The organism is Streptomyces sp. NPDC052721, assembly GCF_040678315.1.
Classification (GTDB): Bacteria; Actinomycetota; Actinomycetes; order Streptomycetales; family Streptomycetaceae; genus Streptomyces.
Map to the genome: position 1 here is coordinate 1 of NZ_JBFATL010000049.1, position 56,962 is coordinate 56,962.

The 56,962-nt window shown below is 74.2% G+C and carries 49 protein-coding genes, 1 tRNA gene and 1 riboswitch; of the genes, 27 read left to right on the forward strand and 23 right to left on the reverse strand.

The features are described 5' to 3' along the window. Positions 1-101: 101 nt before the first annotated feature. From AB0L21_RS33495 to AB0L21_RS33505, 3 genes are read right to left on the reverse strand one after another with little or no spacing between them, the layout of a single operon-like run. A complete protein-coding gene (locus AB0L21_RS33495; RefSeq protein ID WP_365702029.1) occupies positions 102-1,106 on the reverse strand; it encodes a Gfo/Idh/MocA family oxidoreductase in 1,005 nt (334 codons plus the stop codon). Positions 1,107-1,138: 32 nt separating this feature from the next. Then, entirely contained in the window at positions 1,139-1,915 is a 777-nt protein-coding gene (locus AB0L21_RS33500; protein WP_365788102.1) for an SDR family oxidoreductase, read from the reverse strand. Between the two features lie 8 nt (positions 1,916-1,923). Beyond that, complete coding sequence (locus tag AB0L21_RS33505; RefSeq protein ID WP_365788103.1) at positions 1,924-3,090, reverse strand: phytanoyl-CoA dioxygenase family protein; 1,167 nt, start codon at positions 3,088-3,090, stop codon at positions 1,924-1,926. A gap of 156 nt (positions 3,091-3,246) precedes the next feature. On the opposite strand from AB0L21_RS33505, the gene AB0L21_RS33510 reads away from it, so the two are divergent. Next, complete coding sequence (locus AB0L21_RS33510; protein ID WP_365702035.1) at positions 3,247-4,278, forward strand: LacI family DNA-binding transcriptional regulator; 1,032 nt, start codon at positions 3,247-3,249, stop codon at positions 4,276-4,278. Here AB0L21_RS33510 and AB0L21_RS33515 read toward each other — a convergent pair. Then, positions 4,259-5,419, reverse strand: a complete 1,161-nt coding sequence (locus tag AB0L21_RS33515) for a Gfo/Idh/MocA family oxidoreductase (RefSeq protein WP_365788104.1) — start codon at positions 5,417-5,419, stop codon at positions 4,259-4,261. The two genes, AB0L21_RS33510 and AB0L21_RS33515, sit on opposite strands and share 20 nt — an antisense overlap. A gap of 127 nt (positions 5,420-5,546) precedes the next feature. On the opposite strand from AB0L21_RS33515, the gene AB0L21_RS33520 reads away from it, so the two are divergent. Further along, positions 5,547-6,554, forward strand: a complete 1,008-nt coding sequence (locus AB0L21_RS33520; protein WP_365788105.1) for a LacI family DNA-binding transcriptional regulator — start codon at positions 5,547-5,549, stop codon at positions 6,552-6,554. A gap of 287 nt (positions 6,555-6,841) precedes the next feature. Beyond that, positions 6,842-7,357: a hypothetical protein gene (locus tag AB0L21_RS33525; protein ID WP_365702039.1), complete on the forward strand. Its 516-nt coding sequence runs from the start codon at positions 6,842-6,844 to the stop codon at positions 7,355-7,357. Positions 7,358-7,455: 98 nt separating this feature from the next. Here the strand turns inward: AB0L21_RS33525 and AB0L21_RS33530 are convergent, their stop codons facing one another. Then, complete coding sequence (locus AB0L21_RS33530) at positions 7,456-8,034, reverse strand: helix-turn-helix domain-containing protein (protein WP_365702041.1); 579 nt, start codon at positions 8,032-8,034, stop codon at positions 7,456-7,458. Between the two features lie 243 nt (positions 8,035-8,277). Here AB0L21_RS33530 and AB0L21_RS33535 point away from each other — a divergent pair, with 243 nt between their 5' ends. The 6 genes from AB0L21_RS33535 (at position 8,278) to AB0L21_RS33560 (ending at position 14,392) form a co-directional block, all read left to right on the forward strand. Next, a complete protein-coding gene (locus AB0L21_RS33535; RefSeq protein ID WP_365788106.1) occupies positions 8,278-9,708 on the forward strand; it encodes an MFS transporter in 1,431 nt (476 codons plus the stop codon). 45 nt (positions 9,709-9,753) lie between these two features. Next, positions 9,754-9,827: transfer RNA gene (locus AB0L21_RS33540), tRNA-Pro, on the forward strand. 206 nt (positions 9,828-10,033) lie between these two features. After that, positions 10,034-10,822, forward strand: a complete 789-nt coding sequence (locus tag AB0L21_RS33545) for a LytTR family DNA-binding domain-containing protein (protein ID WP_365788107.1) — start codon at positions 10,034-10,036, stop codon at positions 10,820-10,822. A 184-nt stretch (positions 10,823-11,006) separates the two neighbouring features. Further along, a complete protein-coding gene (locus tag AB0L21_RS33550) occupies positions 11,007-11,300 on the forward strand; it encodes a hypothetical protein (RefSeq protein WP_365788108.1) in 294 nt (97 codons plus the stop codon). Positions 11,301-11,349: 49 nt separating this feature from the next. Next, positions 11,350-13,104: a cation acetate symporter gene (locus tag AB0L21_RS33555; RefSeq protein ID WP_365788109.1), complete on the forward strand. Its 1,755-nt coding sequence runs from the start codon at positions 11,350-11,352 to the stop codon at positions 13,102-13,104. 34 nt (positions 13,105-13,138) lie between these two features. Next, entirely contained in the window at positions 13,139-14,392 is a 1,254-nt protein-coding gene (locus tag AB0L21_RS33560; RefSeq protein ID WP_365702051.1) for a histidine kinase, read from the forward strand. On the opposite strand, the gene AB0L21_RS33565 is transcribed toward AB0L21_RS33560, so the two are convergent. The 7 genes from AB0L21_RS33565 to AB0L21_RS33595 form a co-directional block, all read right to left on the reverse strand. Next, positions 14,372-15,802 (reverse strand): amino acid permease, encoded by a 1,431-nt coding sequence (locus AB0L21_RS33565; protein ID WP_365702053.1) that lies wholly within the window; start codon positions 15,800-15,802, stop codon positions 14,372-14,374. The two genes, AB0L21_RS33560 and AB0L21_RS33565, sit on opposite strands and share 21 nt — an antisense overlap. 199 nt (positions 15,803-16,001) lie before the next feature. Then, on the reverse strand, positions 16,002-16,697 hold the full coding sequence (locus tag AB0L21_RS33570) for a GntR family transcriptional regulator (RefSeq protein WP_365702055.1): 696 nt from the start codon (positions 16,695-16,697) through the stop codon (positions 16,002-16,004). Between the two features lie 23 nt (positions 16,698-16,720). Then, positions 16,721-17,722, reverse strand: coding sequence for a proline racemase family protein (locus AB0L21_RS33575; RefSeq protein ID WP_365702057.1), 1,002 nt, complete (start codon positions 17,720-17,722; stop codon positions 16,721-16,723). A gap of 13 nt (positions 17,723-17,735) precedes the next feature. Further along, entirely contained in the window at positions 17,736-18,635 is a 900-nt protein-coding gene (locus AB0L21_RS33580; protein WP_365788110.1) for a dihydrodipicolinate synthase family protein, read from the reverse strand. Between the two features lie 279 nt (positions 18,636-18,914). Further along, positions 18,915-20,312: an FAD-dependent oxidoreductase gene (locus tag AB0L21_RS33585; RefSeq protein WP_365788111.1), complete on the reverse strand. Its 1,398-nt coding sequence runs from the start codon at positions 20,310-20,312 to the stop codon at positions 18,915-18,917. Continuing rightward, entirely contained in the window at positions 20,305-20,607 is a 303-nt protein-coding gene (locus tag AB0L21_RS33590) for a (2Fe-2S)-binding protein (RefSeq protein WP_365702064.1), read from the reverse strand. The genes AB0L21_RS33585 and AB0L21_RS33590 overlap by 8 nt, the downstream gene beginning before the upstream one ends. Continuing rightward, on the reverse strand, positions 20,604-21,764 hold the full coding sequence (locus AB0L21_RS33595; protein ID WP_365788112.1) for an FAD-binding oxidoreductase: 1,161 nt from the start codon (positions 21,762-21,764) through the stop codon (positions 20,604-20,606). The genes AB0L21_RS33590 and AB0L21_RS33595 overlap by 4 nt, the downstream gene beginning before the upstream one ends. Before the next feature lie 141 nt (positions 21,765-21,905). Between AB0L21_RS33595 and AB0L21_RS33600 the strand changes: the two genes are divergently transcribed. The 9 genes from AB0L21_RS33600 (at position 21,906) to AB0L21_RS33640 (ending at position 30,251) form a co-directional block, all read left to right on the forward strand. Further along, positions 21,906-22,028, forward strand: coding sequence for a putative leader peptide (locus AB0L21_RS33600; RefSeq protein WP_267881539.1), 123 nt, complete (start codon positions 21,906-21,908; stop codon positions 22,026-22,028). A gap of 82 nt (positions 22,029-22,110) precedes the next feature. Continuing rightward, entirely contained in the window at positions 22,111-22,998 is an 888-nt protein-coding gene (locus tag AB0L21_RS33605; RefSeq protein ID WP_365788113.1) for a glutathione S-transferase C-terminal domain-containing protein, read from the forward strand. 77 nt (positions 22,999-23,075) lie between these two features. Beyond that, positions 23,076-23,186, forward strand: a riboswitch (SAM riboswitch). A gap of 352 nt (positions 23,187-23,538) precedes the next feature. Next, positions 23,539-24,522: an amino acid ABC transporter permease gene (locus tag AB0L21_RS33610; protein ID WP_365788114.1), complete on the forward strand. Its 984-nt coding sequence runs from the start codon at positions 23,539-23,541 to the stop codon at positions 24,520-24,522. After that, on the forward strand, positions 24,519-25,310 hold the full coding sequence (locus tag AB0L21_RS33615) for an amino acid ABC transporter ATP-binding protein (RefSeq protein WP_365788115.1): 792 nt from the start codon (positions 24,519-24,521) through the stop codon (positions 25,308-25,310). Before AB0L21_RS33610 ends, AB0L21_RS33615 begins: the two co-directional genes overlap by 4 nt. A gap of 182 nt (positions 25,311-25,492) precedes the next feature. Next, the gene (locus AB0L21_RS33620; RefSeq protein ID WP_365702074.1) at positions 25,493-26,512 is read left to right on the forward strand and encodes an ABC transporter substrate-binding protein; all 1,020 of its coding nucleotides are present in this window, start codon (positions 25,493-25,495) and stop codon (positions 26,510-26,512) included. Between the two features lie 47 nt (positions 26,513-26,559). Further along, positions 26,560-27,369, forward strand: coding sequence for a GNAT family N-acetyltransferase (locus tag AB0L21_RS33625; protein WP_365788116.1), 810 nt, complete (start codon positions 26,560-26,562; stop codon positions 27,367-27,369). 14 nt (positions 27,370-27,383) lie between these two features. Next, positions 27,384-27,497 carry a putative leader peptide gene (locus AB0L21_RS33630; protein WP_365702284.1) on the forward strand — a complete coding sequence of 38 codons (114 nt, stop codon included), beginning with the start codon at positions 27,384-27,386 and terminating at the stop codon, positions 27,495-27,497. Between the two features lie 130 nt (positions 27,498-27,627). Then, positions 27,628-28,830, forward strand: a complete 1,203-nt coding sequence (locus tag AB0L21_RS33635; protein ID WP_365702078.1) for an LLM class flavin-dependent oxidoreductase — start codon at positions 27,628-27,630, stop codon at positions 28,828-28,830. Positions 28,831-28,856: 26 nt separating this feature from the next. Continuing rightward, a complete protein-coding gene (locus tag AB0L21_RS33640; protein ID WP_365788117.1) occupies positions 28,857-30,251 on the forward strand; it encodes an NtaA/DmoA family FMN-dependent monooxygenase in 1,395 nt (464 codons plus the stop codon). Between the two features lie 266 nt (positions 30,252-30,517). On the opposite strand, the gene AB0L21_RS33645 is transcribed toward AB0L21_RS33640, so the two are convergent. Then, positions 30,518-31,603 carry a M12 family metallopeptidase gene (locus AB0L21_RS33645; RefSeq protein WP_365702083.1) on the reverse strand — a complete coding sequence of 362 codons (1,086 nt, stop codon included), beginning with the start codon at positions 31,601-31,603 and terminating at the stop codon, positions 30,518-30,520. Between the two features lie 94 nt (positions 31,604-31,697). Here AB0L21_RS33645 and AB0L21_RS33650 point away from each other — a divergent pair, with 94 nt between their 5' ends. After that, positions 31,698-33,422: a LuxR C-terminal-related transcriptional regulator gene (locus AB0L21_RS33650; RefSeq protein ID WP_365788118.1), complete on the forward strand. Its 1,725-nt coding sequence runs from the start codon at positions 31,698-31,700 to the stop codon at positions 33,420-33,422. 9 nt (positions 33,423-33,431) lie between these two features. Here the strand turns inward: AB0L21_RS33650 and AB0L21_RS33655 are convergent, their stop codons facing one another. Next, the gene (locus AB0L21_RS33655) at positions 33,432-34,415 is read right to left on the reverse strand and encodes a helix-turn-helix domain-containing protein (RefSeq protein WP_365788119.1); all 984 of its coding nucleotides are present in this window, start codon (positions 34,413-34,415) and stop codon (positions 33,432-33,434) included. Positions 34,416-34,471: 56 nt separating this feature from the next. On the opposite strand from AB0L21_RS33655, the gene AB0L21_RS33660 reads away from it, so the two are divergent. After that, the gene (locus tag AB0L21_RS33660; protein ID WP_365702089.1) at positions 34,472-35,776 is read left to right on the forward strand and encodes an MFS transporter; all 1,305 of its coding nucleotides are present in this window, start codon (positions 34,472-34,474) and stop codon (positions 35,774-35,776) included. A 43-nt stretch (positions 35,777-35,819) separates the two neighbouring features. Here AB0L21_RS33660 and AB0L21_RS33665 read toward each other — a convergent pair whose 3' ends face one another. After that, entirely contained in the window at positions 35,820-38,432 is a 2,613-nt protein-coding gene (locus AB0L21_RS33665; RefSeq protein WP_365788120.1) for a CHAT domain-containing tetratricopeptide repeat protein, read from the reverse strand. A 76-nt stretch (positions 38,433-38,508) separates the two neighbouring features. Between AB0L21_RS33665 and AB0L21_RS33670 the strand changes: the two genes are divergently transcribed. From AB0L21_RS33670 to AB0L21_RS33680, 3 genes are read left to right on the forward strand one after another with little or no spacing between them, the layout of a single operon-like run. Continuing rightward, entirely contained in the window at positions 38,509-39,942 is a 1,434-nt protein-coding gene (locus AB0L21_RS33670; protein WP_365702093.1) for a S8/S53 family peptidase, read from the forward strand. Continuing rightward, entirely contained in the window at positions 39,939-40,577 is a 639-nt protein-coding gene (locus AB0L21_RS33675) for a sigma-70 family RNA polymerase sigma factor (protein ID WP_365702095.1), read from the forward strand. Before AB0L21_RS33670 ends, AB0L21_RS33675 begins: the two co-directional genes overlap by 4 nt. Beyond that, complete coding sequence (locus AB0L21_RS33680) at positions 40,574-41,047, forward strand: hypothetical protein (protein ID WP_365788121.1); 474 nt, start codon at positions 40,574-40,576, stop codon at positions 41,045-41,047. The genes AB0L21_RS33675 and AB0L21_RS33680 overlap by 4 nt, the downstream gene beginning before the upstream one ends. Positions 41,048-41,856: 809 nt before the next feature. Here AB0L21_RS33680 and AB0L21_RS33685 read toward each other — a convergent pair. The 6 genes from AB0L21_RS33685 to AB0L21_RS33710 all read right to left on the reverse strand — a co-directional run bounded on the left by AB0L21_RS33685 (position 41,857) and on the right by AB0L21_RS33710 (position 49,554). Then, positions 41,857-42,648, reverse strand: a complete 792-nt coding sequence (locus AB0L21_RS33685) for an N-formylglutamate amidohydrolase (protein WP_365788122.1) — start codon at positions 42,646-42,648, stop codon at positions 41,857-41,859. A 230-nt stretch (positions 42,649-42,878) separates the two neighbouring features. After that, entirely contained in the window at positions 42,879-45,098 is a 2,220-nt protein-coding gene (locus AB0L21_RS33690) for an NADP-dependent isocitrate dehydrogenase (protein ID WP_365788123.1), read from the reverse strand. A gap of 37 nt (positions 45,099-45,135) precedes the next feature. Then, positions 45,136-45,567 carry a DUF4186 domain-containing protein gene (locus AB0L21_RS33695; RefSeq protein ID WP_365702101.1) on the reverse strand — a complete coding sequence of 144 codons (432 nt, stop codon included), beginning with the start codon at positions 45,565-45,567 and terminating at the stop codon, positions 45,136-45,138. A 42-nt stretch (positions 45,568-45,609) separates the two neighbouring features. Continuing rightward, positions 45,610-46,701 carry a mechanosensitive ion channel family protein gene (locus tag AB0L21_RS33700; RefSeq protein WP_365788124.1) on the reverse strand — a complete coding sequence of 364 codons (1,092 nt, stop codon included), beginning with the start codon at positions 46,699-46,701 and terminating at the stop codon, positions 45,610-45,612. Between the two features lie 189 nt (positions 46,702-46,890). Beyond that, positions 46,891-48,429 (reverse strand): amino acid permease, encoded by a 1,539-nt coding sequence (locus AB0L21_RS33705; protein ID WP_365788125.1) that lies wholly within the window; start codon positions 48,427-48,429, stop codon positions 46,891-46,893. A 138-nt stretch (positions 48,430-48,567) separates the two neighbouring features. After that, positions 48,568-49,554: a hypothetical protein gene (locus AB0L21_RS33710; protein WP_365788126.1), complete on the reverse strand. Its 987-nt coding sequence runs from the start codon at positions 49,552-49,554 to the stop codon at positions 48,568-48,570. 300 nt (positions 49,555-49,854) lie between these two features. Here AB0L21_RS33710 and AB0L21_RS33715 point away from each other — a divergent pair, with 300 nt between their 5' ends. From AB0L21_RS33715 to AB0L21_RS33725, 3 genes are read left to right on the forward strand one after another with little or no spacing between them, the layout of a single operon-like run. Continuing rightward, a complete protein-coding gene (locus tag AB0L21_RS33715) occupies positions 49,855-51,285 on the forward strand; it encodes an FGGY family carbohydrate kinase (RefSeq protein WP_365788127.1) in 1,431 nt (476 codons plus the stop codon). Then, positions 51,282-52,685: an FAD-dependent oxidoreductase gene (locus tag AB0L21_RS33720; protein WP_365788128.1), complete on the forward strand. Its 1,404-nt coding sequence runs from the start codon at positions 51,282-51,284 to the stop codon at positions 52,683-52,685. Before AB0L21_RS33715 ends, AB0L21_RS33720 begins: the two co-directional genes overlap by 4 nt. Further along, the gene (locus tag AB0L21_RS33725; protein WP_365788129.1) at positions 52,682-53,908 is read left to right on the forward strand and encodes an FAD-dependent oxidoreductase; all 1,227 of its coding nucleotides are present in this window, start codon (positions 52,682-52,684) and stop codon (positions 53,906-53,908) included. Before AB0L21_RS33720 ends, AB0L21_RS33725 begins: the two co-directional genes overlap by 4 nt. Before the next feature lie 27 nt (positions 53,909-53,935). Here AB0L21_RS33725 and AB0L21_RS33730 read toward each other — a convergent pair whose 3' ends face one another. Further along, complete coding sequence (locus AB0L21_RS33730; RefSeq protein WP_365788130.1) at positions 53,936-54,700, reverse strand: crotonase/enoyl-CoA hydratase family protein; 765 nt, start codon at positions 54,698-54,700, stop codon at positions 53,936-53,938. Positions 54,701-54,776: 76 nt separating this feature from the next. Further along, positions 54,777-55,748, reverse strand: coding sequence for an NADP-dependent oxidoreductase (locus AB0L21_RS33735; RefSeq protein WP_365702117.1), 972 nt, complete (start codon positions 55,746-55,748; stop codon positions 54,777-54,779). Positions 55,749-55,876: 128 nt separating this feature from the next. Between AB0L21_RS33735 and AB0L21_RS33740 the strand changes: the two genes are divergently transcribed. Then, complete coding sequence (locus AB0L21_RS33740) at positions 55,877-56,863, forward strand: helix-turn-helix domain-containing protein (RefSeq protein WP_365702119.1); 987 nt, start codon at positions 55,877-55,879, stop codon at positions 56,861-56,863. The last annotated feature ends 99 nt before the right edge of the window (positions 56,864-56,962 follow it).

Here is a 56,962-nt window from a genome sequence, read left to right on the forward strand (position 1 = left end):
GCGCGGTACACCAACAACCCGGCCGTGGGGCTGAGCCGGTCCTGCGGCTGCCCGCCACGCCGACGGCGCCGGGCACCTGCCCGGCGCCGTCGGCGTGTCGGTCAGGCCCCCCGCACCTCCGCGAGCGTGACCGGCCGGTGCTCGTGCAGGGACAGCGTGCAGGCCTCGGCGATCCAGCCGGCCTCCAGGGCGTCCTCGACGGTGCACGGCGAGGTCCGGGTACCGGCCACGACCTCGGTGAACGCGGTCAGTTCGGCGCGGTAGGCGTCGGTGAAGCGGTCCATGAAGAAGTCGTGCGGGGTGCCGGCGGGGAAGGTGACACCGGGCTCGACCGAGCGCAGCGGCAGCTTGTCGTCCAGGCCGACGGCGATCGAGTCGGCGAAGCCGTGCAGTTCCATGCGCACGTCGTAACCCCGCTTGTTGTGCCGGGAGTTGGACACCACCGCGATCGTGCCGTCGTCCAGGGTCAGGATCGCGCCGGTGGTGTCGGCGTCGCCCGCCGCCTTGATGTAGTCGGCGCCCCGGTTGCCGCCCACCGCGTACACCTCGGTGACCTCACGGCCCGTCACCCAGCGGATGATGTCGAAGTCGTGCACGGAGCAGTCACGGAAGATCCCGCCGGACGCGGCGATGTACGCGGCCGGCGGCGGCGCGGGGTCGAGGGTCGTGGAGCGGACCGTGTGCAGCGTGCCCAGCTCACCGGCCCGTACGGCGGCCCGCGCGGCGACGAAGCCCGCGTCGAAGCGCCGGTTGTAGCCGATCTGGATCGGCACGCCGCTGTCCCGCACGGCCTTCAGCACCTCGACGCCCTCCGCCATGGTGCGGGCGACCGGCTTCTCGCAGAAGACCGGGACGCCGGCCTCGACTCCGGCCCGGATCAGCGCCGGATGGGCGTCCGTCGCCGCCGCGACGACGAGGCCGTCCACGCCGGCCGCCAGCAGGGCCTCCGGCGAGTCCGCGACCTGTGCCCCGAACCGCTCGGCGGCGGCCTTGGCCGCGTCCGCGAACGGGTCGGCGACGACGAGCGACTCGACGGCGTCCAGTCCGGAGAGGGTCTCGGCGTGGAAGGCGCCGATGCGGCCGAGGCCGAGGATTCCGATACGCATGCGGTAGTGCTCCTAGGGTTGGTGCTTCAGTTCTAGTCGAGGCCGCCGAGCACGTTCTGGTCCCAGTCGATCACCGACCCCGTGACCACCCCCGACCGCTCGGACAGCAGGAAGACCACGAAGTCCGCGATTTCGTCCGGCTGGCCGAGCTTGCCCATCGGCAGCCGGGCCGCGGCCTGCTCGCGCCAGTCGTCGCCGGCGCCGTGGAAGGCCCGCTGGGTGGCGTCCTCGCCCTCGGTCGCGGTCCAGCCGATGTTCAGGCCGTTGATCCGGATCCGGTCCCAGCGGTGGGCGTGCGCCGCGTTCCGGGTGAGGCCCGCCAGACCCGCCTTGGCGGCGACGTACGGCGCGAGGAACGGCTGCCCGCCGTGCGCCGACGAGGTGATGACGTTGACGATCGTGCCGGGGGCCTTGCGGGCCGTCATGTCGGCGACCGCAGCCTGCATCGCGAAGAACGGCCCCTTGAGGTTGACCGCGATGTGCGCGTCGAACAGCTCCGGTGTGGTGTCCAGCAGCGTGCCCCGCGAGGTCAGCCCGGCCGAGTTCACCAGGCAGTCGATCCGGCCGTACGCGTCCACGACCTCGGCGACCGACGCCCTGGCCTGCTCCGCGTCCGCCAGATCGGCCTGGACGTACAGCGCCTCGCACCCGGCCGCCGACAGCTCCGCCACCAGCGCCTCGCCCGGCTCCGGGCGCCGCCCGCTCACCGCCACGACGGCGCCCTCGCGGACGGCGGCCCGCGCGATGGCGGCCCCCACCCCCTGGCTGCCGCCGTTGACGAGAACGACCTTGTCGTCGAGAAGTCCCATGCCCTGCCTCAGCTCTCCCGGCGTTCCGCCGCCGCCCGCAGTTCCTCGCGCAGCCGCCCGGGCCCCCATGTCTCCCTCAGCGCCCGCCGCACCAGGTCCGCCTGCGCCGGCGGGGCCAGCCCGGCGACCGGCGGGTCGCTGTCCAGGTTGGTGGGGAAGGGGTAGCCCTCGGCGCTCGCGGCGATCACGTTGTCCAGCCACTCCTCGGACGCGCCCGCCTCCTTGCGCCGCACCAGCACCGGGAACACGGCGTTCGTCACCGCCTCGCGGTCCACGGTCTCCATCGCGCGGCCGAACGCGGACGAGATCTGCAGCAGGTTGGCCGTGCGCCGGACGTCCGCCGTCCGGTTGGCGCCGGCGGCGTGGAAGAGCGCCGGGTTGAAGAAGGCGGCGTCGCCCTTCGCGAGCGGGAGCCGCACGTGGTGCGCCGCGAAGTACTCCTGGAACTCCGGGAGCCGCCAGGCCAGGTAGCCCGGCTCGTAGAGCTGGGAGTACGGCAGGTAGAGCGTCGGTCCGGACTCCACCGGCATGGCGCAGTGGGCGACCGCGCCCTGGAGGGTGAGCAGGGGGGAGAGGCGGTGCACGTGCGCGGGATAGGCGGCGGCCACCGCGTTGCTCAGGAAGCCCAGATGGTAGTCCCGGTGCGCGGTCTGTCCGGCGCCGCCCGGGTTGACCACGTTGACCTGGGAGGTGACCTGGTAGCCGGGGCCCAGCCAGGCCGTGGCGAGCAGGGCCAGGACGTCGTTGGCGTAGTAGTCGGCGAACGCCTCCGCGTCGTACACGGCCGTCTTCTCCAGCGCGTTCCACACCCGGTCGTTGGCGCCCGGCGCGGCGAAGTGGTCGCCCGCCGTCGCCCCGGCGGCCCGCTGCTCGGCGATCAGCGCCTCGAACACCGCCGTGACCCGGTCGACGACGTCCGGCTCCGGGAAGGCACCCCGGACGACGACGATCCCGGGGCCCTCGGCGAGCGCCCGCACCAGCTCCGCCCCCAGCGCCGTCCGGTCGCCGGCCGTCCGCAGCCGCTCACCCTCGTACACGAGGACGTTCTCCACGACGGACGCGGCGTGCGGGTAGCCGGCCGGATCCGTGGTCCGCTCGACCAGGGCACGGAAGGCGCCGAGATCACAGTCCTGCTCGGACAGCCAGGCACGGCCCGGCACGGCGGCGACGGACATCGGTGTCCCTCTTTCGGTCACGGGAGCGCCGCGCTTTCGGTCACGGGAGTGGCCCGCTTTCGGTCACGCGAGCGGCGCGGCCCTGTCATTCTTGTCAGTACAAACCCCTCGAACAACCAGCACGCGACCATCAAAAACCCCTCAAGGAGCCGGTCCATGGGCCACCCGTTCCCGATCCGGGAGATCGCACGTCAGGCCGGTCTCAGCGAGGCCACCGTGGACCGGGTGCTGAACGGCAGGGGAGGGGTGCGGGAGAGCACCGCGCGGGAGGTGCACCGGGCCATCGCCGACCTCGACCGGCAGCGCACCCAGGTCCGGCTGATCGGCCGTACCTTCATGGTCGACATCGTGGCCCAGGCACCCGAGCGGTTCACCACCGCCGTACGCGCCGCCCTGGAGGCCGAACTGCCCGCGCTCCACCCGGCCGTCGTGCGCTCCCGCTTCCACTTCCGCGAGACCGGCCCGGTCCGGGAGCTGGTCGGCACGCTCGACCGGATCGCCCGGCGCGGCTCGCAGGGCGTGATCCTCAAGGCGCCGGACGTCCCCGAGGTCACCGCGGCCGTCGGCCGGCTGACCGCCGCCGGAGTCCCGGTCGTCACCCTCGTCACCGACCTGCCCGCGAGCGGACGCGTCGGCTACGTCGGCATCGACAACCGGGCGGCCGGCGCGACCGCCGCCTACCTGATGGGCCAGTGGCTCGGCGACCGGCCCGGCAACGTCCTCACCAGCCTCAGCAGCGGCTTCTTCCGCAACGAGGAGGAGCGCGAGATGGGCTTCCGCGGCGTCATGCGGGCCCGGCATCCGGAGCGGACGCTGGTGGAGATCGCCGAGGGCCAGGGCCTGGACGCCACGCAGTACGACCTGGTCCGCGCCGCCCTGGAACGCGACCCGGAGATCCGGGCGGTGTACTCCATCGGCGGCGGCAACAACGCCACTCTGCGGGCCTTCGCCGACCTGGGCCGCGAGTGCGCCGTGTTCGTGGCGCACGACCTGGACCACGACAACACCCGCCTGCTGCGCGAGCACCGCCTGTCCGCCGTGCTCCACCACGATCTGCGGCACGATCTGCGCGAGGCCTGCCACGAGGTGATGCGCTTCCACGGCGCGCTGCCGCCGGCCGGGCCGGTCCTGCCGTCCGCGATCCAGGTGGTCACGCCGTACAACATGCCTACGACCCCGGCAGGGTGACCCACGCCCCGCTCGCGGCCGACTCCGCCATCGCGTCCAGCACGGTCGCGCTGTGCACCGCGTCCGCGAGCGTGGTGCCGTACGGGGTGCCCTCGGCGATGGAGCGGACGAAGCGGTAGGCCTCGATCACCTTCAGGTCGTCGTAGCCCATCGCGTTGGCCGCGCCCGGCTGGAACGCGGCGAACTCGCCGGCGCCCGGACCGACGTACACCGTGCTCACCGGCTGGTCCTGGTACGTCGTACCCCGGCTCACCCTCAGTTCGTTCATCCGGCGGAAGTCCCAGAACACCGCGCCCCGGGTGCCGTGCACCTCGAAGCCGTAGTTGTTCTGCTCGCCGACCGAGACCCGGCAGGCCTCCAGGACGCCGCGGGCGCCGGAGGCGAAGCGGAGCAGGCAGCTGACGTAGTCCTCGTTCTCGACCGGGCCCGGTTCGCCGCCCGCGGCCAGGGCGTGACCGGCCGTCGCACCGCTCGGACGGGCGCGTTCCGGGACGAAGACCGCTGTGTCGGCGGTGAGCGAGGCGATGTCGCCGAGCAGGAAGCGGGCCAGGTCGGCGCCGTGCGAGGCCAGGTCGCCGAGCACCCCGCTGCCGCCGCGCTCCCGCTCGTAGCGCCAGGTCAGGGCGCCGTCCGGATGGGCCGCGTAATCGCTGAAGAGGCGGACGCGGACGTGGGTGACCGTGCCGATGTCGCCGGAGGCGATCAGTTCGCGGGCGGCCTCGACGGCCGGCGCGTTGCGGTAGTTGAAGCCGACCGTGCCCTGCACACCGGCCCCGGCGACGGCGTCGGCGACCGCGCGGGCGTCCCCGGCGGTCAGGCCCACCGGCTTCTCGATCCAGAGGTGCTTGCCGGCCTCGGCCATCGCCACGCCGATCTCCCGGTGCAGGAAGTTCGGCGCGGTGACGCTCACCGCCCGGACGCGCGGGTCGGCGGCCACCTCGCGCCAGTCCCGGGTCGCCGACGCGAACCCGAACCGCTCGGCGGCCTCCTCCGCCCGTCCCGGCACCTCCTCGGCGACCGTGACCAGCCGGGGCCGCAACGGCAGCCGGGGGTAGTGGTGCGGGAGGCGGGCGTACGCCTGGGTGTGCACCCGGCCCATCCAGCCGAACCCGATGACGGCGACACCGAGCGCGTCCACCATGACAGCCCCTCTCCCTCGGACCGGCTGTTGGACCGGTCCAGATTCGACCGGTGGCCACCTTTGTTCGGACATGACCAGCGTGTCAACCCTTTGACAGCGCGGCGCGCCGCGTGGAACGGTCCATCCCATGAGACCGCCGACGATCCGCGACGTGGCCGAACGGGCCGGCGTGTCGAAGTCGCTCGTCTCACTGGTGCTGCGCGGCACCGGCCCGGTGCGCCCCGAGAAGCGGGAGGCGGTCCTGCGGGCCGTACGCGAGCTGGGGTACCGGCCGAACGCGGCGGCCCGCAGCCTCAGCGAGCAGCGCACCCGCACCGTCGGTGTCCTCCTGGACGACCTGCGCAACCCCTGGTTCGTGGAACTGCTCGACGGGCTGAACTCCCTGCTGCACGCCGCCGGTCTGCACATGCTCCTCGCCGACGCCCGTCTCAACCGTCGGATGGGCCACGACCTGGCAGAGCCCTTCCTGGACCTGGGCGTCGACGGACTGGTGGTGGTCGGTACGGTCCCGGACGCGGGTGGCCTCGGCGTGCTCGCGCGGCGGATGCCGGTGGTCGTGGCGGGCGCCCGCGAGGCGCAGCCGCCGGGCGTGGACGTCGTCGCCGGGGACGACGAGCGGGGCGCCCGGCTCGTCACCGAGCATCTGCTCGGCCTCGGCCACCGCCGGATCGCGCACCTCGCGGGCCACGGCGCCGTCGGCGCGCTGCGCCGGCGTGGCTTCGAGACGGCGATGCGGGCGCACGGCGCCGAACCGCTCGTCGAGCCCGGCGACCTGACCGAGGAGGGCGGCTACCGCGGAACCGTCCGCCTGCTCGGCCGCCCCGAGCGGCCCACGGCGCTCCTCGCCGTCAACGACATGGCCGCGGTGGGCGCGCTGTCGGCGGCCGGCGAGCTGGGACTGCGGGTGCCCGGCGACCTGTCGGTGACCGGGTACGACAACACCAGCGTCTCCCGGCTGCGGCACCTCTGGCTGACCACCGTCGACACCGCCCCGCACGAGGTGGGCCGACGCGCAGCCCGCTGCCTGCTGGACCGCTTCGAGCGCCCGGGCAGCGAGGGGCGGGTGCGGCTGGCCGCGCCGACGCTGGAGATCCGGGGCACGACGGGGCCACCCGGGGACGGCCTCACGGGTTGATCGCGTAGGCCTCGCGCAGCGTCTCGCGCACGGCGCACGTCGTGCGGTCACCCGCGGAGCACCCGCCGTGTCGCCGGGCCCCACCGTCAGCGTCGGCCCCGTCCTCGACCTCGATGGTCGCCGAGCCGCCGATCACCGAGAACAGCAGAAGCGGCGCGTCATGCGGCCGACCCCGGTCGGCGCGCGAGCCGTGCCGCCGTGGACGGTGCGCGGGGCATCGGGTCGGACGGCACTTCGCCCGGAAGCGCCGGCTGGCGGGGGTGCGGGGCCCGGGTGATCGTGGGGACATGGCTGACTCCACGACGGCCGGCCAGGCGCCGCCCCGGCAGCACGACACGCGGGAGATCGTCCTGTTCGGCGGGGTGTACGGCGCCGTCCTCGCCAGCTCGATGGTCGCGGCGCTCACCCAGCACGGGCACACGTCGGCCGACGTCCGCGGCTACGACGCGGCATGGGTGCTGGTGACGGCGTGCGCCTCCGCCCTGGCCCACGGCTACGCCCACTACATCGCCGAGCGTACCCCGCACAGTCGGTGGGACGTCCTGCTCGCCATGCGCAACGAGTGGCCGCTGGTCACGGCCGTGCTGCCCACGGTCTTCCTGCTCGCGGGCGCGCGCTGGGGATGGTGGCCCGCGAAAGGCGTCGAGTACGCGGCGTTCGTCCTCAACATCGTGATCCTCTTCGGCATCGGCCTCGTCACCGCCCGCTGGTCGGCACGCCGCTGGCCGACCGCCGTCCTCATGGGGCTGGGGGACGCGTGCTTGGGGGTCGTGGTGGTGGTGGCGAACGCGGTCATCAAGTAGGGGGCGGACGGGGGGCGGGCAGTCAGCCGACCGCGTGGCCGGGGCGGACCGCGGACGGGCGTGGGCCGGATGGACGGGGAGTCCACGGACCGGCGCGGTCAGCGGCGGGTGCGGACTCCGTCCAGGGCGATGGCGAGGACCCGGTCGCGTTGGGTGTCGTCCTCGAACGCCGTCGCCATGATCCCGGCGACCATCCGCAGCAGATCGCCGAAGTCCATGTCCGCCCGGGCGACGCCGGCCCGCTGCGCGCGCTCCAGCAGGGGGCCGCCGGCCGCGTACATGGAGTCGCGGCACGACCGGAAGATGTCCGATTCGCCGTCGAGGGCCTCGCGGACGGCGCGCTTGGTGACCATGTACCCGGCGAACCGGTCCAGCCAGGCCGTCAACGCCTCCCACGGCTCCCGGTCCGCGAGGTCGACGGCGGCCCGGCACAGGGCGTTGACCTCGTCGGCGTAGACGCTCTCGAACAGGTCGCGGCGGGTCGGGAAGTTCCGGTACAGGGTGCCGATGCCGACGCCCGCGCGGCGGGCGATGTCCTCCAGGGAGGCGTCGGCGCCGTGCTCCGCGAACGCCTCGCGTGCGGCGCCGAGCAGGGCGTCGTAGTTGCGGGCGGCGTCCTTACGGTGCGGCCGGCGGGCCGCCACGATCTCGCTGACGGGGAACGGCGTGGCCGTCACTGCTGCCTCCCGGGGGGGAATCGACTGGAACCGGAGGTCCACCTCCGCTACAGTGGAGGTATGCCTCCACTTTAGCAGTGCGGGGTCGGCTCCGCCGTGGCCGGACGCGGCCCGCGGGGTCGGCTCCGGGCATCCCCGTGGCGCGGCCCGTACGACCGCGCCCCCCGGTACTCGACCCCACCGGTACCGACCCTCCACGTCCCTGTTCTCCCTCCGCTTCCCTGATTTCGGAGAGGCTTCTTCATGCCCCGCGCATCCACTCGCCTCACCTTCACGGTCCTCGCGACCGGTGCCGGCGTGTTCTCCATGCTCCAGTCGCTGATCGCGCCGGCCCTGCCGACCGTCCAGCACGCCCTGCACACCTCACAGTCCACCGCGACCTGGGTGATGACGGCCTATCTGCTGTCCGCCTCGGTCTTCACCCCGATCCTCGGCCGGGTCGGCGACCTCGTCGGCAAGAAGCGGACCCTCGTCGCCGTCCTGCTGGCCGTCCTCGCGGGCTGTCTCGTCGCCGCGCTGGCCCCGAACATCGGCGTGCTCATCATCGCCCGGGTCGTCCAGGGCGTCGGCGGCGCCCTGTTCCCGCTCTCCTTCGGCATCATCCGGGACGAGTTCGCCCCCGGCGACGTCAGCGGCAGCATCAGCAACCTCTCCGCCGTGATCGCCGCCGGCGGCGGGGTCGGCATCGTGGCCGCCGGCCCGATCGTGTCCGCGCTCGACTACCGCTGGCTGTTCTGGATCCCGGTGGCGATCGTCGCCGCGACGGTCCTGATCGCGCTGCGCTACGTCCCCGAGTCGCCCAAGCGGGCGAAGGGGAAGGTCAGTTGGAGCGGGGCCGTGCTGCTCTCCGGCTGGCTGGTGGCCCTGCTGCTGCCGCTGAGCCAGGCCGGACAGTGGGGCTGGGGCTCGGCGAAGGTGCTCGGTCTGTTCGCCGCCGCCGTCGTGCTCTTCGGCGTGTGGCTGACGACCGAAGCCCGCTCGCGCAGCCCGCTCATCGATCTGCGGGTGCTGCGGCTGCCCGCGGTGTGGACGACCAACACGGCCGCGTTGCTGTTCGGCGCCGGCATGTACTCCATCTGGTCCTTCCTGCCGGGCTTCGTCCAGACGCCGTCCGCGGCCGGTTACGGCTTCGGCGCCGGCGTCACCGCGTCCGGTCTGCTCATGCTGCCGATGCTGGTCGCGATGTTCCTCTCCGGCGTCCTGTCGGGCCGTCTGGAGCCCCGCGTCGGCGCGAAGGCGCTGCTCACCGCGGGTGCCGCGCTCGGCGCGCTGGCCTGCGGCTTCCTCACCCTGTGGCATGACGAGCAGTGGCAGGTGGCCGTCGTCTCGGGTCTGTTCGGCCTCGGCATCGGACTCGCCTTCGCCTCGATGGCCAACCTCATCGTGGGCAGCGTGCCGGCCGAGCAGACCGGCGCCGCGACCGGCATGAACGCCAACATCCGCACCATCGGCGGCTCGATCGGCGCCGCGCTCACCAGCGTCCTGGTCACCGGCCGGCTCCAGCCCTCGGGCCTGCCGTACGCCTCCGGCTACACCCACGGCTGGGCCCTGCTCGCCCTCCTCTGCCTGGCCGCGACCGGCGCCGCCCTCCTCGTCCCGGTCCACCGCACCGGCCGCCCGGCCGCCCCGGACACCGTACCGGGGCCGACACGGGCACCCGCCCAGGTGCGGTAGGGTTGACCTGCGTGATCACGCGGAACGCTCCGCGTGAGACCGCGGCGGGACGTGGCGCAGCTTGGTAGCGCACTTGACTGGGGGTCAAGGGGTCGCAGGTTCAAATCCTGTCGTCCCGACGGGAGCAATGCTTCGCAGTCGCAGGTCAAAGGGCCCTGCCTCACCACAGTGAGGTGGGGCCTTGATCATGTTCTGAGCTATCTGTACGTGCGGACCCCGGTCGTGGAGTGTTCCGTTGAACCCGTCGGTCCGCCTCCCCGTGCTCCTGCACGGGGACGCCGCACGCCCACGGCCCCCCGTCCGTCCGCTTCCCGGGGGAGTCGCCATGCTGAGGGTGCTGGCCGTCGACGACGAGGAACCGGCGCTCGCCGAACTGCTGTTCCTGCTGCGGGCCGATCCCCGGGTGCGGTCGGCGGAGGGCGTCCTCGCAGCGGCCGAGGCGCTGCGGCGGCTGGGCCCGCGAGGGGCGCAGGGTGCGGCGGACGTCGACGCGGTGTTCCTGGACATCCACATGGCGGGGCTCAGCGGCCTGGACCTCGCCCGGCTTCTCGCCGGTCGCGCCGAGCCGCCCCGGGTCGTCTTCGTCACCGCGCACCCGGAGCACGAGGAGCACGCCCTGCGGGCATCCGGGGTCCGGGCCGCCGACTGTCTGCTCAAGCCGGTGCGGCGCGAGCGCCTGGCCGAGGCGGTCCGGCGGGTCGCCGAGCTGGTCGCGGCCGACCGCGCCGCCCACCCGGGGCGCTCCGGGGCGTGGCCGCTCGCCGACCGGGTCCCGGTGGAGCGCGAGGGCGTCACACGGTTCCTGTCCGTCGCCGACATCACCCGTGCCGAGGCCCATGGCGACCATGCCCGGCTGTACACCCGCCAGGACAGCCACCTGGTGCGCATCCCGTTGTCCACGCTGGAGGAGTGCTGGCGGGCGAAGGGCTTCCTGCGGATCCACCGGCGCCATCTCGTCTCCCTCGCCCGCATCGACGAGCTACGGGTGGACGCGGGGCGGCTGACGGTCAGGATCGGCGCGTCGGTGCTGGTCGTGAGCCGCCGGTGCGCCCGTGAACTGCGGGATCTGCTGGTCGAGAAGGCCACGACGGACCCGTCCGGCAACGGTCGCTGACCGGAAGCTGTCGCATTGGTTCCCTGATGCGTACACTCCACTGCGACGTGTGATCATCGCGGTCGGAGGACGCGGCATGGGTGCACCTGGGACTCCTCGACGTGAAGTGGTCACGGGGACTCCGCGTGCGGCCCGCGCGGACCACGGAGGCCGGGGAAGCCGAGGTCGCGACCGCCCCGGTGCCGTGCGGGCGGGTGAGGACAGTCCGGCCGATGAGTCCCTCGCTCTTCGTACCCTGATACGTCGTCAACTGCGCCTCGGACTCCTCGCGTCCGGTCTGCTCGTCGTCCTGCTCGGGCCGCTGCCCCTCGTCTTCACGGCCCTGCGGGACACGGGGGCCCGGCCGGGCAGCGCCCTGATCGTCTGGGCCGTTCTCGGCGTCGCCGTCTACCCGGCGCTCGTCGTCATCGGCCGCTGGTACGTCGTACGCGCCGAACGCAACGAACGGGACACCGCGGACCTCGCCGAAAGGCCCTGACGGTGACCGACGCCCAGCGACACCGGCCCGGCCGCGCGGGGGCCGCCGGGTGAACCAGACGTACGGCATCGTGGCCGTGTCGGCGGCGGTCGTCGCGACCCTGGTGATCGGCTCGACGGGGCTGCGCATCTCCCGCACCACCTCCGACTTCTACGTCGCCTCCCGTACCGTTCCGCCGTACCTCAACGCCATGGCCATCAGCGGCGAGTACCTGTCGGCGGCCTCCTTCCTCGGCATCGCCGGACTCGTCGCCGCCGAGGGCGTCGAGATGCTCTGGTTCCCCGTCGGCTACGCCGCCGGCTATCTCGTGCTGCTCGTGTTCGTCGCCGCCCCGCTGCGCCGCTCCGGGGCGTACACCCTGCCCGACTTCGCCGACGCGCGGCTGGAGTCGAGGGCCGCTAGGCGCGTCGCGAGCGTGCTCGTCGTCGGCGTCGGCTGGCTCTACCTGCTGCCCCAGCTCCAGGGCGCGGGCCTCACCCTGGGCCTGGTCACCGGCGCACCGCGCTGGCTCGGCGGTGTGCTCGTCGCCGTCGTCGTCACCCTGGCCGTGGCCGCCGGCGGCATGCGCAGCATCACCTTCGTCCAGGCCTTCCAGTACTGCCTGAAACTGACCGCGCTGCTCGTGCCGGCGATCTTCCTGGTGCTCGCCTGGCACGGCGACCCGCGCCCCGCCGGCGCCCTGGACGAGCCGCCGACCTTCCGCCGGCACACCCAGGTCACCGTCGAGACCACCGTCCGCATCAGGGTCGAGGCGCCGCTGCGGGCCGTCGTGACCGGCGGCGTGGACGGACAGGGCTACGACAACGGCCCTCTGCTGCTGGACCCCGGGGTGCACGAGGTCCACGCCGGGACGACCCTGCGGTTCCCGCCGAATTCCCCGGTGCCCGAGCGGGAGGCCGACGACGGACGGCGCACCGGAGCGTCCAGCTGGGCGGCGCCCCTGTCGGGCGGCAAGGACGATCACCCGCTGTACACGACGTACGGGCTGATCTTCGCGACCTTCCTCGGCACCATGGGACTGCCCCACGTCCTCGTGCGCTTCTACACCAACCCGGACGGCCGCGCCGCCCGGCGCACCACCGTGATCGTGCTCGCCCTGGTCGGCGGTTTCTATCTGCTCCCGCCCCTCTACGGCCTGCTCGGCCGGATCTACGCCCCCGACCTGCTGCTCACCGGCACCACGGACGCCGCCGTGCTCGTCCTGCCGGAACGGCTCGTCGGCGGCCCGGGCGGCGAGCTGCTCGGCGCGCTGATCGCCGCCGGCGCCTGTGCCGCCTTCCTGTCCACCGCCTCCGGGCTCACGCTGTCCGTCGCGGGCGTGCTCAGCCAGGACGTGCTGCCCTCGCTCGGCGTCCGCCACTTCCGGCTGGCGACGCTCCTCGCGGTCGCCGTACCGGTCACGGTGAGCGTGGCCGCCGGCAACCTCCCCGTCGCCAACGCGGTGGGCCTCGCCTTCGCGGTGGCCGCCTCCTCCTTCTGCCCGCTGCTGGTGCTCGGCATCTGGTGGCGCGGACTGACCGCGCCCGGCGCCATCGCGGGGCTGCTCACCGGCGGCGGCAGCGCCCTCGTCGCGGTCGCCCTGACCATCGCCGGGCCCCTGACCGACGGCTGGGCGCACACTCTGCTCGCCTGGCCGGCCGTGTGGTCCGTACCGCTCGGCTTCCTGACCATGATCCTGGTCTCCCTGGCCACCCGGGACCGGATCCCGGCCGGCACCGAGGCCGCCATGGCCCGCCTCCACCTGCCCGAACGCCCCGCCGGCCAGGGCGCGCCCACCACCCGCCGAGGAGTGACCACCCCATGACGAGCCACCGGGCCGCGGCCGACAGGGCCCGCGCATGAACGAGTTCGCCCTCCTCGCCGCCGGAGCCCCGCTGTTGTTCGCCGGGGGCCTCGCCGCCGGACGCCTGCTGGCCCGCCGCGCCGCCGAGGGCGGGACGGACCCCGGTACCCCCGTGGAACGCGCCACCTTCCACACCCTGCACACCGCGTCCCTGGCCGCGCCCCCGCTGCGCGCCGGCCTCACCGAGGACGCGGCCCGCAAGGCGGTACGACGGCTCCGGCCGCTGTTCGGCACGGCCGCGCTCGGCCTCACCGACCGGGACCGGCCGCTGGCCTGGGACGGGCCGGGCCGGCACCACGAGGACACCGTCCTGGACCGGGTCCGTCAGGTGCGGGACACCGGCCGCGCCCAGACCTTCGCCGTCGGCTGCCCGGACCCGGGCTGTCCCGTGCGCTGGGGCGCCGCGGTGCCGCTCACCGTCGACCAGCGGGTGCTCGGAGCCCTCGTCGTGCTCGGCGTCCGGGAGTCGGCGTCCCTCCTCCGGGCCGCCGAGGAGGTGGCGCGCTGGGTGTCCGTCCAGCTCGAACTCGCCGAGCTCGACCGGGCCCGCACGGGACTGATCGAGGCGGAGATCCGGGCGCTGCGCGCGCAGATCTCCCCGCACTTCATCTACAACTCCCTCGCGGCGATCGCCTCGTTCGTCCGTACCGACCCCGAGCGGGCCCGCGAACTCCTCCTGGAATTCGCCGACTTCACCCGCTATTCCTTCCGCCGGCACGGTGAGTTCACCACCCTGGCCGAGGAGTTGCGCTCCATCGAGCAGTTCCTGGAGCTGGTCCGCGCCCGGTTCGGACAGCGGCTGCGCGTGACCCTGCAGATCGCCCCCGAGGTGCTGCCCGTGGCGGTGCCCTTCCTGTGCCTTCAGCCGCTGGTGGAGAACGCGGTCAAGCACGGGCTGGAGGAAAGCGTCGAGCGCAGCCGGATCAGCATCACGGCGCTGGACGAGGGGGCGCTGGCCCGTATCGTCATCGAGGACAACGGAGTCGGCATGGAGCCCGGCCGGCTGCGCCGGATCCTGCGCGGTGAGGGCAGCCCCTCGACGGGCATCGGGCTGCGCAATGTGGACGAGCGGCTGCGGCAGGTCTACGGCGACGACCACGGGCTGGTGATCGAGACCGGCGTCGGAGCCGGCATGAAGATCACGATCCGCATCCCCAAGTACCGGCCCGGAGTGCACAGCACGCCCCCGAGGGCGGCATCCGGTACGCGACAGGGGAATGCCGGTGTTTCACCGCACCTCGATCGGTGACGTCTGCTTGCGCCGGCGCCGGGCCGCCATCACCGCGTAGACGATGATCCCGACGAACAGGAACAGCACGCCCTGGTAGACCGCCGCGTAGCCGGCGCCCGCCATCAGCCAGACCGAGAAGGCGGCGGCCACCGCGGTGACCACGGAGTCCCGCACCAGCCGGGCCCGGTCGACCGCCTCGGCACCGCCGGACACGAGGTGGAAGATCTGCGCGGCGGTGGCCAGGAGGTACGGCACGGTCGCGGTGAACGTGGTGACCAGGACCAGGACCTCGAAGACCTTCCCCGAACCCGACAGGTAGTTGTAGACGGTGAGCAGCGAGGCGAGGACGACCGTCACGCCCACACCGACCGTGGGCACGCCCCGCCGCCGGCGCGCGAAGGCGCTCGGGAACAGCCCGTCGCGAGCCGCCGCGTACGGCGTCTGTGCGCTCAGCAGGGTCCAGCCGTTGAGGCAGCCGGTCATCGACACGAGGGCGGCGAGCGCCACGGCCGTACCGCCCCAGCTGCCGCCGAACATCGTGTTCACGGCGTCCGAGAACGGCGCGGTGGAGGTCACCAGACGGTCGTGCGCGACCGTGCCGAACACCGAGAGCGTGCCCAGCAGGTACACCAGCGCGGCGCCCGCGGTGCCGATCACGGTGGCGCGCCCCACGTTGCGGCGGGCGTTCCTGACCTCGCCCGCGCTGACGGCGGCGGACTCCACTCCGAGGTAGGAGAAGAGCAGCAGGGCGGCGGAGGCGGACACCGCGCCGATCGCGCCGTGACCGCTCGCGTTGAACGGCCCGAGCCGGTCCGGGTCGAAGAAGAACAGCCCGCCGACCGCGACGAGCAGCAGCGGCACGAACTTCAGCACCGTGGACACCAGCTGCACGGCACCCACGTACCGGGTGCCGGCGAAGTTGGCGAGGGCGGGCAGCCACTGGAGGACCAGCGCGGCCAGGCAGGCGGTCCAGCGGTGCTGGTTCACCGGGATCAGCACGTCGAGGTATCCGACGGCGGCCACGGCGAGCGCGGCGTTCGACACCCAGGTGGTGATCCAGTACGACCAGGCCGCGAGGAATCCCGCGAAGTCGCCGAACGCCTCGCGGGCGTAGACGTAGGGGCCGCCGGTGCGCGGGTCGCGCGCGGCGAGCCGGCCGAAGACCAGGGCCAGCGCGATGGCGCCGACGGTCAGCACCCCGAAGGCGACCAGGCTGACCGTGCCGTAGGGGGCGACGGAGGCGGGGAGCAGGAAGATGCCGCCGCCGATGATGTTGCCCATGACCAGCGCGGTGGCGACGGGCAGGCCGAACCGGCGGGCATGCCTGCCGGTGTCGCCGTGCGGGTCCTCGACGGGAACCGTGGGGGTCTCCGCGGGGATCTCCGCGGGGGCCGGAGCCGACTGCGGGACGGTTCCGGTGTTGTGCATGGGTGGTGCGCCTCTCATGGAACTGACGTTCCCGGGATCACCGGGACGCGTCCCATGGTCGGGGATGTGCCGATGTGGCTCAAAATCGCCGCTTTTTGTTCCGTGCGGGCCGCCTGGGTATGAAAAAAGCGTCGTCGTGAGGTCGTCGCGCCGCGAGATGTCCGGCCCTCTCCGCGGGGTCGGTCCGGCGCGGACCTGGTCACTCCGTCGCCGCCCACAGGCTGCGGACGTGCCCCAGATGCCGGGTCATGATCGTGTGTACGGCCTTCTCGTCGCGTTCCAGCAGCGCGTCCAGCAGCTCCAGGTGCTCCTCGGCGGAGGCGAGCAGCCGGCCCGCCTCCACCAGCGCGGTCAGGCCGTACAGACGGGAGCGTTTGCGCAGGTCGGCGACGACCTCGACCAGGTGCGCGTTGCCCGCCAGGGCGAGCAGCCCGAGGTGGAAGCGGGTGTCGGCCTCGACGTAGGCGATCAGGTCGCCCGCCACCGCGGCGGTGACGATCTCCCGGGCCGCCGGACGCAGCGCCTCCAGGGAGACGCGGTCGGCCGTGCGGGCCAGGTCCACCACGGTGGGGATCTCGATGAGCGCCCGGATGTGCGTGTACTCGTCCAGCTGTCTGTCGGAGACGGCGGTGACCCGGAAGCCCTTGTTGGGCACGGTGTCGACCAGCCCCTCCTTGGCCAGGTCCAGCATGGCCTCCCGCACCGGCGTCGCCGAGACGCCGAAGCGGGCGGCCAGCGAGGGCGCCGAGTACACCTCGCCCGGCCGCAGTTCGCCCGCGATCAGCGCGGCACGCAGGGCGTCCGCGACCCGCTCGCGGTAGCTGCTCCGCCGGCCGCCGAGCCGGGGGAGTGCGGGCATCTGAGCGCCCGGGGTGTTCTGTGCCATGTCACGCATCACCGGGGTGAGTCTAGAGGACGCTAGAGGACGAACCCTTCCGGGAACGGATCGGTCGGGTCCAGCAGGTACTGCGCGGTCCCCGTGATCCACGCGCGGCCGGTGAAGCTCGGCAGCACCGCCGGCACCCCGCCGGCCTCCGCCGTCCCCAGCAGCCGGCCGGTGAAGCGGGTGCCGATGAACGACTCGTTCACGAACTCGGTGTGCAGCGGGAGTTCACCGCGCGCGTGCAGTTGCGCCATGCGCGCGCTGGTCCCCGTGCCGCACGGGGAGCGGTCGAACCAGCCGGGGTGGATGACCATGGCGTGCCGGGAGTGCCGGGCCGTGGCGCCGGGTGCGTAGAGGTGGACGTGGTGACAGCCCCGGATCGAGGGGTCCTCCGGATGCACCGGCTCCGCCTGCGCGTTGATCGCGTCCATCAGGGACAGGCCGGCCGCAAGGATGTCGTCCTTGCGGGCGCGGTCGAAGGGCAGCCCGAAGGCGTCGAGCGGCAGGATCGCGTAGAAGTTGCCGCCGTAGGCCAGGTCGTAGGTGACGGTACGGCCGTCCGGCAAGGTGATCTCGCGGTCCAGGGCGGCGGCGAACGACGGCACGTTCCTCAGTGTCACGTTCCGCGCGGCGCCGTCCTCCACCGCGACCTCGGCGACCACGACCCCCGCCGGGGTGTCGAGCCGGATCGTGGTCACCGGTTCCGTGACCTCCACCATGCCGGTCTCGACCAGCACGGTCGCCACGCCGATCGTGCCGTGCCCGCACATCGGCAGATAGCCGGAGACCTCGATGTAGACCACGCCCCAGTCGCAGTCCGGGCGGGTCGGCGGCTGCAGGATCGCGCCGCTCATCGCGGCGTGCCCGCGCGGCTCGTTCATCAGCAGCTGTTTGACGTCGTCGCGGTGTTCGCGGAACCACAGCCGCCGTTCGTTCATGGTCGCCCCCGGGATGGTGCCGATCCCGCCGGTGATCACGCGGGTCGGCATGCCCTCGGTGTGCGAGTCCACGGCGTGCAGGACGAGCTTGCTGCGCATGGTCCGGCTCCTCTCACGCCAGGCCGGCGGCGACGGCTTTCTCGGTGGCCGCGCGGACCGCGGCCTCCTGCTCGGGCAGCAGCGGGACGCGCGGCGGGCGCACCGGGCCGCCGTACCGTCCGACGACGTCCATGGAGAGCTTGATCGCCTGGACGAACTCCGTCTTCGAGTCCCAGCGCAGCAGCGGGTGCAGCTGCCGGTACAGGGGGAGCGCGGTCGTGAGGTCACCGGCCAGCGCGGCCCGGTACAGCTGCGCCGAGGCGCGCGGGAGCGCGTTCGGATAGCCGGCCACCCAGCCCTTGGCGCCGGCCACCGCCAGCTCCAGCAGCACGTCGTCGGCGCCGATCAGCAGGTCGAGTTCCGGGGCGAGTTCGGCGATGCGGTAGGCGCGGCGGACGTCACCGGAGAACTCCTTGACCGCGTGGACGAGCCCCTCGCCGTGCAGCCGGGCGAGGAGTTCGGGCACCAGGTCGACCTTGGTGTCGATCGGGTTGTTGTACGCCACCACCGGCAGGCCCGCCTTCGCGACCTCCGCGTAGTGGGCGAGGACCGACCGCTCGTCGGCGCGGTAGGCGTTGGGCGGCAGCAGCATCACCGACGCGCAGCCGGCCTCGGCCGCCCGCTCGGCCCAGCGGCGGGCCTCGGCCGAGCCGTACGCGGCGACGCCCGGCATCACCCGCTCCCCGCCGATCGCGGCCACGCCGGTCTCGACCACCCGGGCACGCTCCTCGGGGGTGAGCACCTGGTACTCGCCGAGCGAACCGTTCGGTACGACCCCGTCGCAGCCGTTCGCGACGAGCCAGGCGCAGTGCTCGGCGTAGCGGTCGTGGTCGACCGAGAGGTCGGCGCGCAGGGGGAGGGCGGTGGCGACGAGGATGCCGCGCCAGGGGCGGTGGTGCTCCGGGTTGCTCATGGGTGATCCCTCATTCAGTGGGGTGTGACATATTACTGAGCGGTTCGGGAGGCGGGCTCGGGGTTCGGGGACGTCGGCGTCGTGGTCGGGAGGCCGGCACGGGATTCGGAAATCGGTCCGGGGTTCGGCCGGCAGGCTCGGGTCCGGCGAACCGGTTCGGGGGTCGGGAGACCGGCTCGGGGTTCGGCGGGCTGGCTCGGGGTTCGGGAGGCCGACCTCGGGGATCGGAGGCCGATCCCGGGGTTCGCGAGGTCGGCTCGCGGTGTCGAGAGGCCGGCCTCACTCCGGCTCCGGCAGGGCGGCCAGGACGCCGAGCGGTACCGGCCGGGCGAACGGCCGTCGTCCGGGGTCGGGCGGGCAGCCGGTCAGGCCCGCCACCGCGGGCGCGCACATCCGCCCCTGGCACCAGCCCATCCCGGCCCGGGTGAGCAGCTTCACGGTGCGCAGATCCCCGGCGCCGAGGGAGCCGACGGCCCCGCGCACCTCCCCGGCGGTGACCTCCTCGCAGCGGCACACCACCGTCTCGTCCGGAACCCGGTCCGCCCAGCCCGCCGGCGGGGCGTACACCGCGTCCAGGGCCGTGGCGAACGCGCGCAGCCGCGTGCGGGCGCGGGCGGCGGCGGCCCAGTCGCGCGGGTCGGGGGCGGTGCCGTGCAGCCGGGCGGCGGCCGAGCGCCCGGCGATGTGCCCCTCGGCGAGCGCGAGCGCCGCGCCGCCGACGCCGGTGGCCTCCCCGGCGGCCCAGACGCCGGGCACGTCGGTGCGCTGCTCCGCGTCGACCCGTACGGCGGCGCCGGACAGAGTGCAGCCCAGGGTCTCGGCGAGGTCGGTGTGCGGCAGCATGCCGTGGCCCACGGCGAGGGTGTCGCAGGGGAGGCGCCGGGCGCTGCCGGGCCGCAGGCGTCCGTCCCGGCCGAGCGCGGCCACCGTCACCGCCTCCAGCCGGTCGGTGCCGTGCGCCGCCACGACGGTGTGCCGGGCCAGGGCGCGCACGCCGTGCCGCAGCAGCCGGGCCGCGTAGCCCGCGCCCTCGGCGAGTTTGCCGGGCTGCGCGGCCAGGGCGGACGCCCGGTGGAGCAGCGCGGCCGGACCGGCGGACTCCACCAGTGCGGCGACCCGGGCGCCGGCCGTGGCGAGCCCGGCGGCCACCGGCAGCAGCAGCGGCCCGGTCCCGGCGACCACCGCAGTGCGGCCGGGCAGCACCAGGCCGCCTTTGAGCATGGCCTGCGCGCCGCCCGCCGTGACGACGCCGGGCAGCGTCCAGCCGGGGAAGGGCAGTACCCGCTCGTACCCGCCGGTGGCGAGCAGCACCGCGTCGGCGTGCACGGTGACACCGTCCTCCTGTGCGGGACCGAGCAGGGCGTGCACGGCGAACGCCCCGGAGGCGCGGTCCCGCCCGACACACCACACATGATGGTCGGTCAGGTGGCTGATCCGGCCGGCCGCGCGGTGCCGGTCCAGGCCGTCCCGCAGCCGCTCCCAGGTGCGCCACTGGTGGTGCAGGGCCTGCGGCCGGCGTGCGCCGAGGGCGGCGGCGGGCTGCCGGTAGAACTGTCCGCCGGCCTGGTCGGCGGCGTCGACCAGGGTCACCCGGACGCCCCGTGCGGCCGCCGCCAGCGCCGCGGCGAGCCCGGCCGGGCCCGCGCCGACGACGGCGAGGCGCGGTCGTTCAGTCATCGTCCCGGCCCGTCCCCTCCTGCGTGCGGATGTCGTCCCCCGGGCGCACCGGCACCAGGCAAGCCCGTTGGTTGGGGCGGCCGTTGACGGTGACCAGGCAGTCGAAGCACACCCCGATCCCGCAGAACACCCCGCGGGGCCGCCCGGCGCCCCGTGTGCTGCGCCAGGCCGTCACGCCCGCCGCCCACAGCGCCGCCGCGACCGTCTGGCCCGGCAGCGCTTCCAGGGGCCGGCCGTCGAAGGTCACGGTGCAGGCCGGAGCCGGCCGGGCCCGGGTCAACTCCCTCGGATTCACCGGGCGTCGCCTCCCTCGGTGTCGAACCGCTCCGGCCGGAACGGCGTGAGGTCCATTTCCGGGGCCTTCCCGGTGAGGGCCTGCGCGACCAACTGCCCGGTGCCGGGGGCGAGTCCGATGCCCGCGCCCTCGTGCCCGCAGGCGTGGAACAGACCGGGCACCCGCGGATCGGGCCCGATCGCCGGCAGATGGTCCGGCAGGTACGGCCGGAAACCCGCGTACGTGCGCAGCGCGCGGACCCGCTCCAGGAAGGGGAACAACCCGATCGCCCCGACGGCGAGCGCCCGCATCGCGATCAGCGACAACGACCGGTCGAAGCCGACCCGTTCCCGGGTGGCGCCGATCAGCACCGGACCGGCGGCCGTGCCCTCCACGACCGGTGAGCTGCGCAGGGCGGCCGAGTCGCTGGCCACGTCGGCCACGTAGTCCGCGGCGTACACCTTGTGCCGGACCAGGCGCGGCAGCGGCTCGGTGACCAGCACGAATCCGCGCCGGGGGAGCACCGGCAGCCGGACGCCGGCGAGCGAGGCGAGATCGCCGCCCCAGGTGCCGGCCGCGTTCACCACCGCCGGTGCGTGGATGTCGCCCCGGTCGGTGCGGACGCCGTACACCGCTCCCCGCGCCGTGCGCAGCACCCCGGTCACCGTACGGCCGGTGTGCACGGCGGCTCCGGAGGCGCGGACCAGGTGTGCGGCGGCCAGCGCGGGCATGACCTGGGCGTCCTGCGGGTAGTGCACCGCACCGGCCATGCCGGGTGCCATGTGCGGTTCCAGCTCGGCCAGTTGCTCCGCGTCGACCGGTACGGCGGTGACGCCGGCCCTCCGCTGGTCCGCGGCGAAGTCGCGCAGCGCGGCCAGGGTGCCGGGCGTCGGGGCGACCACGAGGCCGCCCTTGGCCTCGTACTCGATCGCGGTGCCCAGCTCCCGCGCCAGCCCGGCCCACAACCGGGCCGACAGCAGCGCGAGTTCGAGTTCCGGGCCCGGCTCCTTGTCGGAGACGAGCAGGTTGCCCTCGCCGGCGCCGGTGGTGCCGCCGGCCACCGGGCCCCGGTCCACCAGCCGCACGTCGAGTCCGGCGCGCGCGGCGTACAGAGCACAGGCCGCGCCCGTCATTCCGGCCCCGACGACCACGACATCGCAGGTCAGTCGCTTCGCCACGCCAGTACTATGTCACATGTTTCTCTCCCTGAGGAGTCCCCGGCGCCGGCCTCCGATCCCCAGGCGTGGACGCCCCCTTGACGTCGTACGGAGCCCGATCGACACTCCAGGGAGGGAATCCTAGTGAACAGGTAGGGAATCATGGCGCGCCGCGAAACGGGCACCGGCCGAACCGGCCGGACGCCGTTGCGCGCACCCCTGCTCACCTCCCGTCGCCACATCGACCTGCAGCGCGTCTGCAGCGCGATCAGCCGCCACCGCTGAGCCGGGCCGTCCCCTCGCCCCCACCGACCGGTCACGCCCGCGCCGGCACGCCCCTCCGCACACCCACCACCCGGGGAGACGCATGTCCATCACTCCGCTCGCCGCCATCCCGTCCACCCGCGGTACCGCTCCCGTCTTCCGGGGCCGGATCGGCGGGGACGAGCGCAGCGGCCACTACGCCGTGCCGCACCGCTACCGGCTCCATCTGTCGACCGCCTGCCCCGACGGGCTGCGCCTCGCCGTCGGCCACAGCCTGCTCGGCCTGGATGCCCGCTGTCCCGTCACCCTCCTGCCCGCCGTCCCGGACTGTCCCGGCGGCGGCCACGCGGCGCTGCGCCCGCTCTACGAGGCGAGCGCCCACCACTACACCGGCCCGGCGCTCGCGCCCGTGCTCAGCGACGACTGGTCCGGACGCATCGTCAGCACCCACACCCCCGACATCCTGCGCGACCTGGACCGGTTCCGGCCGGGCGGCCACGCCCGCCTGTACCCCTCCGGCCTGGAGTCCGTGATCGAGGCCGTCGAGCGGATGTGCGCCGAGGGCATCGAGGAGGCCGCGCAGCGCGCCGGACGCGCCGGTGCCGCCCCCGCCGAACGGGCCGCCGCCCTCGACGTGCTGCTGGACACCCTCGGCCGGCTGGAGCGGCGGCTGAACGGCGAGGAGTACCTGGCCGACGACCGGCTCACCGCGGCCGACATCGAACTGTGGGTCACCCTGGTGCAGCTCGACACCGTCCACCGCTGCCACCTGGACGCCTCCGCCGTGCACCGCATCGCCGGCCACCGCGCCCTGTGGGCCTACGCCCGCCGCCTGGCCGCCCACCCAGCCTTCGGCCGCCACCTCGACCTCGACGGCATCGCCCGCCGCCACCACGGCCGCTGCCAAGGCCTTGAGGCCGCCGGAGCCGCTGTCCAGATCCTGGACTGGGCAGGCCACGCCGCCGAGACCCCGGACACTTCGCGCAGGTGAGAGAGGTTCGCCGATGTCCACTGGGCGGACGGCCGTTGACATCCGAACGGGCAACTGCCTTACTTACGGCTCAGAACGGTCATGAGCGTCAGCGCCAAGCCCTGGCTCGCTGACCGGCAACCCTCGCATCGCGGTGGGGTGCCCCAGGTGACGACCGGACCGGATGACGTTTTCGGTAAGCGCGAGGCCCCACGGGGCCGGAACAGTGACAGGTGACGCCATGTACGCAGCTCCCAGGACGGCCGCGAGCCGCCCCCAGGGCTGCGTACCGTCGTACGCCGGTCTCCTCGTCGCCGACCGCGCCGTCGATCTGCTCCGCGTGAACAGCGCACTGTGTACCGCACCGGGCTCTGCCCGCTGTCAGGGCTGACGTCTCCTCCCAGCCCCCGCGTTCCCGCCGCACACCGCTTGTCCGGTGTGCCGTTGTCCGCCCAGCCCCCGGTTCCGCGCCTGTCCGTGCGCCGCCTCGTGCCGCAGTGCCGTCGTGGCCCACCTCGCTTCCGCGCGGCCCCGGGGTGACCGACTCCGCCGGAGCCCACCATGAGTGAACCCCCAGGCGCCGCCGTCTCCCTGGCCGAGGCGCCCGCCGCCGTCGACACACCGTCAAACCCACTGCCAGCCCAGCGAGTTCAGCCGCTGCGCCGCCCCGGCCGGTGGATCGTCACCGCCGCCGTCCTCGTGCTCGTCGCGCAGATCCTGCACGGACTGGTCACGAACCCCTTCTACCAGTGGGACCGCTTCCGTTACTGGTTCCTGCGCCCCACCGTTCTCGACGGCCTCCTCGTCACCCTCGAAGTCACCGCGCTCAGCGCTGTCCTGGGGCTCCTCGGCGGCATCCTGCTGGCCCTCGCCCGGCTCTCCGGAAGCCCGGTGCTGCGGGCCGTCAGCTGGACCTACACCTGGCTGTTCCGCTCCGTACCGCTCATCGTCGTACTGATCTTCCTGTACAACTTCAGCGCCCTGTACAAGACGTTGAGCCTCGGCGTGCCCTTCGGACCCGCCTTCGTCACCTTCGACGAGTCCCGGCTGGCCACCGACATGACGATCGCCGTCATCGGCCTCAGCCTCAACGAGGCGGCGTACGCGGCCGAGGTGGTCCGCGGCGGCATCCTCTCCGTCGACCAGGGACAGCACGAGGCCGCCGCCGCGCTCGGCCTGCCCAAGGGCTACCAGTTCCGCAGGATCGTCTTCCCGCAGGCCCTCAGGTCCATCACCCCGAACTACGTCAACCAGCTCATCGGCCTCATCAAGAGCACCTCCCTGGTCTTCTACGTGTCGCTCCTCGACCTGTTCGGCACGGTGCAGTCGATGGGCAGCACCTACCCCGGTGACGTCGTGCCGCTGCTGATGGTCGCCACCGTCTGGTACCTGATCCTCACCAGCGCCGTGTCCGTCGTCCAGTTCCACGTCGAGCGGTACCACGCCCGGGGCGCCACCCGCACCCTGCCGCCGACCCCCCTGCAGAAGGCCCGGGCCGGCCTCGCCGGCCTGCGGGCCCGGCTGAGCCGGGAGGCCGCCGTATGACCACCGCGCACACCCTTCCGAAGACCGCCCCCGCCGCGCTCGAAGTGCACGGCGTCCACAAGTGGTACGGCTCCCACCGCGTCCTCGACGGCATCGACCTGACCGTGCGCCCCGGGGAGGTCACGGTGATCCTCGGGCCGTCCGGCTCCGGCAAGTCCACGCTGCTCAGGGTGATCAACCACCTGGAGAAGCCCGAGATCGGCCACGTCAGCGTGGGCGGCGAGCTGATCGGGGTGAAGCGGCACGGGGACCGGCTCAAGGAACTCAGCGAGCGCGCCATCCTCGCCCAGCGCAGCCGGATCGGCTTCGTCTTCCAGAACTTCAACCTCTTCCCGCACCTGACCGTCCTGGAGAACGTCGCCACGGCCCCCGCCGCCACCGGCAGGCTGAGCAGGGCGGCGGCGCAGGAACTCGCCTGGGAACTCCTCGACCGCGTCGGTCTCGGCGACAAGACCGGCGCCTACCCGCGGCAGTTGTCCGGCGGACAGCAGCAGCGCGTCGCCATCGCCCGCGCCCTCGCCCTGCGGCCCGGCATCATCCTCTTCGACGAGCCGACCTCGGCGCTCGACCCCGAACTCGTCGGCGAGGTGCTGGCCGTCATCAAGGACCTGGCGACCAGCGGCACCACCCTCGTCATCGTCACCCACGAGATCGGCTTCGCCCGCGAGGTCGCCGACCGGGTCGTCTTCATCGACGGCGGCCGGATCGTCGAACAGGGCCCGCCCGGCGAGGTGCTGGACCGGCCCCGACACGCACGGACCCGGGAATTCCTCGGCAAGGTGCTCTGACCGGGCCGCCCCGGCAGGGTGCACCGACCGCGCCGTCCCCACAAGGTGCTCCGACCCTGCCCGTCCCGGCGAGGTGCTCCGGCCTGCCGCCCGGGCCCTCCCCGACCACCACCCCCCACGGCACCCCGCTCACCAGCCTCATCGCTCACCACCCTCACCAGCGAGACAAGGACAGCCACGCCATGCCTACCCATCTCTCCCGACGCGCCCTGATCCGCGGCATCACCACGGCGACCGCCGTCGCCACCCTCGCCACCGGGCTCGCCGCCTGCGGAGGCGACAGCGAGGCCGTCACCAAGACCGACGCCACCGGCACGGTGACCGTGGGGCGGCTGTCCAACGGAGCCGCCGAGGAGACCGCGCTGAAGGTCTCCGAAGTGAAGTCCATCAGCGCCGAACTGCCCGCCTCCGTCCGCAGGAGCGGCAAGCTCGTCATCGGCGTCGGAGCCCTGCCCTCGGGCTCCGCCCCGCTGAACTTCGTGGGCAGCGACCAGAAGACCCTCACCGGCTCCGAGCCCGACCTCGGGCGCCTGGTCGCCGCGGTCCTCGGCCTGAAGCCCGAGATCAGGAACTCCACCTGGGAGAACCTCTTCGTCGGTGTCGACAGCGGCAAGGTCGACGTGGCCTTCTCCAACGTCACCGTCACCGAGGAACGCAAGAGGAAGTACGAGTTCGCCTCCTACCGCAAGGACAACCTGGCCTTCGAGGTGCTGAAGAAGAACCCCTGGAACTTCGACGGCGACTACCGCGACCTCGCCGGCAAGACGGTCAGCGTGGGCGCCGGCACCAACCAGGAGAAGATCCTCCTGGAGTGGAAGACCAAGCTGGCCAAGGAAGGCAAGAAGCTCACCGTCAAGTACTTCCCGGACCAGAACGCCACCAACCTGGCGCTGAGCAGCGGAAAGATCGACGCCTTCTTCGGCCCCAACCCCGCGGTCGCCTACCGTGCCCGGCAGACCGCGAACACCCCCGGCGCCACCCGTGACGCGGGCACCTTCTCCGGCGCCGGCGAGACGCTCCAGGGCCTGATCGCCGCCACCGCCAAGAAGGACAGCGGACTCGCCAAGCCGCTCTCCGACGCCCTCAACCATCTGATCGAGCACGGCCAGTACGGCAAGTGGCTGGCCGCCTACGGCCTGTCCAGCGAGTCCGTGGCGAAGTCGGAGGTCAACCCGCCCGGGCTGCCGCTGGACAACTCCTGACGGGTCGCCGGTCCATCGATATGGAGCCGAGAGAGGGCATCGCTTCCGTGGCTCACCCGACCGACGTCCGCCCCGGCGCGGCCCCGCTCCTGCCCGCTGCCCCCGCCCTGGACAACGCCGTGTGGGCCGCCCTCGCCGGCCCGCACGCCCAGCTCGCCGACCGGTACGGCCGCGCGGCCCGCTACCGGCCGGAGACCTACGCCTTCGCGGCGCTCGCCGACCCGGCGGACCCGGCGGCCTGGACCGACCTGCACACGCTCGTCGGTCCGGGAAACCCCGTACGGGTCAAGCCGGCCGCGTGGGTTCCCGACGGCTGGGAGGTGCTCGGCGAGGGCGCGGGCGTCCAGCTCGTGGACACCGCGCTGCGGGCCGAACCGGCCCCGGAGGCGGTGCCCCTGGGAGCCGGCGACGTCCCCGAGATCCTGGATCTGGTGGCCCGTACCCGGCCGGGCCCGTTCCTGAGGCGGACCGTCGAGATGGGCACCTATCTCGGCATCCGGCACCGGGGCAGGCTCGTCGCCATGGCGGGGGAGAGGCTTCGGCTGCCCGGCTGGACCGAGATCAGCGCCGTGTGCACCGACCCCGCGTACCGCGGCCGGGGACTGGCCACCCGGCTGGTGCGCGCGGTCGCCGCCGGCATCCGGGACCGCGGGGACACCCCCTTCCTGCACGCCGCCGCCGACAACACGCCCGCGATCCGGCTCTACGAGTCGCTCGGGTTCACCCTGCGCCGCCGCTCCCGCATCGTGCACCTGCGCAGCCCGGGAACAACCGGCGCCGGCCGGACGTTGAACGTCACGACGAGATCCGCCAGGCGGACGCCGACCAGGCCCGCCTCGCCCGACGGACGGAGGTGACGGCCGTGACCCGAGTGCCCCCGCAGGCACGCCCGCCGCGCGCCCCGCACCCGTACCGCTCCGTCCGTCTGCACTCCCGGCCGCACATAGACCTCCAGCGCGTGTCCGCCGCGCTCTGTCGCCACTGACCTCTCCCCGGCCCTCGCCCCGGTCAGGGGCTCCTCCCGCCGCGCCCGCCCGTGGCCGACGCCGCCCGTCCCGGCCGCCGCCGGCCCCGCGAGCCGGTGTTCTCGTACGGACATCAAGGAAGGCACCGACGTGTCCTCAACTCCCGCCGCACCCCTGCACCTCGCCGTCGCCCTGGACGGCACCGGATGGCACCCGGCGTCCTGGCGCGAGCCGGTCGCCCGCCCCCGCGACCTGTTCACCGCCGGCTACTGGACCGACCTGATCACCGAGGCCGAACGCGGCCTGCTCGACTTCGTCACCATCGAGGACGGCCTCGGCCCGCAGTCCTCCCGGCTCCTCGCACCCGACGAGCGCACCGACCAGGTCCGCGGCCGGCTCGACGCGGTCCTCATCGCCTCCCGCGTCGCCCCGGTCACCCGGCACATAGGCCTGGTCCCGACCGTGGTGGCCACGCACACGGAGCCGTTCCACATCTCGAAGGCGATCGCCACCCTCGACTACGTCAGCACCGGACGCGCGGGCCTGCGGGTACGGACCACCTTCCGCCCGGACGAGGCCGCGCACTTCGGACGGCGCACCATCCCCCGGATCGACGGCTTCGACGGCCCGGACGCGCAGGAGGCGGTCACCGACCTGTTCGACGAGGCCGCCGACTACGTGGAAGTGGTCCGCCGGCTCTGGGACAGCTGGGAGGACGACGCCGAGATCCGGGACGCGGCGACCGGCCGCTTCATCGACCGGGACAAGCTGCACTACATCGACTTCGAGGGCCGCTGGTTCAGCGTCAAGGGCCCGTCCATCACGCCCCGCCCGCCGCAGGGCCAGCCCCTGGTCACCGCCCTCGCCCACCAGACCGTCCCGTACCGGCTCGTGGCCCGCCAGGCCGACATCGGCTACGTCACCCCGCACGACGCGGACCAGGCCCGGGCGATCGTCGCCGAGATCCGCGCCGAGCAGGAGGCGGCGGGCCGTGCCGACGAGACGCTGCACGTCTTCGGCGACCTCGTCGTCTTCCTGGACGACAGCCGGGCCGAGGCCGAGACCCGCCGCGACCGCCTCGACACCCTCGCGGGCGAGCCGTACACCAGCGACGCCCGGATCTTCACCGGTACGGCCGCCGGACTCGCAGATCTGCTGGAGGAGTTGGCGGCGGAAGGGCTGACCGGGTTCCGGCTGCGGCCCGCGGTCGCCGGCCACGACCTGCCCCGGATCACCCAGGACCTGGTGCCCGAACTGCGGCGCCGCCGCCGCTTCCGGGACGCCTACGAGGCCGGCACCCTGCGCGGTCTCCTCGGCCTCGCCCGCCCCGCCAACCGCTACGCCGCAGCCTGACCGCCGGAGAGGACGACCGTACCGCCATGAGCAAGCCACTGAAGCAGATCCACCTGGCCGCCCACTTCCCCGGCGTCAACAACACCACCGTGTGGAGCGACCCGGCCGCCGGCAGCCACATCGACTTCAGCTCCTTCGCGCACTTCGCGCGGACCGCCGAACGCGCCAAGTTCGACTTCCTGTTCCTCGCCGAGGGACTCCGGCTGCGCGAGCAGGGCGGGAAGATCTACGACCTGGACGTGGTCGGCCGCCCCGACACCTTCACCGTGCTCGCCGCGCTGGCCGCCGTCACCGACCGGCTCGGCCTGACCGGCACCATCAACTCCACGTTCAACGAGCCGTACGAGGTGGCCCGCCAGTTCGCGAGCCTCGACCACCTCTCCGGCGGCCGGTCCGCCTGGAACGTGGTCACCTCCTGGGACGCCTTCACCGGCGAGAACTTCCGGCGCGGCGGCTTCCTGCCGCAGGAGGAGCGCTACTCCCGGGCCAAGGAGTTCCTCGCCACCGCGCACGAGCTGTTCGACTCCTGGCGCGGTGACGAGATCCTCGCCGACCAGGCCACCGGCACCTTCCTCCGGGACGCCCAGGCCGGCGCCTTCGTGCACCAGGGGCAGCACTTCGACATCCACGGCCGGTTCAACGTCCCGCGCTCCCCGCAGGGCCGCCCGGTCGTCTTCCAGGCCGGCGACTCCGACGAGGGCCGTGAGTTCGCCGCCTCCAGCGCGGACGCGATCTTCAGCCGGTACTCCACCCTGAAGGAGGGCCAGGCCTTCTACACCGACGTCAAGTCGCGCCTCGCCGCGTACGGCCGCCGTCCCGACCAGCTGCTCATCCTGCCCGCGGCGACCTTCGTCCTCGGCGACACCGACCAGGAGGCCGCCGAACTCGCCCGGGAGGTCCGCCGGCAGCAGGTCAGCGGCGCCACCGCCATCAAGCACCTGGAGTTCGTCTGGAACCGGGACCTGTCGGCGTACGACCCGGAGGGCCCGCTGCCCGAGGTGGACCCGGTGGTGAGCGAGGACCACATCTCCCGGGGCCGCGCCCAGGTGCGGATGTACCGGGACCCGGTGGCCATCGCCCGCGAGTGGCGGCAGCTCGCCGAAGCCAACAAGTGGTCCATCCGCGACCTGGTCATCAACACCGGCAACCGGCAGACGTTCATCGGCTCCCCGGAAACCGTGGCACGGACCATCAACGACTTCGTGCAGGCCGACGCCTCCGACGGCTTCATCCTCGTCCCGCACATCACGCCCGGCGGTCTCGACCCGTTCGCCGACAAGGTGGTCCCGCTGCTCCAGGAACAGGGCGTCTTCCGCGCCGACTACGAGGGCACGACCCTGCGCGACCACCTGGGCCTCGCCCACCCCGACGCCGAGGCCGGCACCCGCACCGGTGCCTCGCCGGAGCGGGCCGCATCGTGAAGTCCAGCCCGCCACCACCGGGAACGCCGGGAGCACTACGGCCACGACCCGGCGGCGGTTCCCGGTGGGCGCGGGCTCGGCCGGACTCTGCGTCGCCCGCACCTCACAGGAGGCACTCACGGCGTACCGCCCGGTCTTCCGGGCACCGTTCCCGCCCGTCGGCGGGGCGGAGACACCGCGTGGGCGTGGACGTCACCTCCCCCGTAGGTGACGTCCACGCCCGCTCCCCCGGTGCCGGACAGTGGCTCTGTGTCGTCCGTGTGCCGTCACCAGCACATGACCGCCGTCTCTCCCGACCCCCATGTGGAGTACAGGCGGACCCGGACGACATAGCGGCGGCCCTTGACGAGCCGGACCCGGACGGCGGCGTTGTCCGGCGTGCCGCCGTCGTCGTGGCCCGCGAGGAAGCGCGGCTCCCCGTCGCGCTCCTCGAAGACCACCAGCACGGTGTCGGCGTCGCCGAAGGTGCCCACGGTGTACGCGCGGCTCTCCGGCGGCTCGACGGTGAAGTCGGCCTGCTCGCCCGGCCCCAGACCGAGCGGCGCGGACCGGAACGGCACCAGCCCGGCCGGCCCGCCCGGAGCGGCGGGAGGGTACCAGCGGAGCACGAACTCCTTGTCGGCCGGGGACGGAGCGCCGGGCGGACGCAGCCCCCCGCGGTACTGCTCCGGCTCCAGCACCAGCCCCGGCCCGAACGGCAGCGTCATCACCGACTGCGGATCCCACACCGAGCCGCCCGCCTCACAGGCGTCCAGCCGGCGCAGCACGTTCGTGTACGTCGTCTCCCGGCTCCAGAAGTTCGGCGGGCCCGCCAGCTCGGCGTACACGGCCTCGTCGTCCCAGTGCAGGCCGGCGAACGGACTCTGGTGCTCGTGCACCATGCCGAGCGCGTGCCCGATCTGGTGCAGGACGGTCCCGCGCTCCCCGGGCGCGGTCACGTCCCAGCCGAGGTTCACGGTGCGCTCGCCCCGGCCCACCGACAGCGCGTCCCGGCCGACCGCCGACCAGGAACCGGCACCGGCCTGGAACCCGATCCGCAGCTCCGCCTCGTGCCGGTCGCCGACCTCGGCGAACGTGACGCCGATGCCGAGGTCCTGCCACTCGGCGAAGCACCCGCGGACCACGTCCCGCTGCTCCTCACCGCCCGCCCACGGCACCCGGCGCAGCTCCCCGGTCCCGGGGACCGGGATGACCGAGGCGTCGGTACGGGCGTCCAGGAAGCAGTAGTGCAGGACCGTGCCGTTGACCCACATCCGCCGCCCGGCGAGCAGCGCGCCCAGCCGCTCGGCGGTCAGCCCCGGTGCGAACGACGGGGCCGGCTGCCGCGGAAGCGAGCAGAGGCGTCGGGTCATGCGGCCAGCGTGCCCGCCGCTGCGGCCGCACGCCTGAGTCGGGGGCTACTCAAGTCGCCCTGTATCAAACCTGAGTACGGGCGCTCAGGATGGTGTGAGGAATGACGAACAGGACGCGAAGACTCTGGAGCTGCCCTGGCCGTTCACCGGCCGGGCCGACGAACTGGAGCTGGTGCGCGGTTCACTGACCGCCGGGCGGCCCGGCATCGTGGTGACCGGCCCGGCGGGCCGCGGCAAGACCCGGCTGATCACGGAGGCGGTCCGGGGCACGGACCACGCCCGGGTGACCGGCACGCCCGAGGCCCGGGACCTGCCCCTCGCGGCGTTCGCGCACCTGCTCCCCGACACCGTCTCGCTGCACCGCGCGGTCCGCGCGCTGTCCGGCGTACGGCTCCTGGTCGTGGACGACGCCCAGCTGCTGGACGAGACCTCCGCCGCCCTGGTCCACCAGCTCGCCGTGCAGGGCCGCACCCGCCTGGTCGTGGCCGCGGCGGACGGCCCGCCCGCGCCCGGCGCGGTGTCCCGGCTGTGGACCGGGGAACTGCTGCCCCGGCTGGCCCTCGACCCGCTGTCACGCGAGGACACCGCCCAGCTGCTCGCCGGCGCCGGGCTGGAACCGCTCACCGTGCGCCGGCTGCACCAGGCGTGCCGGGGCGATCTGCGGCTGCTGCGCGACCTGGTGACCGCGCTCACCGGTTCCGGCCGGCTGACGCCCGTACCGGACACCGGCGAACGGGCCTGGCGCGGCCCGCTGCCGGTCACCCCGGCCGTCCGCGAACGGCTCGACCCCGCCCTGGAGCGGTCCGGTCCCGGCGAACGCGACGCCCTGGAACGCCTCGCGTTCGCCGAACCCCTGCCGCTGCCCGTGGACGAGCTGGACCTGGACGTCCTCGAACGCCTGGAGGCGGACGGCCTGATCGACGTCCACGACCAGGGTGCCGTCACCCTCGCCCACCCCCTGCACGGCGCCGCGCTGCGCGCCACGGCCGGCCGGCTGCGGGCCCGCCGGCTGGCCCGCGCGCCGTTCGCGCACGGCCCCGCGCTGGACGCCGAACAGCGCACGCTGGTCCGGCGGATGGACCGGCTGGACGTCCGGCCGGTGCCGACGCCGGTGGGGGAGTGGCTGGTCGCGGAGGGCCGCCCGCTGCCGGCCGGGTACGCCGCGGTCCGCGCCCGGTACGCGCGCCTGCGGGGCGAACTGCGGGAGGCGGCGGCCTGGGCCCGGGAGGGGCTGCGGGAGGCTCCGTCGGACAGCGGGTGCCGGCGGGAACTCGCGCTCGCCGACGGACGGTCGGGTGAGGTGACCGACCCGGACGGCGTCCACGCGCTCTACGACGCCGTACGCCTCGGCGAGCCCGAGCGGGCGGTCGGACGGCTGCCGGCCGGCAGCGTGTTCGCCCGGCACGCGGACGCGCTGGCGCGCGGAGACGGGGCCGCGCTGGACCGGGCGGCGGAGGCGCTGGCCGAGCGGGGGTTTGTGCTGTACGCGGCGGAGGCGCACGCGCAGGCGGTACGGGTCCACCGCGATCCCCGGGCCGCGCGGCTGTCCCGTACCCGGGCCGTCGCACTGGCCCGCCGCTGCCAGGGCGCGCGCACGCCCGCGCTGGCCGGGCTGGTCCTCGGTGAACTCACCGCCCGGCAGCGGCAGATCGTCACCCTGGCCGCGGCGGGGCTGAGCAACCGGGAGATCGCCGAACGGCTGACACTGTCGGTGCGGACGGTCGGCAATCACCTGTACAGCGCGTACACGCGGCTCGGGACGGGGGACCGGGCGGCATTGCCCTGGCTGGTGGACGTGCCCGAGCGGGAGACGGCTTGAGGCCCGGCCCTAACGGCACAGCGCGTCGCCGAGCGCGGTGCGGGCGTAGCGGACGACGCGGCCGCTGCGGGTGCGGGTGAGCAGGCCCGCGTCGTAGAGGACCGCCAGATGCTGGCTGACGGCGCCCGGGGTGACGTCGAGGCGGTGGGCCAGTTCGGTGGTGGAGGCCGGCTCGGCGAGGAGCAGCAGCAGACGGGCGCGGGGGCGGCCGAGGAGGCGCACCAGGGCCTCGCCGCCGGCCGGGGGCGGTTCCTCGGAAAGGGTGGCACGGCCGCGGGCCGGATACATCAGGACCGGCGGGTGGCTGGGATCGATCAGCGGCTGGACTCCACGGGCGAACAGGGTGGGCAGCAGGACCAGTCCACGGCCGGCGATGTGCACGTCGGTCCAGGGCGCCTGGACGGTGAAGTCCCGCGTGGACAGCCGCAGCAGGCCGTCGCTCCAGGCCAGCCGCTCGTCGAGGTCCGCGAAGAGCGCCCCCGCGCCCTGCTCGGCGAGCACCCGCCCGCGGTGGGCCAGGTCGGCCTCCAGGATGCTCTGCGCGCGCGGCCACCAGTCGGCGGCCAGGCAGGTGTGCCAGTAGGCGTCGAGGGCGTCGGTGATCCGGGCGAGGAGGGCGGCGGGGTCGGCGAGTCCGCGGGCGACGACCGGCGGCAGGGCCTCCGGGGTGCGGTAGGTGGCGCGGAAGCCGGCGTCGACGGCCTCGGGCGGGGTGGCGCCCAGCCGGTCCAGTTCCTCGGCGAGGCCCGGGCGGGCGCGCTGCGGGCGCGGGGTGAGGAAGTCCGGCACCCACAGCCAGGGGGTGACGAGCGCGGTGAGCACCTCGTGGTCGAGTTCCGCCAGGCGGGGTCGGATGCGGCGCAGCCACGGCCGGTGGTGCGGGTAGCGGCCGGGGTCGTGCAGGCAGCGCAGGGAGAACACCGCCTCCTGGAGCGGGGAGTACGCGAAGGAGGTGGTGGCGAGGTCTCCGACGGCGAGGCGGAACTCGATCATTGAGCGCTACGCTAAATCATTGTCCGCGGGCTCGCACCGCCGGGTTGGCTGTGCACATGACCACGACGCCCGTCTCCCCAGTCCCCTCCCCGGGCGGCAGTCCCGCACCGAAGCGTGCCACCCGGGCCGCCGGCCTGCTGCCCACGGACCCGGCGCTGCGTCTGGCCAGTGTGCTGACGCTGGTCAACGCCCTCGGCAACGGCCTGTACTTCCCTCTCGGCGTCCTGTACTTCACGCGCGTCGTCGGCCTCGACGCGACCGCCGTCGGTGTCGGGATGACGGTCGCGGGACTGGTCGGTGTGGCAGCCGGGGTGCCGGCCGGGCGGGCCGCGGACCGGTGGGGCGCACGCCGGGTCGGCGCACTGCTGTGGGGCGGCACCGGGCTGGCCACGGCCGCGTACGCGCTGGTGAACTCGTACCCCGGATTCCTTGCCGCCGTGGTGTGCGCGACGGGCTTGCAGATGGCGAGCCGGGGAGTGCAGGGAGCGCTGTACGCCGATGTGCTGCCGGCGGCGACGCGGGTGGAGGCGCGGGCGTACCTGCGCATGGTGGTGAACGTCGGCATGGGCGTGGGCGGCGCGTTCGGCGCCCTCGCGCTCCAGCTCGACACACGGGCCGCGTATGTGACGGTCATTCTGGTCGACGCGCTGTCGTTCGCGGGTCCGGCGCTGCTGCTGCCCCGGCTGCCGCTGGCGCCGCACGTGGCCGGGCGGGCTCCGCTGGACGCCGCCGCCCCGGCCGCGGAGCGCTGGCGGGCGGTGCGGGACCTGCCGTTCCTGGCGGTGACCGTCCTCAACGCGGTACTGGTCGTGCAGTACTCGCTGTCCGAGATCGGGCTGCCCCTGTGGATCGTGGAGCGCACCGAGGCGCCGCGCTGGACGGCGGCGCTGCTGATGATCGTCAACTGTGTGCTGGTGGCGCTGCTCCAGGTCCGGGTGGCCCGCAGAGCCTCCGAAGTTCCCTCCGCCGTACGGGCGATGGGCTGGTCGGGCCTGCTGCTGGCGGCTTCCTGCGGGGTGTACGCCCTGTCGGCGGGCCTGTCCCCGGTGTGGGCGGTGGCGGCACTGACCGCCGGCGCGGTGGTGCAGGTCTTCGCCGAGGTGCTGTCGGCGGCAGGCGGCTGGACGCTCGGGTACGAGCTGGCCGACGCCCGTGCCCACGGCGTCTATCAGGGCGTGTTCGGCGCCGGTATGTCGGCGGGGATGATGTCCGGTCCGGCCCTGGTCACGGTGACCGCGATCGCCCACGGCTCGGCGGGCTGGGCGGCGCTGGGCCTGCTGTTCGCGGCGGCGGGTCTCGCGGTGGCCCCGGCGGTGCGCTGGGCCCGCCGGGACGGGGAGTGGCGGGGCGAGCCCGCCTAGGCGGGCTCCACACGGCGGAGCCGCAGGGAGTACGCGGCTTGGCTCACGCCGCTCCGAACGCGGCGAACGCCCAGCCCGTCGCCTGGTGGACCGCGTCGCCCGGCAGGGCCGTACGGGCGTCTCTCAGGGCCTCGGCCAGGGAGAGGCCCGCGCCGAGGCCCTTGTGCAGGGCCAGCATCAGCGGCACCACCGCCGCGTCGTTGACCGGGGCGCTGCTCGCCACCACTCCGGCCGTGCCCAGCGGCAGCAACGCCGTGACCAGGCCGAGGAGTTCGTCGGCGCCGACCGAGGCGAGGCGGGCGGTGTCGCAGCTGGACAGGATGATCCGGTACGGGCTGCGGGTCAGGCGCTCGAAGTCGTGCACGATCAGCGGGCCGTCGGCCATACGGAGGGCGGAGAACAGAGGGCTGTCCGCGCGGAACGTGCCGTGCGCCGCGAGATGGGCGAGGCCCGCGCCGTCGAGTTCCGCCAGCACCCGGGGCACCTGGGCGTCCTCACCCTCCAGGACCGTCGCCGTGCCGTACCGGTCCGCCAGTTCGGGCACCTCAGCGCCGCCCGTCGCGAGGCCGGGGCCGCGCACCAGCACCGGTGGGCCGTCCGGCGGCGGCGCCGTCTCCCGGGCGCGCAGCCAGCTGCCGGCCGACGGCGACACGCTGAGCACCCGCTCCCGCAGCGCGGGCAGCAGCGCCCACGGCACCCGGTGCAGCGCGCCGGGCGGCACGATCACCACCGGGCCCGGGCCGAGGTGCCGTACCGCCCCGGCCAGCAGGAGTTCTTCCAGGCGCCGGCCTGCGGCCTCCACGAGAGGGAGCCGGGCCTCGGCGCCCGGGTGCGCGAGCCGTCGTAGCCCGGCCTGCACGTGCTCGGCCTCGGCAACGGCCTCCGCCAGCGAGCCGCCGGTGAACCGCCGTACCTTCCCCTGCCCGCACAGCAGGACGTGCACCCGGCCGTCGACCACGGCCAGTTCGACCAGCCACCCGTCACCGAGCCGGTCCAGCAGCCGGCCCACGTCGAGACGGTCGCCCGCGTCGGCGGCGGCCCCGCCCATGTGCCGGGTGCGGGAGCGGATCTCCCGTTCCAGGCGCCGCTGTTCGCGCTCCAGCGCCGGCACCGGGCGGCCCTCCATCCGGGCGGCCTCCGCGCGGGCCGCGATCTCCCGGTAGGCGGTCAGCCCGCTGTGCAGCGCCGGATCGTCGGGCGGCCGGGTCGGCGGCGCGGACAGCACGGTCGCCCGCCACCGCTCGCTCCACCCGAGCAGCCGTCGCGGACTGCCCTCGGCGAGGCTCACCTCCTGTGCCAGCGCCGCCAGTTCGGCGCCCTGCGCGGTCGCGTGGGCGCGCAGTTCCGAGGCGCCCAGCGTCATCCGGTGGTCGTCCAGCACGTCCAGTCCGCGCCGGCACGCCTCCAGCACACCGCGCCGGGAACCGGCCGCCCGCGCCCGCAGCGCCTGTGCCGCCCAGCCCGTCATCCGGGCCGGCGGCGGCCCACCGTGCCGGCTGCGGGCGGCCACCGCCAAGTGCCGTTCCGCGTCCGCCGTCCAGCCCAGCGCCAGCGCGATCCGGCCCGCGAGCAGGGAGGCCTCCGGCGCGGCCGGGGAGCCGAAGGAAGCCAGCCGCTCCGCGACCGCCGCCGCGTCCGCGACCATCCGCCCCGACCGGCGCCCGGCCGCCACCCGCGCCTCGATCAGCACCAGCCGGGCGTGCGTCTCCCACCACGTCCGGCGCTGCGCCGCGAACAGCCGTACGGCGACGGCGGCGCGGGCTATGGCGGTGTGCGCGTCCCCGGCCGAACGGGCGGCCCGCGCGGCGGCCAGCAGCAGCTCGGCCTTGCGGGTGGACTGCCCGCCGATCCGGTCCAGCAGCGCGATCGCCGTGTCCGCCTCGGCCAGCGCCTCCGGGGCGAGCCCCGCCGCCATCAGCACCTCGCAGCGCCGGATCGACAGGTTGTAGGTGGGGGTGCCCAGCTTGGCGTAGCGCTCCTCGGCCTCGTCCAGCAGCCGCAGCGCCGCGGGGATGTCCCCGGAGCGGAACGCGGCCAGGCCCCGGCTCTCCACCGCGTCCGCCTTGTCGTGCTCCTGGCCGGTGGTGTCCCACAGCCGCTCCGCCGCCGTGAAGTCCGCGACGGCCCGGTCCACCGAGCCCAGCGCCAGATGCACGGTGGCCCTCAGGGTCAGCGCCCGCGCGGTCCAGATGTCGTCGGCGACCTGCCGCAGGACGGGCAGGGCCCGCCGTACGTCCTCCAGGGCCTCCCGGTGATGCCCCAGCACCCACCACACATAGGCCCGCCGGTACAGCACCCGGGCCCGGGTGTGTCCGCTGCCCCGGGCGACCCCCCGCTCGAAGGACGCGAGCCCCTGGCGCGTGCGCCCCGCGTGCACCAGTGCGACCCCGAGGGTCGCGAGCACATCGGCCTCCCGGTCGGCCGACTCGGCGCGCGCGGCCAGGTCCCGGGCCCGCCGCAGATGCCTCAGCGCGATCCGCAGATCGCCGAAGTCCCGCTGCCAGATGCCGAGCACCTGGTGGGCGACGCTCGCGTGGACGGGTGACGGAGCGGCGCGCAGGACGTGTTCGGCACGTGCCCGGGCCTCGCCCGGGTCGGCGAACACCATGGGCAGCAGTTCGAGAACCGACTCGCTTCCCGCTGTCACGTCTCGCATGGTAGTGGCCTGTTGTATCAGACGGTGGTCCCGCGGCTCTCACTGTCGAACACCGTCTTGAGGGGGAGGACACCACATGGCACCACAGCGATTCCACGAGCAGTTCCACCACATCCAGCGCTCCCTGCCGGACGTCCCCCTCACCATGGGACCGGACGACTCCGCCGGGTACTTCTACGAGAAGGGCGTCGTCCTCGTCCGGGACGGCGAGGAGGCCCGGTTCGTCGAGGACACCGTGCGCACGCACTTCACGCAGACCCAGGGGCTCGTCCCCGACCATGTGCGCCGCGTGGGCCCGCAGGCCGGCCGCACCGGCGTCACCCGCATCCGGGTCGGCGACCCGGCCGAGGGCGAGGACAGCGTGCCGCACGCCCTGCGCGCCGTGCGGGAGGCCGAGGACCGCCAGGGCCGCCGGCTGGCCGGCCGCAACCACGTGGTGCACATCGCGGGCAACGTCAACGCCTGCCCTGGCGACGAGCCGGTGCCCGTCCCCCGCACCGAGAGCGCCAATCCCGGCCCCGCGGAGGGCAGTTACGACCCGGCCACCGCGGTCGGCGTCCTCGTGATCGACACCGGGCTGGTGCACGACCACCGCTCCTACCCGCTGCTCGCCCACACCACCGGCGACGCCCAGCTGACCGAGACCGACGCCGACGGCGTGCTGCGCCAGTACGTCGGCCACGGCACGTTCATCGCCGGCATCCTCGCGGCCGTCGCGCCCAACACCGACATCACCGTGCGCGGCACGCTCAACGACGCCGGTGCCGTCCTGGAGTCGGAGTTCGGCGCCCTGCTCTTCGACGCGGTCGACCGGGGCGGCTGGCCGGACATCATCAGCCTCTCCGCGGGCACGCCCAGCGCGGACACCGACGGCCTGATCGGGCTGGACGCGTTCATGGCGGAACTGCGCGAGCAGCGCACCCTGCTGGTGGCCGCCGCCGGCAACAACGGCAGCGACACCCCGTTCTGGCCCGCCGCCTACGCCGGCCTGCCCGAGTACGCCGACTGCGTGCTGTCGGTCGGCGCCCTCCGCGCGGACGGCGCGGCCGGGGCCTGCTTCACCAACCACGGGCCCTGGGTGCGCGTCCACACCCCCGGCGAACGCCTCACCAGCGCCCTCACCGGATTCACCGCCCCCGTGCCGTACATCTACCAGCACTCCACCTACGACTCCTGCCGGTTCGGCGACGCCGACTACGCCTGCACCTGCCAGTACCCGCGTCACACCGGCGTGCTGAGCGAGGGCCGGGAGAGCACCGGCGCCAAGCCGGACCAGGTGATGTTCGACGGCCTCGCGCAATGGAGCGGCACCTCCTTCGCCACCCCGGTGGCCGCCGGACTCGTCGCCGCCCGGATGACGGCGTACCGGGAACGCGACCCGCGCGCGGCCGGCGCCGGGCTGCTGGCGGCGGACGCGGAGCAGGCCGACGTGCGCGGGGCGCGTGTCGCGGCGCTCCTCCCGCCCACCTGGCGCCCCGTCCCGGCCGTGATCCCGGCGCTGCCCGCATGAGGGCCGGAACCCTCCGCTCCACGGCGTACGATGACAGGCCGTACACAAGGGGTGGAGCCGTGGACCGAACAGAGGTCGGCGCGTTGGTCCAGTCCGCCGTCGACGGGGACGCCGCGGCCTGGAAGGCGCTGGTGGAAGGGATGAGTCCGCTGGTGTGGTCGGTCGTGCGGGCGCACCGGCTGTCGGACGCGGACGGACACGAGGTCTTCCAGACCACCTGGTTCCGCTTCGCCCAGCACCTGGGCCGCATACGGGAACCCGACAAGGCCGGTGCCTGGCTGGCGAGCACGGCCCGGCACGAGTGCCTGAAGGTGCTCAAGGGCCTGGCGCGGCTGACCCTGACCGACGATCCACGGGTGCTGGACCGGGCCAGCGAGGACCGGACGCCGGAAGAGACGCTGATCGATTCGGAGGAGGCGGCGGACCGGGCCGAGCGGGTCCGCCGCCTGTGGCAGGAGCTGGACGGACTGGGCGAGCGCTGCCGGCAGTTGCTGCGCGTGCTGATGGCCTCGCCGCCGCCCAGCTACGGGGAGATCTCGGCCGCCCTCGGCATCGCGGTCGGCAGCATCGGCCCGCTCCGCCAGCGCTGTCTGCGCCGGCTGCGGGCCCGGATGGACGCGCGGGGTGCGGTGTGAACGGCGACGACGCGAGGCCCGAGGGCCCGGAGGAGTTCGCGGACGGGCTGCTGGAGGAGGAACTGCGCCAGGCCGCCACGGTCCTGGACCCGGTCCCGGCCGAACTGGTGCAGGCGGCGCTCGACGCGTTCGCGCTGCACGACCTGGACGCCCGGCTCGCCGAGCTCACCTTCGACTCGCTCGTGGACGCGCTTCCCGTCCGGGGAGTCACGGACGCGCCGCGCATGCTCACGTTCCGCGCGGGCGAGGTGACCGTCGACGTGGAGGTCACCGACGACGGGCTGATCGGCCAGGTGCTGCCACCGCAGTCGGCACGGATCGAGGTGCTCGGCGGCCCGCAGGCCACCCGCGCCCCGCTCACCTCGGACCCCCTCGGCCGGTTCACCAGCACCACCCCGCCGTCCGGCCCGTTCGCCCTGCGGCTGCGGACCGGCGCGGAGGTGATCGTCACGGAGTGGCTCCGGGCCTGACCGACCGGCGCGGGCGGGGTGACGCACCGGATCCGAGGCCGACGCGACCGGGGCCCGCGTTGTGCCCCTGCCGGGGGGCCGGGGGCGGGGTGGCCGGCCCGGGGGCCGGGGGACCGCCCGCGTGCGAGGTGTGCCCGGGGGGCTGGGCCGGGGGCGGGTGGAGGTGTGCCGGGCCGGGGGGGGGACGAGCCGCGTGCGAGGTCGGGGCCGGGTGGAGGCGCGCTGGGGGACCGGCCGCGTGGGAGGTGGGCCCGCGGGGCTGAGCCGGGGGCGGGGTGGAGGTACGCCGGGGGATCGAGCCGCGTGCCGGGTTGGGGGCCGGGTGGAGGCGCGTCGGGGGATCGAGCCGGGAGGCGGGCCGGGGGCTGAGTGGAGGTGCGGCGGCGGGATCGAGCCGCGTGCCGGGCCGGTGCTGGGCCGGGGTGTGTCGGGGGATCGAGCCCGGAGGCGGGCCGGGGCTCGGGGGCCGTGGCCGGGGGCCGAGCCACGTGGGAGGTCGCGGGCCGGGTGGAGGTGTGCCGGGGACCGGCCGCGTGCTGGGCCGGGACCGGGCCGAGGTCTGCCAGGGATGGAGCCGGGAGGCGGGCCAGGGGCGGGGTGGGGGTCTGCCGGGCCGGGTGGCCGAGCCACGTGCGAGGTCGCGGGCCGGATGGAGGTGCGCCGGGGACCGACCGCATGCCGGGCCGGGGGCCGGGTCGAGGTGGGCCGGGGGCCGGGGCCGAGGGGCGTGGTCGGGGCCGGGGCGAAGGGGGGCCCGCCCCGCGGGGCCAGCCACGTGTCGGGTGGGCGCCGCGGCACCAGGCGGGTGGCTACACCGCGTCCACGAGTGCCGCCAGCGCGGTGGCGAGCCGGTCCAGGCCCGGACCGGCGGGGCCGCCCGGCTCCGTCATGTACGTGTCCCGCCGGATCTCCACCATCAGCGCGCCGACCCGGGCGTCTCTGCCGTAGAACTCCAGCGGCACGTACGTCCCGGTGAACGGGCTGTCGAGGCCCGTCTCGCCGCAGCCGGCGAACGCCTTGCGGGCGGCCTCGGTCAGCTCCGGCGGGGTGTGGAAGGCGTCCGTGCCCAGGCACACCGGCGGGCGCGGCCCGCTGCCGTGCAGTTCGTACGGGAGTGGCTGGGCCGGATACGAGTGCACGTCGATGATCACGGCACGCCCGGTCGCGGCCAGCCGGCCGGCCACCGCCTCCGTCATGGCCGCGGCGTACGGCCGGAACCAGCGGGCGAGCAGCGGCTCCGGGTCGGTGTCGGCGGGCCGCAGCTCGCCCTTGTGCGTGGTCCGCGTGTACACGGCGCCCATGCCGACGGCGAGCATTTCCTCCCGCTCGTCCGGGAACCGCTCCGGGTCCACCACCAGCCGCGACAGCCGGTTCACGAACCGCCAGGGCCGGAGCCCGGCGAGCGCGGCGGCCCGCTCGGCGATCTCGGCGGTGTGCGCGTCCGTGATGTGGTCCAGCTCCCGCTCCAGCTCGGCGTCGTCCAGCCCGATGCCGGCGCGTACGTCCTCCGGTATGGCCCGTGCCGAGTGCGGCACATGCAGCAGCACCGGCGAGTCGGCGGCACCGGGGAGGAGGTCGAACGAGGGGGTGCTCTGGGACACCGGCTGCTCCTGGGGTGTTGGGGGCGTGCACGATCAAGGTGCCATACGGCACCGACAACGGCTCCCGCCCCGCATGCCTCCGCCCCGCATGCCTCCGCCCCGCATGCCTCCGCCCCGCATGCCTCCGCCCCGCATGCCTCCGCCCCGGCCGGGGGTTTCCCGGCCGGGGCGGAGGACACGTCACCTCGGCGGCTCAGGCGCCGCAGGCACCGGCTCAGGCGCCGCAGGCACTAGCTGAGGGACGCCAGCGCCTCGTTCCAGGTGGCCGACGGGCGCATGACCGCGTCCGCCTTGGCCTTGTCGACCTGGTAGTAGCCGCCGATGTCGGCGGGCCGGCCCTGGACGGCGTTCAGCTCCTCGACGATCTTCTGCTCGTTCGCGGCGAGGGTCTCGGCGAGCGGCGCGAACGCCTTGGCCAGGTCGGCGTCGTCGGTCTGCTTGGCCAGCTCCTGCGCCCAGTACAGGGACAGGTAGAAGTGGCTGCCGCGGTTGTCGATGCCGCCGACGCGACGGGTCGGGGACTTGTCCTCGTTGAGGAAGGTCGCCGTGGCGCGGTCCAGGGTGTCGGCGAGGACCTTGGCGCGGGTGTTGCCGGTGGCCGCCGCGTACTGCTCGAAGGACGGCACCAGGGCGAAGAACTCACCGAGGGAGTCCCAGCGCAGGTAGTTCTCCTTGACCAGCTGCTGGACGTGCTTCGGCGCGGAGCCGCCGGCGCCCGTCTCGAACAGGCCGCCGCCCGCCATCAGCGGGACGACCGACAGCATCTTGGCGCTGGTGCCCAGCTCCAGGATGGGGAAGAGGTCGGTCAGGTAGTCGCGCAGCACGTTGCCGGTCACCGAGATGGTGTTCTCGCCGCGGCGGATGCGCTCCACCGACAGCTTGGTGGCCTCGACCGGGGACAGGATGCGGATGTCCAGGCCCTCGGTGTCGTGCTCCGGCAGGTACTGCTTGACCTTGGCGATCAGCTGCGCGTCGTGGGCGCGCGTCTCGTCCAGCCAGAACACCGCCGGGTCGCCGGTGGCGCGGGCGCGGGTGACGGCCAGCTTGACCCAGTCGCGGATCGGGTCGTCCTTGGTCTGGCAGGCGCGGAAGATGTCGCCCTGCGCGACCGGCTGCTCGATCAGCACGTTGCCGGCCTGGTCGGTCAGGCGGACCGTGCCGGCGGCCGGGATCTCGAAGGTCTTGTCGTGGGAGCCGTACTCCTCGGCCTTCTGCGCCATCAGGCCGACGTTCGGGACCGAGCCCATGGTCGACGGGTCGTAGGCGCCGTTGGCCCGGCAGTCCTCGATGACGGCCTGGTAGACACCGGCGTAGGAGGAGTCCGGGATCACGGCGAGGGCGTCGTGCTCCTGGCCGTCCGGGCCCCACATGTGGCCGGAGGTGCGGATCATGGCCGGCATCGAGGCGTCGATGATGACGTCCGACGGAACGTGCAGGTTGGTGATGCCCTTGTCCGAGTCGACCATCGCCAGGTCAGGGCCCTCGGCGATCTCGGCGTCGAAGGAGGCCTTGATCTCGGCGCCCTCGGGCAGGCCCTCCAGGCCCTTCAGGATGCCGCCGAGGCCGTCGTTCGGGGTGAGGCCGGCCGCCTTGAGGGTCTCGCCGTACTTCGCGAACGTCTTCGGGAAGAAGGCGCGCACCACGTGACCGAAGATGATCGGGTCGGAGACCTTCATCATCGTGGCCTTCAGGTGCACGGAGAACAGGACGCCCTCCTGCTTGGCGCGGGCGACCTGCGCGGCCAGGAACGAGTTCAGCTCGGCGACGCGCATGACGGACGCGTCGACGACCTCGCCCGCGAGGACCGGCACGGACTCCTTCAGGACGGTGGTGGTGCCGTCCTCGCCGACCAGCTCGATCTTCAGGGCGCCGGCCTCGGAGACGACGACGGACTTCTCCGTGGAGCGGAAGTCGTTCTCGCCCATGGTCGCCACGTTGGTCTTGGACTCGCCGGTCCAGGCGCCCATGCGGTGGGGGTGGGTCTTGGCGTAGTTCTTCACCGAGGCGGGGGCACGGCGGTCGGAGTTGCCCTCACGCAGCACCGGGTTGACGGCGGAGCCCTTGATCTTGTCGTAGCGGGCGCGGATCTCGCGCTCCTCGTCGGTCTTCGGCTCGTCCGGGTAGTCCGGCAGCGCGTAGCCCTTGCCCTGCAGCTCGGCGATGGCGGCCTTCAGCTGGGGGATGGACGCCGAGATGTTCGGCAGCTTGATGATGTTGGCCGCGGGGGTCTTGGCCAGCTCGCCCAGTTCGGTCAGCGCGTCGGGGATGCGCTGGTCCTCGTTCAGGTACTCCGGGAAGACGGCGATGATGCGCCCGGCCAGCGAGATGTCACGCGTCTCCACGGGCACACCGGCCTGCGAGGCGTACGCCTGGATCACCGGCAGGAACGAATGCGTCGCCAGGGCCGGGGCCTCGTCTGTGTAGGTGTAGATGATGGTCGAGTCAGTCACCGGGTGCTCCGCTCCACGTCTGCAACATTGCTCGACATCAAGATATCTCGTGCTCGGGGTCGGCTCGACAGGGGTCCTGGCCGGAAAACGCGCCGTCCGTCATCTCGCGCGCGATCCAGCGGCTGATCACCTCCACCACGTACGCGTGTTCGGCGCGGGTCAGCGCGCGTCCCTGGGGGATGCCGTGCCAGCGCTCCAGGCAGCTCCGGCAGCAGGTGGCGGTCGCGTGCTGGGCCACGAACACCGGGTGACCGCGGTACGGCGTCTGCCGGCCGTCCTTGTACGGCGCGGCCGGCGCCAGCCGTTTCGCGATCAGGTCGTACGCGTGCCACCGCAGGGTCGCCGGGCCCTTCAGGGCGGCGGTCGCCCGGTCCCGCCCGCGCAGGTGGAACTTCGCCCGGAACGGCTGGCGCGCGAGGGCGTCCAGCCGCCGGTCGAGCGGGCGGGGGTCCGGGGCCGGGCTGGTCATGCTCCTTAGAGCATACGTGCCGGTCAGGACTTCACGGCCGGGCTACTCCGTGGCCTGCGACCCCGACACCGCGCCCTCCCCGCTGCGCTGCTGCGGGATCACCGCCGTGCCCTGCTGGAGGGAGACCGTGCGGGTGGGGGCCGGGATGCGGATGCCCTCCTCGCGGTAGCGGGGGTGCAGGCGCTTGATGAACTCGTGCTTGATCCGGTACTGGTCGCTGAACTCGCCGACGCCGAGGATCACCGTGAAGCCGATCCGGGAGTCGCCGAAGGTGTGGAAGCGGATGGCGGGCTCGTGCTCCGGTACGGCGCCCGTGACCTCCGTCATGACCTCCGTGACCACCTCGGCGGTCACCCGCTCGACGTGCTCCAGGTCGGAGTCGTAGCTCACCCCGGCCTGTACCAGCACGGTCAGTTCCTGCTCGGGCCGCGTGTAGTTGGTCATGTTGGCCTTGGCCAGCTGGCCGTTGGGGATGACCACCAGGTTGTTGGAGAGCTGGCGGACCGTCGTCTGGCGCCAGTTGATGTCCACGACGTAGCCCTCCTCGCCGCTGCTCAGCCGGATGTAGTCGCCCGGCTGGACGGTCTTGGAGGCGAGGATGTGGATGCCCGCGAAGAGGTTGGCGAGCGTGTCCTGCAGTGCCAGGGCGACCGCCAGACCGCCGACACCCAGGGCGGTGAGCAGGGGCGCTATGGAGATGCCCAGGGTCTGCAGGACGACCAGGAAGCCGATCGCCAGGACCAGGACGCGGGTGATGTTGACGAAGATGGTCGCCGAGCCCGCGACCCCGGAGCGGGACTGGGTCACCGAACGGACCAGGCCGGCGATCACCCGGGCCGCGGAGAACGTCACCATGATGATCAGCCAGACCTGGAGCGCCTGGTTCACGTGGTGCTGGACGGTCCGGGTGAGCGGCAGCACGGCCGCTGCCGCCGCCGCGCCGCCCGCGATCGCCGCCCAGGGCACGACCGAGCGCAACGCGTCCACGATGACGTCGTCGCCGCTCCAGCGGGTCCGCTTGGCGTGCCCCGCGAGCCAGCGCAGCAGGGTGCGCGACATGAAGGCGAGCACCAGGCCCGCCCCCAGGGCGATACCGGCGAGGACGAGGTCGTCCAGGGTCAGCGCGCGGTTCACCGGTCACCTCCGGGGCGTGCGGCCGCTGCGGAGGGCCGTGTGTGAAGTCTCGTCACGTTGTCACCTGCTCGATGTCCGGGATGTGCGACCACGCCGGACGGAGGAACTCCGGTGACCGGCGCGCTCGTTCATCCTGCCGTATCCGGTACGCCGGTCCGTACCGGGACCGGCGCTCTTCGGGCGGCCGGCTCAGACGATGCCCTCCGCGAGTTCCGCCTGGTCGCGGTCGCTGCCGTACGCGGCGGTGGTGGGGGTGCCGTACGACCGGCGGGCCACGTACCACCAGACGCTGGCCAGGACCAGGACCACGGCGAGGGCGACGGAGGCGTAGTTCATCGTGTCGACCGTGACCGGGGACGCCTGCGGCAGGCAGAACAGGACCGTCACGCACGCCACCCAGACCACCGCGATCCAGCCGACCGGCCTGCTCCAGCGGCCCAGTTGCCACGGACCCGGCTGGAAACGGTCGCCCGCGCGCAGCCGCAGGAACACGGGGATGGCGTAGGCCGGGGTGATGCCGATGACGTTGATGGCGGTCACCGCGTTGTACGCCGTCGCCGAGTACAGCGACGGCAGGGCGAGGACACAGGCCACGACGACGGACAGCCAGACGGCGGCGACCGGTGTCTGGGTGCGGCCGCTGACCTTGCGCCACAGGTGCGAGCCGGGCAGCGCGCCGTCCCGGCTGAACGCGAACACCATCCGGCTGGCCGCGGCGACCTCGGCGTTGCCGCAGAACAGCTGGGCGATGACGACCACGAGCAGCAGGGCGCTGGCGCCGTCGGTGCCGAGGCCGTCCAGCAGGATCTGGGCGGGCGGTACGCCGGTGCCGGTGGTGCGCGTGGCGTCGTAGTCCTGGATGGCGAAGGTGAGACCGGCGAGCAGTACGAAACCGGCCAGCCAGGACACCCAGATGGCGCGGACGATGCCGCGGGAGGCGGCCACCGAGGCGTGCGAGGTCTCCTCCGAGAGGTGGGCGGAGGCGTCGTAGCCGGAGAAGGTGTACTGCGCGAGGAGCAGGCCGATCGCCGCGACGTACAGCGGGTTCGACCAGCCGGTCTCGTTGGCGAACTTCGTGAACACGAAGGACGCCGACTGGTGGTGGTCGGGGACGATCACCAGCGCGCCGACGATCAGTGCCACGCCCGCCAGGTGCCACCACACGCTGACCGAGTTGAGCACGCTGACCAGGCGCACGCCGAACAGGTTCAGCACCGCGTGCAGCAGCAGGATGGCGCAGAAGATCAGCATCGTCCTGCCGGGCGTCGGCTCGAAGCCCCACTGGAGGTTGGCGAACGCGCCGGTGAACAGGGCGGCGCCGTAGTCGATGCCGGCGATGGCGCCGAGCAGGCCGAGCAGGTTCAGCCAGCCGGTGTACCAGCCCCAGCGCCGGCCGCCGAGCCGGTCGGCCATGTAGTACAGGGCGCCGGAGGTCGGGTAGGCGCTGGTGACCTCGGCGAGCGCGAGCCCGACGCACAGCACGAACAGGCCGACGCCGGCCCAGCCCCAGAGCATGACGGCGGGACCGCCGGTGTTCAGGCCGAAGCCGTACAGGGTCATGCAGCCGGACAGGATCGAGATCACCGAGAAGCTGATCGCGAAGTTGCCGAAGCCGCCCATGCGACGGGCCAGCACCGGCCGGTAGCCGAGTTCCCGCAGCCGCTGCTCCTCGTCCTGCTGCGGCAGTCCGGGGGACGGGGCGGGCGAGGGATCGGGGGTGGGGGACACGCGGGGACCTCCTGGATCAACGGTTGTCGAACGGGCACGTGCAACGGGTCGTCAGGGGGTGGTGCGGAGGGCAGTGCGGGGGTTTCTTCGGGGGGTGCGGAGGAGGGTGTTCAGGAGGGTCATGTGCATACGCGCTGTTCAGGGGCGGGAGCCCTCCGCGGCGGCCCGGCAGCGGTCACGGGCCTGTACGAAGATCTCCACGGCGCGGTCCCGGTCCGGGGTGCGGTACATCCAGGGCGGCGGGGTGAAATAGGGGCCGATCGCCTCGAACACCCGTGATGCTTCCGCGAATTGCAGGGAGCCCCACAGCGCGTGGGCCAGATGGTTGAGGTCCGGCAGCGCGCGCTCGGCGGGCCCTGTCCGCTCGAACCAGGAGTGCAGCGCGCGCCGCGCCTCGCGGGCCGCCTCCTCCACCACCCAGTGCAGATCCAGCGCCGCGTCGTGCCCGCTGTCCCGGCGGTAGCGCTCGACCCGGACGTACAGCGGCAGCAGGTGCAGCGCGGAGCCCGGCGGGGCCTGGCCGGCGGCCCACTGCGCGTACCCGGCGGCCTCCGCGAGCCGGCCCGAACCGCCGCGCGCGTACAGGAACTGGAGCATCCGGTGGTGGGCCTCGCGGTTGAACGGGTCGCGCTTGCCGGCCTCGGCCAGCAGCCCCCAGGGGCCCGGCGGCAGCATCGGCTCCGGCGCGGCGGCCCGGTGCTCCTCCCAGCGCTGCTCCGGGTCGAGCTGGGCCAGCGCCAGCAGACACACCCAGGGCACCGGATCCCGCGGGGCGGCCACCGTCGCCGACTGGGCGGCGTCCCATGCCTCGATCCACAACTCATGGGTACGGCGGTGTCGTTCCCGCCGGGCCCGCAGTGCGCGCTCGACGCCGACGCGGGCGTGCATCACCACCGCGTGCGCGCTGTCCGGCTCCTCGGTGAGCCAGGCCCGCACCACGTCGGTGCCGGCCGCGGCCGCCGCCAGCACCTGGGTGCGCTGGGTCCACTGCCACCACTGCGGGGTCTCCGCGAGCAGGGTGCGCATGGCCATCCAGCGGCCGGTGCGCAGGTCCTGGAGCGCGGCGCGCAGCGCGTGGTCGGGGCCGGCGGGGTCGTAGGAGGGGCGGGCTCCGTCTCTGGCCATCAGCCGCCGGCCCCCGGCCACGGGCGCACGGGCGAGGTGGCGGGATGACGTTGCAACAGCCCTCCCCTGGGCGGTGATGAAGATGTCTCGGGTGGTCGGCGGTCACTATAGAGGCGCCGGTTCCGCCGTACCATTGTTGCCAAGTCAACGACTGGCAGGGCGAGTTGGGTGTGAGGGGAAGGCCTTGACTCCGGGCCCGCGGCGGCGGCAGGCTGGCGCGGTGATCTTCACGGCCGCAGCGGAGAGCGCGGGACGGACACGGGCGCGGGGCGCTCGGCCCGCTCGCGCGGAGAACGCGCGATGACCGGGCCGGTGCTCGCCGTCGACCAGGGCACGTCCGGCACCAAGGCGCTCGTGGTCTGTCCCGAACGCGGTGTCCTCGGCACCGGGTTCGCCGAGGTGCGCCCCCGTCATCTGCCCGGCGGCCTGGTCGAGGTGGACCCGGTGCGGCTGTACGACTCGGTGGTGGAGGCCGGCCGGCGCGCGCTCGCCGAGGCCGGTGAGGACGTCGTCGCGCTCGGCCTCGCCAACCAGGGCGAGACCGTCCTCGCCTGGGATCCGGGCACCGGCCGCCCGCTGACCGACGCCCTGGTGTGGCAGGACCGCCGGGCCGAGACCGTGTGCGCCGAACTCACCGGGCACGCCGAGGAACTGCGGGAGCTGACCGGCCTTCCCCTCGATCCGTACTTCGCCGCGCCGAAGATGGCCTGGATCCGCCGCCACCTCACCCGCGACGGCGTCGTCACCACCTCCGACGCCTGGCTGGTCCACCGCCTCACCGGCGCCTTCGCCACCGACGCCGCCACCGCCGGCCGTACCCAGCTGCTCGACCTGGACCGCGCCGAGTGGTCCCCGCGCGCCCTGGACCTCTACGGCCTGGCCGGCGAACGCCTCCCCGAGGTGACCGACACCGCGCAACAGGTCGGCACCACACGCGCGTTCGGCGCCGAGATCCCGCTCACCGGACTGATCGTCGACCAGCAGGCCGCCCTGCTCGCCCAGCGCGTCACCGGGCCCGGCGCCGCCAAGTGCACCTACGGCACCGGCGCGTTCCTGCTCGCTCACAGCGGGGACCGCCCCCGGCGCGGCGCCTCCGGCCTGGTCAGCTGCGTGGCCTGGCGGCTCGCCGGACACACCAGCTACTGCCTGGACGGCCAGGTCTACACCGCCGCCTCCGCCGTCCGCTGGCTCACCGACCTCGGTGTCCTCTCCGCCGCCGCCGACCTCGACGCGGTCGGCGGCACCGTCCCCGACAGCGGCGGGGTCACCTTCGTCCCGGCCCTCGCCGGGCTCGCCGCCCCCTGGTGGCGCGGCGACCTGCGCGGCTCCCTCACCGGCCTCGGCCTCGACACCACCGCCGGCCACCTGGTGCGCGCCCTGTGCGAGGGCATCGCCGCCCAGGTCGCCGAACTCGCCGAGGCCGCCGCCGGCGACCTGGGCGCGCCCCTGACCACACTCCGCGTCGACGGCGGCCTCACCCGCTCCGCGCTTCTCATGCAGACCCAGGCCGACCTGCTGCAACGCCCCGTCGAGGTGTCCGCGCTGCCCGACGCCACCGCGCTCGGCGCCGCCGCCCTCGCCCGACTCGGCGCCGACCCGGGGCTGAGCGTCGCGGACGCCCTGCCCGACGGGAAACCCGCCGCCGTGTACGAGCCCCGCATCCCGGCCGACCAGGCCGCCGAACGCCGCGCCGGCTTCCGCGCCGCCGTCGCGGCCCTCCTCGACGCGTGACCGTCACCGCGGCCGGGCCGCTGCCCACGACGCCGTACGACGTGGCGATCGTCGGCGCCGGCGTCGTCGGCTGCGCCATCGCCCGCGAACTCGCCCGCCGGCCCCGGCTGCGCATCGCCCTGGTCGAGGCCCAGGACGACGTCGGCCAGGGCACCTCCAAGGCCAACACCGCGATCCTGCACACCGGTTTCGACGCGACCCCGGGCACCCTGGAGGCCCGCCTGGTCCGCGAGGGGTACGCGCTCCTCGGCGCGTACGCCGCCGAGACCGGCATCCCCGTCGAACGGGTCGGCGCGCTGCTGGTCGCCTGGGACGAGGAACAGCGCGCCGCACTGCCCCGGCTGGCCGAGAAGGCCCAGCGCAACGCGTACCACGACACCACCCTGCTGGGCCCCGACGAGCTGTGCGCCCGCGAACCCCACCTCGGCCCCGGCGCGCTCGGCGCCCTGCACGTCCCCGGCGAGAGCATCATCTGCCCCTGGACGACGACCCTCGCGTACGCCACCCAGGCCGTCCGCTCCGGAATCGACCTGCACCTCAACACCGCCGTGCGCCAGGTCAGTTCGGCGGACGGGCACCTGCTGACCACCAGCCGGGGCACCCTGCGCGCCCGCCACCTGGTCAACGCGGCCGGACTGCACGCCGACACCCTGGACCGCGCCCTCGGCCACGAGGACTTCACCGTCACGCCGCGCCGCGGCCAGCTCCTGGTCTACGACAAGCTCGCCCGCCCCCTCGTCCGGCACATCCTGCTGCCCGTGCCGACCGCCCTCGGCAAGGGCGTCCTCGTCGCCCCCACCGTCCACGGCAACGTCCTGCTCGGCCCCACCGCCGAGGACCTGCGCGACAAAGGGGCCACCGGATCCACCGCCGACGGACTGGCCGCGCTCCGGGACAAGGGCCGCCGCGTCCTGCCCGCCCTGCTGGAGGAGGAGGTCACCGCCGTGTACGCCGGGCTGCGCGCGGCCACCGGGCACGAGGACTACCGCATCACCGCGCACCCCGGGCAGGCGTACGTCACCGTCGGCGGCATCCGCTCCACCGGCCTGACCGCGTCCCTGGCCATCGCCGCCCACGTCACCGGCCTGCTGGCCGACGGCGGCCTCGACCTCGGCCCGGTACGGGAACCGGAGCCGGTGACCATGCCGAACCTCGGCGAGGCCTTCCCGCGCCCCTACCAGCGGCCCGACCTCATCGCCGCCGACCCCGAGTACGGCACCCTCGTCTGCCACTGCGAGCGCGTCTCCCGCGGGGAGATCCGCGACGCCCTCGCCAGTACCGTCCCGCCCCGCGGCCTGGACGGCCTGCGCCGCCGCACCCGCGCCCGGGCCGGGCGCTGCCAGGGCTTCTACTGCGGAGCGGCGGTACGGGAGTTGTTCGAGCGGGGGGCGAGGCCATGACGGCCCCGCGTCACGTGGACGTCCTCGTCGTCGGTGCCGGGCCCGCCGGGCTCGCCGCCGCCGCGCGGCTGGCCGCCGCCGGTGCCGGGCGGGTGGAGGTGCTGGAGCGGGAGACACAACCCGGCGGAGTGCCCCGGACGTGCGCGCACGGCGGCTTCGGCACCTGGACGCACCCGCTGACCGGCCCCGGGTACGCCCGCCTGCTCACACAGGCCGCCGAGCGCGCGGGCGCCACCGTCCGGACCGGCGTGACGGCGCTGGACTGGGCGTACACGGGCCCCGTGCTCACCGCCGTCGGACCCGAAGGCCCGGAGACCGTCGCGGCACGGGCGGTCGTCCTCGCCACCGGCGCTCGCGAACGCCCCCGCTCCGCCCGCCTGGTGCCCGGCACCCGCCCCGCCGGCGTCTACACCACCGGCGAAATCCAGCGGGCGGTCCACCTGTTCGGGCAGCACATCGGCACCCGCGCGGTCGTCGTCGGCGCGACGGACGTCTCCTACGCGGCGGCCGGCACCGTCCGCGCGGCCGGCGCCGAGGTCGTCGCCCTCGTCACGGATCACCCGCGCGCCCAGACCGGCCGCGCCCGCGCCCGGGCGGCCCGGCTGCGCCACGGCGTCCCGCTGCTGACCGGCACCACCGTCACCGAACTCCTCGGCCACGGACGCCTGTCCGGCGTCCGCGTCCGCCACCGGGACGGCCGTACGACCGTCCTCCCCTGTGACACCGTGGTCTTCACCGGTGATTTCGTCCCCGACCACGAACTGGCCCGGCGCGGCGGCCTCACTCTGGACCCCGGCACCCGCGGCCCCGCCGTCGCCGGCTCCCTGCACACCTCGCGCCACGGTGTCTTCGCCGCCGGCAACGTCCTGCACGCCGTGGAACCCGCCGGCACGGCCGCCCGCGAGGGCGCCCGGGCGGCCGGCGCGGTACTGGACTTCCTGGCGGGCGCGCCCTGGCCGGCCCCGGGCGTACCCCTGACCGTCGAGCCACCGCTGCGCTGGATCGCCCCGAACCGCGTCACCCCGGCCGTCCCGCCCGCCCCCCACGTCCTGCGCACCGGCGTCCTGCTGCACCGCCCGGTCCTGTACGTCCGCCAGGACGGCCGCCTCCTGCACCACGAGCGCCTGGGCACCGCCCTGCCCGACCGCACCCTGACCCTCACCGCCCGCTGGCACGGCCGCGTCGACCCCGAGGGCGGCGAGGTACGGGTGAGCACCCGCTGAGCGCGGGGCTGCCGCAGGAGCGGCGGTTCACGAGTCCGCGAACGACCCGTGCCGCCCGGCACCCGACGCGAACCGGGCGGCGCCCTCCGCGCTTTCGGCCAGCACGCCCATGCCCCACCGGAGTTCGCCGCGCAGCGCCGTCTCCACGTCCTGCCCCTCCTGGTCCAGGACCGACGCCCGGTCACCGCGCAGGCACGCCTGCGGGAAGCGGGCGATCCGTGCCGCCAGCGCCTCCGCCTCCGCGCGCGCCTGTCCGGTGGGGACCAGCCGGTTCGCCAGACCCATCTCGTACGCCTCGCGGGCCGGGACCGGGCGGCCGGTGAGGATCATGTCCAGGGCCCGGCCGGTGCCGATCAGCCGGGGCAGCCGTACCGTGCCGCCGTCGATCAGGGGCACGCCCCAGCGGCGGCAGAACACCCCGAACACCGCGTCCTCCTCGGCGACCCGCAGATCGCACCACAGGGCGAGTTCGAGGCCGCCCGCGACCGCGTGCCCGGCCACCGCCGCGATCACCGGCTTGGACAGCCGCATGCGCGTCGGACCCATCGGCCCGTCGCCGTCCTCCGCCACCCGGTTGCCGCGCTCCGTGCCGATCGCCTTCAGGTCCGCACCCGCGCAGAAAGTGCCGCCCTCGCCCCACAGCACCGCCACCCGGGCGCCGTCGTCCGCCTGGAACGCCCGGAAGGCGGCGGCCAGTTCGGCGGCCGTCGGCCCGTCCACCGCGTTGCGGGCCTCCGGCCGGGACAGGACGACCGTGGTGACGTGCTCCTGCCGTTCGATCCGCACCGGCATGCGACAACCTCCTTGATCGGCCCCGGTGTCCGGGGCGGGACGGTGATCCGTCCGCAGCCTGGCAGCCGTCCCCGGGTCAGGGGGTGACCGTGAGCACGATCTTGCCGGTGGTGCGGCCGGTCTCGCCGTACGCGTGGGCCTTGGCGACCTCCTCCAGCGGGAAGACCCGCTCCACGAGCACGCGCAGCCGGCCCGCCTCGACCAGGGAGGCGATCCCGCGCAGACCCGCGTGATCCGGCTCGACCAGCATGAACACGGCCCGCACCCCGGCCGCCTCGGCCGCCTCGGCCACCGAGGTGTCGTCCGGCGCGAGCAGCCCGACCAGCGTGCCGCCGGGCCGGAGCGTGCGCAGCGACCGGGCGAAGCTCGCGCCGCCGAGGGCGTCCACGACGACGTCGACGTCCCGGACGGTCCCGGCGACGTCCTGCACGCGGTAGTCGATCACCTCGTCGGCCCCCAGCGACCGCACCAGCTCGTGCTTGCCGGCGCTTGCCGTACCGATGACGTACGCGCCGCGGGCCTTGGCGATCTGCACCGCCAGATGGCCGACCCCGCCGGCCGCGGCGTGGATCAGGACCCGCCCGCCGGGCTGGACGTCGGCGGTGTCCACCAGGGCCTGCCACGCGGTCAGCGCGGCCAGCGGCAGCGCGCCCGCCTCGACCGGGGTGAGGCCGCGCGGGCTCGGCGCGAAGTGCCGGGCGGGGGCGACGACGTACTCGGCGTAGGCGCCCGCCTGGTGCGGGAAGCGCGGCATGCCGAACACCTCGTCACCGGGCCGGAACAGCGTCACTCCGGCGCCGACCGCCTCGACCACCCCGGCCACGTCGGAACCGAGCCGGAACGGCAGCGGCGAGCCGTCCGCGAACACGCCCCGCGCGCGGATCTTCCAGTCGGCCGGGTTCACCCCCGCCGCGCGCACCCGCACCAGGATCTCGCCCGGGCCGGGCTCCGGCCGGGGCACCTCGACGATCTGCAGGACCTCCGGCGGTCCGGCGGCCTCCTGGGAGACGGCGCGCATGGTCGGGGGGAGGAGGGTGGGCTCGGGCATGAGGAGGTTCTCCTTCTCGTGAGGGAATCGGCTGGGTGCGTGCCGGATCGTCAGGCGCCCGCCCAGGCTCTCCCGCCGGCCCGCCGCCCAGTAGTGGCCCGTTGGCCAGGGAATGAAAAGATCGGGTCATGCATCGAGTCGGTGTCCTGGCCCTGGACGGCGTTCTGCCCTTCGAACTCGGCATCCCCGAGCGGATCTTCGGCACGGCCCGTGACGCCGACGGCGGCCGGCTCTACTCCGTGACCACGTGCAGCGTGGACGGCCGCCCCGTCCGCACCCAGGCCGACTACCGGCTCACCGTCGCTCACGACGCCTCCCTGCTGACCACGGTGGACACCATCGTCGTCCCGCCGTCGCACGCGCTCGGCCCCATCCGCGAGGAGGGCCGCCTCCCCGGCCCGCTGCGTGAGGCGCTGGCCGCCCTCCGGCCGGGCACCCGGATCGTCGCGATCTGCACCGGTACGTACGTGCTGGCCGCCGCCGGACTGCTCGACGGCCGCCCCGCCACGACCCACTGGCGCGAGGCCGACCGCCTCCAGCGCATGTTCACCACCGTGCGCGTCGACCCCGACGTCCTCTTCGTCGACGACGGTGACATCCTGACCTCCGCCGGGGTCGCCGCCGGTATCGACCTGTGCCTGCACATCGTCCGCCGCGACCACGGCAGCGGCATCGCCAACGAGGTCGCCCGCCTCTGCCTGGTGCCGCCGTGGCGCGACGGCGGCCAGGCCCAGTACATCCGGCGGCCCGTGCCCGACCCCACCGCGTCCGGCACCGCCCGCACCCAGGCCTGGGCGCTGGAGCGCCTCGGCGAGCCGATCACCCTGGCGGACATGGCGGCGCACGCTCACGTCAGCGTCCGCACCTTCACGCGCCGGTTCCGCGAGGAGACCGGCACCAGCCCGGCCCGCTGGCTCGCCCTCCGGCGCGTCGACCTGGCCCGGCAACTGCTGGAGACCACGGACTGGCCCGTCGAACGGGTCGCCGCCGAGGCCGGTTTCGGCAGCGGGGTCTCGCTGCGGCAGCACCTGCACGCGACCGTCGGCGTCACCCCGCAGGCGTACCGCCGTACCTTCCGCCCGGTACCCGACGACAGGGTCACGCCGGTCGGATGACCTCCAGCCGCACCAGCGCGCCCGGCACCAGCGGCAGCCACACGGTGATGACCCGGCAGGCCAGCACCACGGCCGTGGTGCTGGCCTGCCGGGTCATCA

What these genes read in the sequence shown, in the direction of transcription:
- AB0L21_RS33495 (WP_365702029.1), bottom strand. Translation starts at nt 1,106, where the DNA reads ATGCGTATCGGAATCCTCGGCCTCGGCCGCATCGGCGCCTTCCACGCC.
- AB0L21_RS33500 (WP_365788102.1), bottom strand. Translation starts at nt 1,915, where the DNA reads ATGGGACTTCTCGACGACAAGGTCGTTCTCGTCAACGGCGGCAGCCAG.
- AB0L21_RS33505 (WP_365788103.1), bottom strand. Translation starts at nt 3,090, where the DNA reads ATGTCCGTCGCCGCCGTGCCGGGCCGTGCCTGGCTGTCCGAGCAGGAC.
- AB0L21_RS33510 (WP_365702035.1), top strand. Translation starts at nt 3,247, where the DNA reads ATGGGCCACCCGTTCCCGATCCGGGAGATCGCACGTCAGGCCGGTCTC.
- AB0L21_RS33515 (WP_365788104.1), bottom strand. Translation starts at nt 5,419, where the DNA reads ATGGTGGACGCGCTCGGTGTCGCCGTCATCGGGTTCGGCTGGATGGGC.
- AB0L21_RS33520 (WP_365788105.1), top strand. Translation starts at nt 5,547, where the DNA reads ATGAGACCGCCGACGATCCGCGACGTGGCCGAACGGGCCGGCGTGTCG.
- AB0L21_RS33525 (WP_365702039.1), top strand. Translation starts at nt 6,842, where the DNA reads ATGGCTGACTCCACGACGGCCGGCCAGGCGCCGCCCCGGCAGCACGAC.
- AB0L21_RS33535 (WP_365788106.1), top strand. Translation starts at nt 8,278, where the DNA reads ATGCCCCGCGCATCCACTCGCCTCACCTTCACGGTCCTCGCGACCGGT.
- AB0L21_RS33545 (WP_365788107.1), top strand. Translation starts at nt 10,034, where the DNA reads ATGCTGAGGGTGCTGGCCGTCGACGACGAGGAACCGGCGCTCGCCGAA.
- AB0L21_RS33560 (WP_365702051.1), top strand. Translation starts at nt 13,139, where the DNA reads ATGAACGAGTTCGCCCTCCTCGCCGCCGGAGCCCCGCTGTTGTTCGCC.
- AB0L21_RS33565 (WP_365702053.1), bottom strand. Translation starts at nt 15,802, where the DNA reads ATGCACAACACCGGAACCGTCCCGCAGTCGGCTCCGGCCCCCGCGGAG.
- AB0L21_RS33570 (WP_365702055.1), bottom strand. Translation starts at nt 16,697, where the DNA reads ATGCGTGACATGGCACAGAACACCCCGGGCGCTCAGATGCCCGCACTC.
- AB0L21_RS33575 (WP_365702057.1), bottom strand. Translation starts at nt 17,722, where the DNA reads ATGCGCAGCAAGCTCGTCCTGCACGCCGTGGACTCGCACACCGAGGGC.
- AB0L21_RS33580 (WP_365788110.1), bottom strand. Translation starts at nt 18,635, where the DNA reads ATGAGCAACCCGGAGCACCACCGCCCCTGGCGCGGCATCCTCGTCGCC.
- AB0L21_RS33585 (WP_365788111.1), bottom strand. Translation starts at nt 20,312, where the DNA reads ATGACTGAACGACCGCGCCTCGCCGTCGTCGGCGCGGGCCCGGCCGGG.
- AB0L21_RS33600 (WP_267881539.1), top strand. Translation starts at nt 21,906, where the DNA reads ATGGCGCGCCGCGAAACGGGCACCGGCCGAACCGGCCGGACGCCGTTG.
- AB0L21_RS33605 (WP_365788113.1), top strand. Translation starts at nt 22,111, where the DNA reads ATGTCCATCACTCCGCTCGCCGCCATCCCGTCCACCCGCGGTACCGCT.
- AB0L21_RS33610 (WP_365788114.1), top strand. Translation starts at nt 23,539, where the DNA reads ATGAGTGAACCCCCAGGCGCCGCCGTCTCCCTGGCCGAGGCGCCCGCC.
- AB0L21_RS33615 (WP_365788115.1), top strand. Translation starts at nt 24,519, where the DNA reads ATGACCACCGCGCACACCCTTCCGAAGACCGCCCCCGCCGCGCTCGAA.
- AB0L21_RS33620 (WP_365702074.1), top strand. Translation starts at nt 25,493, where the DNA reads ATGCCTACCCATCTCTCCCGACGCGCCCTGATCCGCGGCATCACCACG.
- AB0L21_RS33640 (WP_365788117.1), top strand. Translation starts at nt 28,857, where the DNA reads ATGAGCAAGCCACTGAAGCAGATCCACCTGGCCGCCCACTTCCCCGGC.
- AB0L21_RS33645 (WP_365702083.1), bottom strand. Translation starts at nt 31,603, where the DNA reads ATGACCCGACGCCTCTGCTCGCTTCCGCGGCAGCCGGCCCCGTCGTTC.
- AB0L21_RS33655 (WP_365788119.1), bottom strand. Translation starts at nt 34,415, where the DNA reads ATGATCGAGTTCCGCCTCGCCGTCGGAGACCTCGCCACCACCTCCTTC.
- AB0L21_RS33660 (WP_365702089.1), top strand. Translation starts at nt 34,472, where the DNA reads ATGACCACGACGCCCGTCTCCCCAGTCCCCTCCCCGGGCGGCAGTCCC.
- AB0L21_RS33665 (WP_365788120.1), bottom strand. Translation starts at nt 38,432, where the DNA reads ATGCGAGACGTGACAGCGGGAAGCGAGTCGGTTCTCGAACTGCTGCCC.
- AB0L21_RS33670 (WP_365702093.1), top strand. Translation starts at nt 38,509, where the DNA reads ATGGCACCACAGCGATTCCACGAGCAGTTCCACCACATCCAGCGCTCC.
- AB0L21_RS33675 (WP_365702095.1), top strand. Translation starts at nt 39,939, where the DNA reads ATGAGGGCCGGAACCCTCCGCTCCACGGCGTACGATGACAGGCCGTAC.
- AB0L21_RS33695 (WP_365702101.1), bottom strand. Translation starts at nt 45,567, where the DNA reads ATGACCAGCCCGGCCCCGGACCCCCGCCCGCTCGACCGGCGGCTGGAC.
- AB0L21_RS33710 (WP_365788126.1), bottom strand. Translation starts at nt 49,554, where the DNA reads ATGGCCAGAGACGGAGCCCGCCCCTCCTACGACCCCGCCGGCCCCGAC.
- AB0L21_RS33715 (WP_365788127.1), top strand. Translation starts at nt 49,855, where the DNA reads ATGACCGGGCCGGTGCTCGCCGTCGACCAGGGCACGTCCGGCACCAAG.
- AB0L21_RS33725 (WP_365788129.1), top strand. Translation starts at nt 52,682, where the DNA reads ATGACGGCCCCGCGTCACGTGGACGTCCTCGTCGTCGGTGCCGGGCCC.
- AB0L21_RS33730 (WP_365788130.1), bottom strand. Translation starts at nt 54,700, where the DNA reads ATGCCGGTGCGGATCGAACGGCAGGAGCACGTCACCACGGTCGTCCTG.
- AB0L21_RS33735 (WP_365702117.1), bottom strand. Translation starts at nt 55,748, where the DNA reads ATGCCCGAGCCCACCCTCCTCCCCCCGACCATGCGCGCCGTCTCCCAG.
- AB0L21_RS33740 (WP_365702119.1), top strand. Translation starts at nt 55,877, where the DNA reads ATGCATCGAGTCGGTGTCCTGGCCCTGGACGGCGTTCTGCCCTTCGAA.